36 protein-coding genes (1 of these 36 running past the window's edge) are annotated in these 57,671 nt (G+C 37.0%); 16 read left to right on the top strand and 20 right to left on the bottom strand.

The window, feature by feature from the left end; translation table 11 throughout:
- The 4 genes from Q4534_RS18910 to Q4534_RS18895 form a co-directional block, all read left to right on the top strand.
- On the top strand, positions 1 to 212 hold the end of the coding sequence (locus Q4534_RS18910; protein WP_303614718.1) for a WecB/TagA/CpsF family glycosyltransferase. 550 nt of this gene lie to the left of the window's left edge; the window shows 212 of its 762 coding nt (coding positions 551–762); its start codon lies beyond the left edge, outside the window; it ends in the stop codon at positions 210 to 212.
- A 69-nt stretch (positions 213 to 281) separates the two neighbouring features.
- Positions 282 to 1,337 (top strand): glycosyltransferase, encoded by a 1,056-nt coding sequence (locus Q4534_RS18905; RefSeq protein ID WP_303614717.1) that lies wholly within the window; start codon positions 282 to 284, stop codon positions 1,335 to 1,337.
- 71 nt (positions 1,338 to 1,408) lie between these two features.
- Complete coding sequence (locus tag Q4534_RS18900) at positions 1,409 to 2,371, top strand: hypothetical protein (protein WP_303614716.1); 963 nt, start codon at positions 1,409 to 1,411, stop codon at positions 2,369 to 2,371.
- Positions 2,372 to 2,385: 14 nt separating this feature from the next.
- Positions 2,386 to 3,501: a glycosyltransferase gene (locus Q4534_RS18895; RefSeq protein WP_303614715.1), complete on the top strand. Its 1,116-nt coding sequence runs from the start codon at positions 2,386 to 2,388 to the stop codon at positions 3,499 to 3,501.
- A 129-nt stretch (positions 3,502 to 3,630) separates the two neighbouring features.
- Here the strand turns inward: Q4534_RS18895 and Q4534_RS18890 are convergent, their stop codons facing one another.
- From Q4534_RS18890 to Q4534_RS18875, 4 genes are all read right to left on the bottom strand, one after another.
- A complete protein-coding gene (locus Q4534_RS18890) occupies positions 3,631 to 8,760 on the bottom strand; it encodes a malectin domain-containing carbohydrate-binding protein (RefSeq protein ID WP_303614714.1) in 5,130 nt (1,709 codons plus the stop codon).
- A 967-nt stretch (positions 8,761 to 9,727) separates the two neighbouring features.
- The gene (locus Q4534_RS18885; protein WP_303614713.1) at positions 9,728 to 14,296 is read right to left on the bottom strand and encodes a malectin domain-containing carbohydrate-binding protein; all 4,569 of its coding nucleotides are present in this window, start codon (positions 14,294 to 14,296) and stop codon (positions 9,728 to 9,730) included.
- 876 nt (positions 14,297 to 15,172) lie between these two features.
- Positions 15,173 to 16,297: a mechanosensitive ion channel family protein gene (locus tag Q4534_RS18880; protein ID WP_303614712.1), complete on the bottom strand. Its 1,125-nt coding sequence runs from the start codon at positions 16,295 to 16,297 to the stop codon at positions 15,173 to 15,175.
- A 333-nt stretch (positions 16,298 to 16,630) separates the two neighbouring features.
- Positions 16,631 to 17,860 (bottom strand): sugar MFS transporter, encoded by a 1,230-nt coding sequence (locus Q4534_RS18875; protein ID WP_303614711.1) that lies wholly within the window; start codon positions 17,858 to 17,860, stop codon positions 16,631 to 16,633.
- A 363-nt stretch (positions 17,861 to 18,223) separates the two neighbouring features.
- On the opposite strand from Q4534_RS18875, the gene Q4534_RS18870 reads away from it, so the two are divergent.
- The 5 genes from Q4534_RS18870 (at position 18,224) to Q4534_RS18850 (ending at position 22,564) form a co-directional block, all read left to right on the top strand.
- Positions 18,224 to 19,072: an SPFH domain-containing protein gene (locus tag Q4534_RS18870; protein ID WP_303614710.1), complete on the top strand. Its 849-nt coding sequence runs from the start codon at positions 18,224 to 18,226 to the stop codon at positions 19,070 to 19,072.
- Positions 19,073 to 19,074: 2 nt separating this feature from the next.
- Complete coding sequence (locus Q4534_RS18865; RefSeq protein ID WP_303614709.1) at positions 19,075 to 19,557, top strand: hypothetical protein; 483 nt, start codon at positions 19,075 to 19,077, stop codon at positions 19,555 to 19,557.
- Between the two features lie 5 nt (positions 19,558 to 19,562).
- Positions 19,563 to 19,736 (top strand): Arc family DNA binding domain-containing protein, encoded by a 174-nt coding sequence (locus Q4534_RS18860; protein ID WP_303614708.1) that lies wholly within the window; start codon positions 19,563 to 19,565, stop codon positions 19,734 to 19,736.
- Between the two features lie 145 nt (positions 19,737 to 19,881).
- Positions 19,882 to 20,424 carry a HEAT repeat domain-containing protein gene (locus tag Q4534_RS18855; RefSeq protein WP_303614707.1) on the top strand — a complete coding sequence of 181 codons (543 nt, stop codon included), beginning with the start codon at positions 19,882 to 19,884 and terminating at the stop codon, positions 20,422 to 20,424.
- An 82-nt stretch (positions 20,425 to 20,506) separates the two neighbouring features.
- Complete coding sequence (locus Q4534_RS18850; RefSeq protein WP_303614706.1) at positions 20,507 to 22,564, top strand: alginate lyase family protein; 2,058 nt, start codon at positions 20,507 to 20,509, stop codon at positions 22,562 to 22,564.
- Positions 22,565 to 22,731: 167 nt separating this feature from the next.
- Here Q4534_RS18850 and purB read toward each other — a convergent pair whose 3' ends face one another.
- Together purB and Q4534_RS18840 are read right to left on the bottom strand one after the other, a co-directional pair.
- Entirely contained in the window at positions 22,732 to 24,075 is a 1,344-nt protein-coding gene (gene purB, locus Q4534_RS18845; RefSeq protein ID WP_303614818.1) for an adenylosuccinate lyase, read from the bottom strand.
- Positions 24,076 to 24,208: 133 nt separating this feature from the next.
- Positions 24,209 to 24,946, bottom strand: a complete 738-nt coding sequence (locus Q4534_RS18840; RefSeq protein WP_303614705.1) for a DUF4397 domain-containing protein — start codon at positions 24,944 to 24,946, stop codon at positions 24,209 to 24,211.
- A 203-nt stretch (positions 24,947 to 25,149) separates the two neighbouring features.
- Between Q4534_RS18840 and Q4534_RS18835 the strand changes: the two genes are divergently transcribed.
- The gene (locus Q4534_RS18835; protein ID WP_303614704.1) at positions 25,150 to 26,247 is read left to right on the top strand and encodes a ferredoxin--NADP reductase; all 1,098 of its coding nucleotides are present in this window, start codon (positions 25,150 to 25,152) and stop codon (positions 26,245 to 26,247) included.
- Between the two features lie 26 nt (positions 26,248 to 26,273).
- Complete coding sequence (locus tag Q4534_RS18830) at positions 26,274 to 26,759, top strand: hypothetical protein (protein ID WP_303614703.1); 486 nt, start codon at positions 26,274 to 26,276, stop codon at positions 26,757 to 26,759.
- 60 nt (positions 26,760 to 26,819) lie between these two features.
- On the opposite strand, the gene Q4534_RS18825 is transcribed toward Q4534_RS18830, so the two are convergent.
- The 8 genes from Q4534_RS18825 to Q4534_RS18790 form a co-directional block, all read right to left on the bottom strand.
- Positions 26,820 to 27,740: a DUF4097 family beta strand repeat-containing protein gene (locus Q4534_RS18825; protein ID WP_303614702.1), complete on the bottom strand. Its 921-nt coding sequence runs from the start codon at positions 27,738 to 27,740 to the stop codon at positions 26,820 to 26,822.
- Positions 27,741 to 27,761: 21 nt separating this feature from the next.
- The gene (locus Q4534_RS18820; protein ID WP_303614701.1) at positions 27,762 to 28,787 is read right to left on the bottom strand and encodes a hypothetical protein; all 1,026 of its coding nucleotides are present in this window, start codon (positions 28,785 to 28,787) and stop codon (positions 27,762 to 27,764) included.
- Positions 28,788 to 28,799: 12 nt separating this feature from the next.
- Positions 28,800 to 29,549, bottom strand: coding sequence for a hypothetical protein (locus Q4534_RS18815; protein ID WP_303614700.1), 750 nt, complete (start codon positions 29,547 to 29,549; stop codon positions 28,800 to 28,802).
- On the bottom strand, positions 29,539 to 30,111 hold the full coding sequence (locus Q4534_RS18810; protein ID WP_303614699.1) for an RNA polymerase sigma factor: 573 nt from the start codon (positions 30,109 to 30,111) through the stop codon (positions 29,539 to 29,541). Before Q4534_RS18810 ends, Q4534_RS18815 begins: the two co-directional genes overlap by 11 nt.
- A 119-nt stretch (positions 30,112 to 30,230) precedes the next feature.
- Positions 30,231 to 30,626, bottom strand: coding sequence for a carboxypeptidase regulatory-like domain-containing protein (locus Q4534_RS18805; protein WP_303614698.1), 396 nt, complete (start codon positions 30,624 to 30,626; stop codon positions 30,231 to 30,233).
- Positions 30,627 to 30,752: 126 nt separating this feature from the next.
- The gene (locus tag Q4534_RS18800; protein ID WP_303614697.1) at positions 30,753 to 32,153 is read right to left on the bottom strand and encodes an MBL fold metallo-hydrolase RNA specificity domain-containing protein; all 1,401 of its coding nucleotides are present in this window, start codon (positions 32,151 to 32,153) and stop codon (positions 30,753 to 30,755) included.
- 421 nt (positions 32,154 to 32,574) lie between these two features.
- On the bottom strand, positions 32,575 to 34,476 hold the full coding sequence (locus Q4534_RS18795) for a PspC domain-containing protein (RefSeq protein ID WP_303614696.1): 1,902 nt from the start codon (positions 34,474 to 34,476) through the stop codon (positions 32,575 to 32,577).
- Positions 34,477 to 34,525: 49 nt separating this feature from the next.
- Positions 34,526 to 34,864 (bottom strand): PadR family transcriptional regulator, encoded by a 339-nt coding sequence (locus Q4534_RS18790; RefSeq protein WP_303614695.1) that lies wholly within the window; start codon positions 34,862 to 34,864, stop codon positions 34,526 to 34,528.
- Between the two features lie 391 nt (positions 34,865 to 35,255).
- Between Q4534_RS18790 and Q4534_RS18785 the strand changes: the two genes are divergently transcribed.
- Both Q4534_RS18785 and Q4534_RS18780 read left to right on the top strand, forming a co-directional pair.
- Positions 35,256 to 36,362: a PorV/PorQ family protein gene (locus tag Q4534_RS18785; RefSeq protein ID WP_303614694.1), complete on the top strand. Its 1,107-nt coding sequence runs from the start codon at positions 35,256 to 35,258 to the stop codon at positions 36,360 to 36,362.
- Positions 36,349 to 41,403 (top strand): C25 family cysteine peptidase, encoded by a 5,055-nt coding sequence (locus Q4534_RS18780; protein WP_303614693.1) that lies wholly within the window; start codon positions 36,349 to 36,351, stop codon positions 41,401 to 41,403. The genes Q4534_RS18785 and Q4534_RS18780 overlap by 14 nt, the downstream gene beginning before the upstream one ends.
- Here Q4534_RS18780 and Q4534_RS18775 read toward each other — a convergent pair.
- The gene (locus Q4534_RS18775; protein ID WP_303614692.1) at positions 41,392 to 42,897 is read right to left on the bottom strand and encodes a hypothetical protein; all 1,506 of its coding nucleotides are present in this window, start codon (positions 42,895 to 42,897) and stop codon (positions 41,392 to 41,394) included. The genes Q4534_RS18780 and Q4534_RS18775 overlap by 12 nt on opposite strands.
- Positions 42,898 to 43,268: 371 nt before the next feature.
- On the opposite strand from Q4534_RS18775, the gene Q4534_RS18770 reads away from it, so the two are divergent.
- The gene (locus Q4534_RS18770; RefSeq protein ID WP_303614691.1) at positions 43,269 to 44,192 is read left to right on the top strand and encodes a sugar phosphate isomerase/epimerase; all 924 of its coding nucleotides are present in this window, start codon (positions 43,269 to 43,271) and stop codon (positions 44,190 to 44,192) included.
- A gap of 319 nt (positions 44,193 to 44,511) precedes the next feature.
- Here the strand turns inward: Q4534_RS18770 and Q4534_RS18765 are convergent, their stop codons facing one another.
- From Q4534_RS18765 to Q4534_RS18745, 5 genes are all read right to left on the bottom strand, one after another.
- Complete coding sequence (locus Q4534_RS18765) at positions 44,512 to 45,921, bottom strand: DUF6600 domain-containing protein (protein WP_303614690.1); 1,410 nt, start codon at positions 45,919 to 45,921, stop codon at positions 44,512 to 44,514.
- Between the two features lie 156 nt (positions 45,922 to 46,077).
- Entirely contained in the window at positions 46,078 to 46,251 is a 174-nt protein-coding gene (locus Q4534_RS18760) for a Lacal_2735 family protein (RefSeq protein WP_303614689.1), read from the bottom strand.
- A 44-nt stretch (positions 46,252 to 46,295) separates the two neighbouring features.
- Positions 46,296 to 47,879 (bottom strand): toxin-antitoxin system YwqK family antitoxin, encoded by a 1,584-nt coding sequence (locus Q4534_RS18755; RefSeq protein WP_303614688.1) that lies wholly within the window; start codon positions 47,877 to 47,879, stop codon positions 46,296 to 46,298.
- Positions 47,880 to 48,037: 158 nt separating this feature from the next.
- Positions 48,038 to 48,640: a hypothetical protein gene (locus tag Q4534_RS18750; RefSeq protein WP_303614687.1), complete on the bottom strand. Its 603-nt coding sequence runs from the start codon at positions 48,638 to 48,640 to the stop codon at positions 48,038 to 48,040.
- The gene (locus Q4534_RS18745; RefSeq protein ID WP_303614686.1) at positions 48,634 to 49,632 is read right to left on the bottom strand and encodes a 3-oxoacyl-ACP synthase III family protein; all 999 of its coding nucleotides are present in this window, start codon (positions 49,630 to 49,632) and stop codon (positions 48,634 to 48,636) included. The genes Q4534_RS18750 and Q4534_RS18745 overlap by 7 nt, the downstream gene beginning before the upstream one ends.
- 1,374 nt (positions 49,633 to 51,006) lie before the next feature.
- Between Q4534_RS18745 and Q4534_RS18740 the strand changes: the two genes are divergently transcribed.
- Both Q4534_RS18740 and Q4534_RS18735 read left to right on the top strand, forming a co-directional pair.
- Positions 51,007 to 56,727: an Ig-like domain-containing protein gene (locus Q4534_RS18740; RefSeq protein ID WP_303614685.1), complete on the top strand. Its 5,721-nt coding sequence runs from the start codon at positions 51,007 to 51,009 to the stop codon at positions 56,725 to 56,727.
- 210 nt (positions 56,728 to 56,937) lie between these two features.
- The coding region (locus Q4534_RS18735) for an ABC transporter transmembrane domain-containing protein (protein ID WP_303614684.1) at positions 56,938 to 57,671 on the top strand (734 nt) is incomplete at its 3' end.

Below are 57,671 nucleotides of genomic sequence, written 5' to 3'. Positions count from 1 at the left end.
CTTTTATCATGGGAGTTGGGGGTAGCTTTGATGTGGTCTCAGGTAAAGTGAAAAGGGCTCCTGTATGGATGCAGAATATTTGCTTAGAATGGTTTTATCGTACCATGCAAGAACCTGGGAGGATGTGGAAGCGCTATCTTACAACTAATATTGCCTTTGTGAAATTACTCGTTACGGAACGGTTTTTTCCTGCCAATAAAAGCAAAACCTAGTAAAACCTAACCACCGAAATATTGAAAGTCAAGGAGAAACCAAGATTGCTTTTAGTCAATAATTATAACATGGAAAAGGCTTATCATCTTTGGGAAAAGGGTGAAAGTGGAAGTCATCATGTTTGGGGCAAAGTAGAGTTAGAAAAAAGAGGAAAGGTAGAAGTTGAAATATTTCCGCATGAGAAATACCGTATTCTAAATAAAATTGGTAATGTTTTTAAAATAAAACATCTTGACCAACAATTGAGAATATTGTTTTATGGAAAGCATTATGATATTTTGTATGCCCCCTATTCTTTGTCTAATACAAGGTTGTTGATTGTGCTGAAAATGTTAGGTATGTACAGAAAGCCTATTTTAGTAACCATCCATCAGCCTTTTATGAAGACAAATTCTACCAATAAATTTTACAGGTGGTTGAGTAAAAAGTTTTTGTTTCAATACGATGGAATCATTTTTCTAAGTGAAAAATTGAAGGAGATTGCAGTAAAAGCATTGAATATAGTAGACAAAGATCAATTGGCCAGAATTGATACAGCACAGTGGGGACCTGATACTGAATTTTATAATAAAATCACAAGTAAAGATGGAGATGCATTAAATTATTTTATTAGTGCAGGACATACATCGAGAGACTATATTACTTTAATTGAGGCTTTTAAAAAGATGGACCATCAGCTTAAAATATTTTGTACACCAAGATCCAAACCTAAAGTGGATAAGCTGCCGCCAAATGTGACCATTAATGCTTCTTTTATTCCTTATGAGCAATTGCTCAAATTTTACAAGGAGTCTATCGCTATATTGATTCCATTAAAATACCCCCTGGTTCAGGAAGGTTGTCAAGGGATGACGAGCTTACAGGATGTGGTTGCTTTAGGTAAGCCAACTGTTATTACTGAAAATCCATGTATCAATATAGATGCTGCAAAAGAAGGGTTTGGGATTACAGTAGGCAAAGGTAATGTTCAAGGCTGGGTTGATGCTGTTGAGCTTATTGCAAATGATAAGGCTACTTTCCAAAAGATGAGTAATCAAGCAAGATGCGTTTATAAAGAAAAATTCAACGCTGAATTATTTGGAGAAAAATTAGAGAAGGCTGTTCTCAAAATTCCTTTAAGATAGTTATATTGGGAAATTGTTTAAAGCCTAGAAATCTATTTGACATTTTTAATTAGTAAACAGAAATTTAAGGTATGAAATTGTTTGGTCTAACCAATGTTTCAATTGAGGACAAGTCAGATTATCGATTTGAGGAGCTGAATGAATCTAGGTTTATAAAAAATGTGATAGAGGAATTAAAAGACCTTCTTCAGGAGAGGTTTGATGATTTCGAATTTTTTATTTACTCTAATCATCGGGTGAATAAAAGAGCTCCGGATTCAGGTACTGATATTATGCCACCAAGTGGAAATTATAAGTCCAATAAAAAGAAAATTCTTCTTTATTTTTCAGATGAAAGGGGCTTGGATCCCAGTTGTTTTTCTGATAAATATTTTGCGGTTTTCAAATCCTATATCGGAATGAAAGCTGTCGCAAAGAACGTTTTTCCATTGGCCTTGGGCTATGTAAATGCAGTTCCTGAGTTACCCAATAAACCAATTAAGGATAGAAAATACAATGTCTTTTTTAGGGGTAATCTAAACATGAATCGCATTAATTTTTATCGTGTGTTTTCAAAATTGGGTTTTTTCTTGCCTCCAGAAAGAATATTGACCCACGATTATTACAGAAAGTTTTTGTTGAAGTTAAAAAGTGATTTTAGTTCTTTCTTCCCAAAATCAATAGTGATTTTTAATAATGGGTTTAAAGCGGGTTTTACCCCTGAGAAATATGGAGAAGTACTTGCTGATTCAAAAATTGTTTTGTGTCCCAAAGGCTTTTTTATGACAGAGTGTTTCAGGCATTTTGAGGCAATGCGAGCGGGCTGTGTTGTTATTTCTGAACCATTGCCTGATACACCATTTTATAAAAACTCACCCCTGATCCAAATAAAAGATTGGAATGAGGGATGTAAAGTGGTTGATGAGCTATTGAATGACGAAAATAAACTAGAGGAAATTCATAGAAAGACGCTCTCTTGGTGGAAAGAAAAGTGTTCAGAAAAAGCTACTGCCAAATACATTATAGAAAACATTAAAAAATTGGAGCAAAATTAAATTGGCAGCTGTCTATGAAGGGAAAAATTAAAGTTCTTTTGATAAACTCTTACTCCTTTGAAAAAATACATGACAACTGGAAAAAGGGGATAAATCCCAGTCATTACTTGATGGGTAAAATTGAGTTGGAAAAATCCGGAGAGTTTCAGGTAGATATCCACCCACATCAAAAACACAAATGGCTGGATACGTTCGGGAAGGTTATTAAAATCCCTTTTCTTGATCAGCAGGTTAGAGCATTGTCAAAAATAAAAGACTATGACCTTGTTTACATGCCTTACCCCATTTCAATTAGTAAGTTGTTTACGCTATTGAGAATTTTTGGAATACTTAAGATCCCGGTCGTTGGCTTAGCTCATCAAAATTTCATTTATTACAAAAATAAAAATTCAATTCTGAATAGGTTGGGAGTAAAGCACCTGCGGCAAATTGATGCTTTTGCATTTTTTTCAAAAAACCTGATGCTAAAAACCCAAGAGGATTTAAAGTACAATCAATTTGAGAAAGGGAATAAATGTTTTTCTGTGAGTTGGGGAGCTGACGTGGATTTTTACAAAAATATTAAAACAGAAAAGAAAAAGGATGAAGTCCCTTATGCCGTTTGTGCAGGAACAGCTGACAGAGATTATGACATCCTCATCAAAGCATTTGAAAATATCCCTATTAACTTAAAGATTTATTGTACACCCAAGACAATTCCTGCATCTACTCATTTACCCCCCAATGTATCTGTTGATACTTCTTGGGTGCCATATGATCAGTTATTAGAAGAATATGTTAATTCTTCCTTTATTATCATCCCCTTAAAGGAAGAAATCAGGAAAAAGGGAAATACTTACGGGTTGACTGTATTATTGGACGCCATGGCCGTTGGTAAACCGGTGTTGATGACCCAGCATTCTTTTTTAGACATTGATATAGAAAGTGAAAATATGGGACTTTGGGTTTATGATAACACTCCGGAAGGATGGAATAAAAAACTTCTCCAGATGGTAGGAGGAGAAACAGATCTTGAGGCTATGGGGAAAAAGGCAAAACAGCTTCATTTGGAAAAGTATAACATTCAAAATTTTGCAAACCAAATGGCAGATGTATTCAAGACCGTGCTCAAGCGGAAACATAAAGGATAAATAGTTAAGCTATAAATTATCAGTGATAATATCAGCTTTCTTACACCTTCATTCGGAGGTGTTTTTTTATAAAAATAGGGCATCTGAATAGTCAGAGACCCTATTTTTTTGGCAAGTTGAATATTAAAACTACGGATTAACGATTAGTCGTTGTTTATTGATGATTGTTTGTTCATTGCTAACACTCACAAGATATATACCTTGAGATAGGTTGTCAAGAGGTACATTGAATTGATTGTTAGCGGTTTTGATACTCTCCAAATCAAAATGACTTACCAATTGACCATTCATATTGTGAATGATGACCCTTCCTTGACCAATCTCAGCATTCAGCTCCAAAGTGGCTCTCCCTTTGGCAGGGTTAGGGAAGATTCTTATTTCATCCTTATCGATTGTCTCGGTTTCCAGTTCCATTTCTTTGTAACCTCTGTTGTACATTTCTTTATATCCCCTGTTAAAGGAATTTTGAGCAGTTCTTAAATTGGTTGCTATTTCCGTACTCTTAGCGGCATCTCCTATAATTGCAAATCCGGAAATGTTAGCATTATTTACTGAAGCAGTTAATTCTAGGGTTAAGACCCCGTTGGTTACCTCAATATCCTCAAAGGACAAAATGGTCGGTTCGTTACTATTTTCAAGAAAAAGGTCAAAGTCCTCTTTAAGTACATCTCCTTGAATAGAAATATCATAAACCCTTTTTCCTGCCTTGGCAGTACCGCCTTCGTATCCAAACCATACTTCATTGTGCATGGTGAAAACTGTGTATGTTCCATTGGGTACTGGGACGGTATAAACAAGGTTTTTACCGCTTCTCTCTGTTTGGAAAAGTGTTTCTACATCCGCTCCTGTATTGTTGTATCGACCAGTGTTATCACTATAAAACTGCTCTGTTTTTGCTTCAGCCAGATAGGTGATACCATTCAATGTGGCATCTGCATCACTACCGGTATTTAAGAAGAAAAGATGTTCGGAGCCTGAGGTCTGTTGTTGGGAATCTTTTCCTTCTTGAATAATTGATATTCCAGATATGGAGGCGTTATTTACAATGGCTTCCAGATCCAAATTTAAAACACCATCATTAACTTGAACATCTTCAAATGTAAGGATTGTCTGTTGGTTGTTGTTATGAACGTAGATGTCAAAATTGTCTGCCACTACTTTATTTTCTAGAAGGATATTATATACCCTTCTGCCTTGTTTTGCAGAAGAACCACCTTTTCCAAAATACAACTCATTGTGATAAGTCTTTACAGTATAAGTTCCATTTTCTACAGGTATATCAAAACTCAACTGCTTGGCATATCTTTCTGATTGAAAAATTTTATCATTGCTAGCATTGCTGTTTGAATAAGTGTTAGAAGCAGAAGTATTGAAATAATCACTTCCAGGTTCATAGCTGGTTTCTTTAAACACTACAGCCTCAGTATAGCTGGTATTGATGTGCATTTCAATACCATCTGATTCATCTGTATAAATAGGAGACTCTGCTGACAGCGGAATAATACCTATTCCGGAGATGATACTATTGTTAGTAGCTGCAATAAGGTCTAGATTAAGCAACCCATCAGTTACTTCTATAGTATTAAAAGTAAGGATAGTTTCTTGATTGTTATTCTCAAGGTATAGGTCTAAATTATCTTTAACTAAATCACCTTCAATAGAGATATCGAATACTCTTTGGCCCGCTTTCTCATACCTTCCACTTTTCCCAAAATAAACTTCATTGTGGTAGGTTTGGATTGTGTAAATGCCATTTTCTAGAGGGATTTCAAACGAAAGTTTATCTTCAAATCTTCCGGATTGAAACAATTCTTCATTGCTGGCTTCTTGGTTATTTGAAATATTAGACCCATTAGAAACAATAAACCCACGGTCCATTCCTTGGAATTCCTGACCATTATAATTAATAGTTCCAGTATATCCTACATGGTAAAAAATACCTTCGAATGTTTGATCTGATCCATTTTCAACAGGTTTACTTTCAATCTCTTCCACTATTTTCTCATTAACAGTGAATTCAATCTCAGAGGAATAATTCACATTACCATTTTTGTCAGTAACTGCAGCCCACACGTAATTTTCACCAGAAGGGATTTCATCCACAACGGCTAGAAAAGGTTTTTCCGAACAGGTACCAACTAATTTTAAGCCACAATAAAACTCAACTTTCTCAATATTATTGTCCAAGTTGGTGATTTCACTGACCAAAGTAAGCTGGTCTCCTTCTTCGATTTTACTAATATCCTCCTTGATGGACAATGCAATGCCAGGTTGTTGAACAATTTCATTTGACTCCAATAATATTGCGACAGCAGAAATTAAGGCATTATTTGAAGAGGCCTTTAGGTCCAGGTTGAGAAAGCCATCCTTTACTTCTATTTCTTTAAAAGTAAGAATGACTTCTTGGTTTTTATTTTCTATGTATAAGTCGAGGTCTTCTTTTACAACTTTGCCTTCTAAGGCAATATCAAACACGCGTTGTCCTGCTTCTTGAGATTTTCCATTTTGACCAAAGTACAATTCATTATGGTAGGTTTTGATGGTGTAAGTGCCATTTTCTACAGGGATTTTAAATAGAAGCTCATTGTTAAATCTTGCCTCCTGAAATAATTGTTCATCACTTCCATTTTCGTTTGAGGAGACATTTGTTCCTGTAGAAAGTAAATATTCGTTGTTAAGTTTCTCAAAGACATTTCCATGGTAATTTATCGGGCCATTGTTTCCAAAATGAAAATATTTACCTTCAGTTGTCTCGGGGATTTTCTCGATCACTTCATCTTTTTCAGTTTGTATATCATTTGAAACGCGTAACAGGACCAATGAACCATATGCTGGAATAGTTACTTTGCCTGAAAATCTCTCTAATTTGGCATTTACGTATTCTCCAGGTAGTACAATTGTTTTACTGTTTTTAGTTGGATTATACTCAAATAAAATTTCATCATCAGGATTGATAAAAGATGCTTCAACTTCCACAAGCTCTAAATCATCCATCCAGTAGGTAAAATTTTCTTCATTTACCGCAATCATAAGTGAAACTTCATCAGCATCCACATAAGGAGAAATAAGCACTTCATTATTACTTACCTGAGTATTTAAAGAGAAAGTGCTCATGGCTGAAAGCTGCTCCCAGGGGCTTCCTGTATATCTTAAATACGCTTGAATGTTCCCCTCCTTATTTGCAATTGCTTTAAACCTGAGTAAGTAAGTTTTGCTTTTTTGCAAGCGTCCTAGATTTATTTTTAGTGAACTTTTTACAGTAGAACTAATTTTTATGGACCCTCCATCCAATTTATTGTTGCTGTCCCAGGACTGACTACAGTTATTGCAAGAAACACCTTTGGTGTTATCGTTAAAGGCAGCATTCTCGTATAAAAGATCACCAATTTTTTTGGTTATCGAGTAAGTGGCAATATCTATGGTATTGCTCTTAGAGTTAATATCTTTTCCAAACTTGTTCTTCCATTGCTCCAAGTCATCCATAGCACTATAGGTTTCTCCATTTTTATAGTACTGATTTTCAATGCTAAACTCATCACCAAAGGGCCTGAAAAAATAGTTTTTATCAAAGTCTGCCATTTCAATGATGTCATTTTTGTAAGTCTTTACAGCATATGAACGCTGATCAGTATTTCTGGAAAAAAACTGATTGTCTTCGATTGTGATGTTCCTAGTATTTTCTCCAATATCACTGTTTCCAAGGGTGATTGACGCACTTGCGTTAAAAAATGTATTGCCGTAAACCTTTACGGTGTTTGCATTGGACATTTTCAAACCACTGTTTCGTATATTACCTACTGTGTTTCCGGTTATTTCAATATTGTTAGAGTGATCATCTAAGAAGATTCCTTCTGCGAGAGGTTTGTAATTGATCCCTTTGTCAGGAATTCCTCCTTCGCTTCCCATACTGTTAATCACAATATTCCCTTGAATTTTTCTTCCTTTATAACCTTGATATTGTACCCCACCAAAGGTGTAAATTCCTCCACCATCACCTTTTATCTGGCAGAATTTGTCGACAAAATTATTTTTAACAATGGAGTAGTTCCCATTAAATTGAATGCCGTTAAAGCCGGAATTAATAACGTTGTTGTTTTGAATCAAAACATTTTCCCCAGATGCAAATATACCTATGCCAGCGGCATCTTCATTTTGTGTTCTGCCGGGGATCAACGCCGTTTTATTAATCTCATTGTCTCTGATGATTGCGTTGTCATTACCATACCTAAGGTACATGCCGTTATTGTAAGTGCTGTTGATGTTGTTTCTTTCTACCAACAAATCCAATACTTCTAAGGCAAGGATTCCATTTTCTCCGGAATAGTTAATTTCAGAATCACTGATTTTTATGTTGTTTCCTCCTTCTAAAGTGACGGCGCTTTTGTTGGCGCCTTTAAAGTTGATGTTTTCAATAGAAATATTAGCATCTCTATAGTCTTTAATTATTAAATTGTCAAGAGTACTTACTTCTACCTTCAAAGATGATGGGTTGCTGTTGCCGAAGTAAACATTAATTTTTTTTGTTGAAGGATTGAAATACCATTCTCCGAAAGTATCAAGGGTTTGGATGTGGTTTTGAATAAAAAAACCGTAATCTTCTTGAGCCGTATAAGCACTGATTTTTCCATTAAAACGAATCTGACTTCCACTATGAGAAGATATTTGGTGGGTATCAATTATCCATTGGTTCTTTTTGATGACTATCTCTCCATCGTTCCAGTTAGGGGATCCGCCCAACTCATTGCTGGAAAGCAAAGAGTTACCACCTACATCGTCAATATTCAAATAACCTTCATTAGCTTGATCAATATTGGGATACCTTCCCAACTCGTGGGCTTCTCCATTGATTAAAAGAACTTGTACAGTATTGGTATTTATAGTTGTATTGCTTTCATAAATCCCATTACCTATAGATCTCCAATTACTTACAGTTATTAGGGAGGTGATGACAGGTTTAGCTCCAGAACCATACGCACCTATTTTAATGGGAGCACTTGAAGACCCTGAGGAACTTATATGTAAGGTGCCATAGAAAGTTTCGCCTCTATTGAACAAAATTGCATCTCCGGGTTTAAGGTAATTGAAAAGAGAATTCACCTTAGCAATTGATTTCCATGGGGTATCGGGATTCTGAGCCTCAGATAAAGAGCGATTATCATTTCCTTTTTCTTGGGAAACATAATAATTGGCTGCAAAAATATTTGAAAGTGGGATTGCCAAAATTATTAGAAAGGAAATGGAGAAAAGTAACGCTTTCATGGTATTGTAGTTTTAAGTTAATATTCTTGTCGTTTTCACAATCACCTTTTTTCAGGTTCTTGTTATTTTTGTCCTACTTTTTTTGATTTATGAAGTCTCAAAATGGTATTTTGATTAAAAGAATCTTGTTTTTTGATTTTCATATATATCAAAATGAAATTCTAAAAATGAATATCATTTCAATAATAAGAAGTATAATATTCTATTTTGCAAACCTTAGGTCATGGTGGGATCCTTGTGCAATAGGGAGTAGAATTGAATAATTTCAATAGGTCAAAAGTATATTGCGTTTGGCAAGCTGAATTTTGTTGATGATCTAAAATTTTGGGAGTAAAAATTTTTTTTAATTTTTTTTACTTCTTCAATTAATTTTTAATGTGTTCAAATAATTTGATGATTTATTTGAAATTATTTTAATTCAGTTGATATGAATTATAAGAAGTTAGGTAAGGAGTAGATGGTAGGATAAAATTTTAAAAAAGAGATTCAAGCAATTGTAGGTGTGTAACTTATTAGTTTTGAGTAAGTAAAGTGTGGGGTTGGTTATGCCTTTCACGGATTAAATAGCCTGAGCACTGCATTTTAGCGCCTATGATTTGCCTAAGTTATAATAAGGTAAATCAAGTGGCTTGGTGATTGAGTGCTTGGGGTCAAACAGCTCTATTAATGTTGTTTTGTATCGATTGCGCTTATAAATATTTAACCGATAAGGATCATATCCATTTTTAACTACCGTGGTGGATAGGTATCGAAATGGATTCTAAATCTATAGTGAAATAGGCTGATTGGTGCTTGGCGAGCATTATTATGGTAGGTCTTCTTCCTTTCATGAGGGGGGAGAAGCGAAGAGGAAATCATTGAGGCTTATTGGTATTGTTGACAGTTGTTAAGATTAAAATAAATTATGCTGATAAAAAAAAAGGCCTTGTACGTTACAAGGCCTTTTCAATTATAATGAAAGGAATGTTTAGGGGGTTACTGCTAGCCTCATGCGTTCTAATACACCAGTATCAGATGTAAGGGTAACAATATACACGCCTTGTCTAAGGTTTTGAACTGGGATTTCATAATTACCATCTGAATTTTGTATGTCTTCAGCTTTAACAAATGAGATAAGCTGTCCATTGAAATTATGAATGCTGATATAGAAATCACCTAAATCTTCTCCGGTTTGAAGAATAGCATAGGAAATAGCCGGGTTAGGGTAGATTTTATTTTTTAAGGCAGAATTAAAATTATCTTCTCGTGTTTCATTCATTGAAGACATTTCTTCAGTTTCAGTATCCAATTGCCTTAAGTTAGTATTACCTAAATTGATTTTTTCACTTGGGAAAACTGCAATTCCTGAAACTAGGGCGTTGTTTTCAATTCCCTCAAAGTCAAGGTTCAGTATCCCATCTGACACTGTGATATTATCGAAACGTAAAGTGACAGGCCTGTTTGAGTTTTCAATATATAGATCAACTTTGCTCTTAACCGTTGTATTTTCAATATTGATATCAAACACTCGGTTGTTTTCGCCTGTTTTAGAAGTGATTTCGCCGAAGTAGTTTTCATTATGGTAGGTAATTACTGTGTACTCTCCGTTTGATACAGGGAATTGATAATTCAAAGACTTACCATACCGATTAGATTGGAACAATTTGTCAGAACTTGAAGTCGGTACATTGTAAGGGTAAGAGTTAGAAGGTATTTGAATTTTACTATCCTCAGATACAAAGTTAATGCCTTGATAATCAGTATCTGTATCACTACCGACGTTGATGAAAAATGAGTCGGTTTCTAAATCGTCATAAAAACCACTCATTGGAATAATGGCTATTCCTGCAATTAGCGCATTATTTACAGATGCTTTAAGCTCTATTTTTAGTTCTCCATCTTTTACGAGAATGTCATTGAAAATCAAATTGGTCTCTTGATTGCCGCTTCTGGCATACAGGTCAAGATCATTTTTAACCAATTCGTTCTGAAGGAAGATGTCAAATACCCGCATTCCGGTTTTTCCATCTGGATTTTTTACTCCAAAATAATTCTCTATGTGGTAAGTTTTTACTCTGTAAACTCCATTTTCTACCGGGATCTTATAAATAAGGTTTTCTGCAAATCTAATTGTTTGAAATATAGGAGAACTTGAGGCAGTTTTGTTTTCGGAAGTTCCTGAACTGGAATAGTATTTAGTAGTATAATCAGATACAAAAACATTCCCTTCGTGAATTCCATCCTCACTTCCGCCGGCATTGATGTACTTTGCTCCCTTTAAATCAGGAATTGGTACTTCTATTGCCAAACCTTTTTCTTCAATAGAGAAGGCAGAGATTATAGCATTGTTGCTAGAAGCCGATAGTGTTAAATCTAGGTATCCATCTTTTACCTCAATATTTTCATGTGTGAGGACCACGGATTCATTTCCGCTTAAATTATACAGATCAAGTTCTGAGTACTTTGTTTCATTTTCAACTTTTATATCAAAAACGCGTTTTCCTTTACTTCCACTTACTCCATTAAGTCCAAAGTGGATCTCTTTATGATAGGTTTTGACCGTGTATATACCATTGGGAACCGGTATTTTGTAATATAGATCTTCATTAAATTCCACTGACCCAAATAAGGTTCCGTCTTGGTCTCTACTATTGGAACTACCTGATTTAATCTCGGTTGTATTTACAGGAACGAATTGTTTGCCGTCATAATTGTCGCCCTCATTGGCTCCTAAATTAACATATAAAGCATAACCGTCTCCAGTAACGGGTGGAGTATACTTATTTTCTTCTGAGGTGATTTCGATAGTTATGGCAGAGGAACTTGCTACAGTTTTGTCACTATCGTCAATTAAAATCGCCTTTACTGAATGGTTTCCGGTTGATGGATTTTTCCAAGTCAGGCTGAAAGGATGACTAGTACTACTTCCAATTAATTGATCCCCACTATAAAATTCAACTTTTTTGAGATTTTCAATAGATGGAGTTACTTCGGTAGTGATCTTGATTTCATCCCCCGATTGAAAACTGCTATTAGAGCCAGGTGATGCTATGCTGATATTGTGTTCAATCTTGGGAGGTACTGGTTCTGTGGTTTTATCTGATGTTTTGATTAATAATATAGATGAATAGGGTTGGATTTGTATTTCCCCTGAGTAGGTCTTATTCTGAAAATCTTTAAAAGTCCCATTTAATCCAATGGATTTAGTTGAGTTGGATGCGTTGTATTCAAACAAAAACACATCATCCGGGTTAGTGATTTCCACATCAGCTTCTTTTATCTCCAAATCATCAATCCAATATTCCCAGCCTCCAACATCAGAAATAAACATTACCACAGGACTAGAAACATTGGCATACGGTTTAATCAAGACAGAGTATTCTTTAACCTCTGTGTCTAACTCTACAGCAGTACTAGGTGAGATAATTTCCCAAGGAGATCCTGCATATCTTAGAACCACTCTTAGGTTACCTTTTTTGTTACTTTTTGCTTTAAATTTAACCACATAATTTTTGTCCTCAGAGACACTTCCAATTCTAACCAAAGCCGATGAGTAGCCAGGGCTTTTCACTTTGATGGAGCCTCCGGTTATTCCTTTGGAATCCCAAGATTGAGTACATTCATTACAGTTAAAATCACTGATATTATTATTAAAGAAAATATTGTCATATAACCAGCTGCCTAAAAATTTAATGAAATCGAATTGTTTGATTTCGTTGAAGGCTAGAATTGAAGAAGAGATGTCTTTTTTGAAAGATTCTTTCCACTCTTCTATGTTTTGAATCTTCGTTTGCTTTTCATCGTTTTTGTAATAGGTAAGATAAATACTATGATTATCACCTAGAGGCCGAGCAAAATAATTGTTGTTAAATGTCCCAAAACTGTTGATGTCATCTTTGTAAGAATTGATACGGTAGGAGTACTGGTCCGGATGTTTTGAGAAAAGGATATTATTGGAAATATTGACATTTCTGGTATCCGCTCCTCTTGTACTGTTCCCTAACAATGCCTGGATGGTGGAGTTGTAAAAAGTATTTTCTTTAATGTCTATATTGAATGTATTGGAAGCTTTGATTCCAGAATAGTTCGTATTGGCTATAGTGTTTTTAGTTACTGTTACTCCATTTACATTGTCATCTAGAAAAATACCACTTCCTTGCGGTGAATATGTAGGGGAATCATGGTTTGGGGTTCCATCGTTAGTTGCTTTACCATCAACGATTATATTGCTTTCTATTACTCTATTAGAGAAGGTAGTGACAGTGCTTCCACCAAAAGTATAAATTCCACCACAATCATTTTTTAACTGGCAAAATTCCTGAATCAAATTATTTTTAATTGTGATATTGTTCCCAACAAAATGGATTCCGTTAAATCCTGTTTGTTTTATAATATTGTTTTCCACCAAAACATTATTTCCTGAAACTAAAATCCCATTACCATTATTGTCTTGATTTTGCCCTCCGCCTTGGAAAGGGAAACTGTTTTCAATATAATTGTTTTGAATGATGGCATTTTCATTCCCATACCTTAGGTTCAAACCTGTATTTAATGAATAATTAACCTTTGTATTTGTTATTTTTAAATCTTTGATATTTAAAGAGGTTATTCCATTTTCTCCTGAGAATTCAACTTCTGAATTATTGATAACCACATCACTTCCTTCCCCCACGTAAATGGCATCATTGTTGGCCCCTTTAAAATGGAGGCTTTGGATCAGAATATGGTCTACATTATATGATTTCACAAGTAGATTTTCTAGGGTGCTGACATATACCTCATAATTATTTGGATTGTAATTCCCGAAATATACATTTAGTTTACGACTGCTATTGTAAAACCATTCTCCAAATTGATCCAATGTGGATAAGTGATTTTGAATGAAAAACCCATAACCATTGGTTGGTTCGTATGCTCCAGATCCAGAGTAATTTATCGTGTTTCCTGAGTTTGATTTGATTGTGTGCCTGTCTAAAATCCACTGATTTTTTCTGATTACTATTTCACCATTTGTGAAATTGGGAGCGCCTGATAATTCATTGCTGTTTAAAGTGGAATTGCCTGAGGAGGAAGAGACCGATAAATAACCTCCATTGGCATCATCTCTATTGGGGTACCTGCCTCTTTCTTGAATAATACCATCTATGGTGATTATATTGGTTTCAAAACTGGAGAAGGAGTTTGTGCTTTCATACCTTCCATTGCCAATAGATTTCCATCCTGATACTTTTTCGAAGGATGTAATTATTGGTTTTTCTCCTGATCCATAAGCATCTAATTTAATCGGGTTTCCTGATGAACCTCCTTTACTTATTTTTATTGTGCCGTAAAAAACATCGCCTCTTTTGAAATAAATGGCATCACCTGGCTTTAGACTGCTAAAAATGGCATTTAATTTGTTAATAGTTTTCCAAGGCGTGTCGGGATTTTGCGCTTCAGTTGTACTTCTAGAATCATTACCAATTTCAGTTGAAAAATAATAATCTGTGGCACTGGCCTTAATGCTTAGCAAGAGTAAGCTGAAACAAAAGGCAAATCTTAGTAAAGGTTTGTTCATTGGAACTTGTATTTAGTCGGTGGTTGGTTAATATTTTAATCAACTAAGGTTTGATATATCTTTTCTAGTGCCCATTATCATTTGATTAGGGCAAATTATTGTACCAGTGAAGTTTTAAAACAGGCCACTTCATCTCAAATCGACTCCCTACTAGCTAAATTTTTTAACTCGCACTTAATATATGCCTTCGCTTGGGTAATTAATGAACTGCGATGGCATAGATGTGCTATGAAATTTCGTACCAAAATTTCAAATCGAATTTGTTTCTAGTTATTCAGTAATATTAATAGGTGGAATAGTTGGCGGAAAATTACTGAATTTTATTTTCGTATATAGATTTAAGCATGTAATACTAACAAAAATGCATTTAATATGCAATGAGTTGGGTTATAATTTTTTATATGTTTTTTTAGTATATATGCTTTGGCTTACTAAATACTAAGCATTTTGTGGGTAGAACCCACAATCTGGTTATTTCTGCAACAAGTTTATAAATTTATTCTCGAAAGAATAAATTATTTGTTAAAAATTACTGTTAAGTTTTGTAATTTATTGAGATAGGTCGATGATTTATTTTAAATTCCGTAAAATAAACGAATTTATTTATTCAATAATGCAGTTTTGAAAAAATTATTGATATAAGAAGGCGAGAGTAAAATTTAGTTGTTGTTTAGGTATGTGTTTTCTTTTCAAAAATTCTCTTTCCTAAAAAAAGACCCCATATTGTAGTGCACAATATGGGGTGGGGCAATTCGAATAGATTTTTTAAATCTATATAAAACCATTGGATGGTTTTAGACCTGTACCACAATGTTTTTTTTCAAGAGCTAATTTTTAAAGGTGTTTTGGTCTTTGTAGCCGGAAGCTTTTGTTTGCTTAATCTTTTAGGCTTACAGTTTCCTGATCTTTTGCATCATCGGAGGTGTTTTCGATCTTTAATTTTTGACCATTCTCGTTTCTTACGTACAAGGTACGTGTTGGGAAAGCAATAGAAATACCCATGTCTTGGAATTTGTCAAATATTTCGAAATTGATTTGTTGTTGGATGTCCATATAGGTGTTATAAGCAGCGTCTTCTATATAGTAAACAACTTCAAAATTAAGGCTTGAATCTCCAAATTCTTTAAAATGCGCCCTGTCAAAAGTAATGGGTTGTTGATGGTTTACGATCTCCTTTAAAATTCCGGGTATTCTTTTTAATTCCTCATTGTTTGTTTCGTAACTTACCCCAACTCCAAAGAGAATCCTCCTCCGTTGCATTTTTTTGTAATTGTGAATCCTTGAACTTGTCAAGTCACTATTTGCGATGACAAGTTGTTCACCGGAGAGTGTCTTTACACGTGTTGTTTTAATGCCTATTTTTTCTACAACCCCGTTCTTATCGTCTATAACAATAAAATCTCCTATTTCTATAGGTCTATCAAAAAATATCACAAAATAATTGAACAAGTCACCCAGGATATTTTGAGCAGCTAGGGCTACTGCTATACCACCTATGCCCATACCGGTAACAATGGCTGTCACATCGTACCCTAAATTATCAAAGAGGAATAATATACCTAATCCCCATATCAATACATTAATAATGAGTATGATACCTCCAATTTGTTTGACTTTTTCTTCTCCGTTTTCTTGTTCTCTTACCCAGGTTTTTAATAATAAGATCAAGACACTGGAAACTAGTCTAACAATATAATAAGCAAGAATTACCTTATGAGCATTGGCAAGGATTGTTCTAAACCCATCAGAAATAGTCAGTGTTCTTATGCCAAAAAATACTATCGAAATATATAAAGCCGGAATTACAAACTTCTCAATAGCCTCAACCAAGTAATCATCAAAATTTGTTGATGTTTTTTCGGTTAGGGATTTAATTTTTTGAAGTAAAGTTTTCTTAAAAATCCGGACGATTAAAATGCCAATGACAATGATCCCCATTGCTATTAAATAATCTTTCGTCGTGTTGTTCCAGAATTCGAATTCGAGGTATTCTTCTAACATATTAGGATTAGTTTTAAAGTTTAAATCAAAAGAATTTTGGGTTCTTGCAATGATTTTATTAGCTGCCGGATTTGGGTTGATATTGTTTGTTTTAGGAAAAAGCCTAAAGTTAAATTGGCTTCAATTTGAAATTCCTTTTGTTAAAGCCTTATCCTGTCAAATAGTTGCTTTCCAAATTAGAAGTTACAGTTAGCACCTGACCTTAATTTTTTTTACAAAATCGATTTTCTGGATAAACCCTAACAAGTAATTAAAACTATACTCAGAAAACCATTAAAACAAAAGGAGGCACAATAAATGTGCCTCCTTTATTGATTTAAGAAGAAATCTTAATTAAGCAGGGCTTACCGCCTCAGTTTTTTTAGAATTTTTTTGCCAGAAGAAGAAGATGGTAAACAATACTATCAATAATATTGGGAAAAATGCCATATTTTGAAGTGTTGCTTGTCCAGCTGCCAACTCCAATGCATCTCCTGATAAGCCTTCAGCACTTTTTTCTGCCCTTGAAGAATCAATCCAGCCACCAATAATAGGTTGGAAAATTGCGGTTGAAAACATACCTATTCCTCCGATAATTGACATACCTAAAGCCCCACTTAAAGGGACTCTTTGTGCTACTGCACCAACCATTACAGGCCAGAAATAAGCAACACCCAGGGCGAAAATTATAGCTACAACATATGCTACAGGGCCTGTAACTACACTGAAGAGTAAAATGCCTATTGTCGCTAAGCAAGCACCGCTTAATAGCACACCAGTTTGGCCTAGTTTTTCAACGACAGGTCCTGCAAAGAATCTTGCTACCGCCATTACACCTGTGGTCAATGCCAATATAATCATTGCATCAGCACCACTGCTTGCTAAGACGATATTTACCCACTGCTGTGGACCGAACTCGGATATAGCAGTAAATGCCATACAAACAAAAAGAAATATAAAGACCGGGCTAAACAATGCTTTAAAATTGTTAAGCAATGAAGTGGCTCCTTCCACTTTTGCTTTTGGAAATGTTTTTCCAAAAAACAATACGGCATAAATTACTGTAGGAATCATTGTTACCCACATCTGAGCTTCCCAGCCCAGATTCAATCCAGTCATAAAACTTGAAATCAGTGCTCCAACCATAATTCCCCCCGGGAACCACATGTGAAACCTGTTCAACATTTTATTCATTTTCACTCCGGAGTACATGTCTGCAATCATTGGATTACATGCAGCTTCGGTACAACCGTTACCAAAACCAATAAATAAAGTTGAAATGAGTAGTGTTGTATACCCTCCGGCATAGATTGTTAATAAAATACCAAGCGTATGGGCTACAAATGCTACCCTCATGATATTTTTTGGGCCAAATGAGTGGTAAACGATGCCTCCAATTATCATTGAAATTGGAAAACCTAAGAACCACATTGAGTTAATAAAACCTAATTGAGCTGCAGAAAGACCGAAATCTTCTCCTAACTGGGGCAGAATGCCGGCTCGTATACTAAAGGTGAAAGCGGTGGTAATTAGTGCGAAACAGCTCCCGTTAAAGAGTGCACTTTTGTTAATGTTTTCGTTCATTGAATTTGGGTTTAGAAGTTTATATACTTTTTTATTCAGATGGTTGATCAATTTAATTGGACAATATATAAAAAAATTAAATTTACCTTTTGCCCTTTTATGTAAATTATCCTTAAAAATTTGGCAAATCCTCCTTCAATTGCCTGAATGTATGTGCTTTATAGGGATTTATGAATTTTTACTCCTGACCACTGTTGGTCTGCCTGCTTTAAATAATAGCCAAATAGGTATTGTTTCTACAGGTTTGATTTAATCCATTACGCTAATTATTAAATGTGCTTAAATAATAATTGAACGAAATTAATGTCTATTCAGTAATTTTTTATTAGATTTGAAATGATATCAAAATAATATTAAAATAATATGGAAAAGACAATCAAACCCCAATCCGGATACTTTATGGTATTCATAGCCTTCTGCCTCTTGGCATTTGTCGTTTTTACCATACTTGGTAAAGTTGTGTTCCTACTTGTCCCTAGTGTATTGATTTTCGCACTTACTTTACCGGGTTTTTTTATAGTAGAACCCAACAAGGCCGTGGTGCTGCTTTTGTTCGGATCTTATAAAGGAACAGTAAAAGACGATGGATTCTTTTGGGTGATTCCCTTTATGAGCAAGAAAAAAATATCTCTAAGGGTTCGGAACTTTGAAAATAAGCCCTTAAAAGTTAATGATAAAATAGGTAACCCGGTAATGGTAGGCACCATTGTCGTTTGGCAGGTGGCAGACACCTTTAAAGCCTCATTTGATGTGGATGACTATGAGAATTTTGTGCACTTACAAGCCGATGCGGCCGTTCGAAAGATGGCAGGGACTTATCCTTACGATAATTTTGAAGATGCGCATGCAGAAATAACTCTTCGCTCCGGGGTGGAAGATGTAAATAAATCGCTTGAAGATGAGATCAGTGACCGCTTGCAGCATGCAGGAATAAAAGTCATTGAAGCTAGAATTTCACATTTGGCCTATTCATCTGAAATAGCTTCTGCCATGTTGCAAAGACAGCAAGCCACCGCAATTGTTGCTGCCAGGAGAATGATCGTGGACGGCGCAGTGGGGATGGTGGAGATGGCTTTGGAAGATTTGAAGATAAAAGGAATTATTGATTTTGAGGATGAGAAAAAAGCGGCAATGGTAAGTAACCTGATGGTAGTCCTTTGCTCGGATAAAAATGCCAGCCCTGTAGTGAATGTAGGTACTTTAAATCAATAAGTATGGTATATAATGAATCACAGGCCTTAAAAGATGCTTGGTTTATACCTGTATTTTTTGGCCTTCAGTTCTTAGGAACTGCTATTGCATTGGTTTATGGTGTTATTGAATCAGATGAATCGACAAGCAATATGGTACTAGCGATTATCTTGTTTGTTTCTTTTCTTGTAGTTTGGATGATTGTTAGTATGAAGCTTCAGATCAGGTTGGATCCTACTGCGCTTTCTTTCAAAAGCCCTCCATTCATTAATACTTGGAGAAAATACAAATGGGAAGAGGTGACGAATATCCAACAAATTAAGAGGGGATCGAATTGGAGAGGGAGAGGGTTAGGTATACAATATGATCTAAAAGGGGAGTGGAAATACCTTTTCAGTACATCTCATGTAGTGAGAGTATCACTGAAAGATAGTAGTTTTGTATGGAGTACCCGTAATCCGAAGAAAATTCTGGAGGCTTGGGAAGAATGGAGAAGTGAAAGGTAATATATATGGCACAAAAGAAACCTTTTGCCTTGCGAATAGATGAGCGGCTGATGAAAGCCATGGAAAAATGGGCTGCAGATGAGTTCAGAAGTACCAATGGTCAATTGGAATGGCTGATACATGATGCATTAAAGAAAGCAGGCAGGTTACCAAAATCAAAAGATGAAAAAAATAAATAAGATCGACAAACTTATCCTCCCTATTTTGGCTATAGCTTAAAAGAGCTTACTTTTTGATCGCAATAAGGAGATTGTACAAGGGGGAAACTAAGAAAATTTGCTTAATTTGTTTGGTTAAATTTAAAACAAGTGATTACCTTAAAATATGGACAGTACCGAAAATAATCATATAGATCGATTAATTGAAAAATTGCTCGATAAATCAATTGAGGATCCAATGAAATATGGGGATCAGTTGGTACGGATAGGAGGAGAGGAAGTACAAGGAAAGCTAATCAATGTACTTAAATCAGGCGAAATGGATGATGCTTTTTTGGCTACCAAGGTACTCTCAAAGATGGATGATAAACAAATTGCTTTAGATGCTTTATTTGAAGTGATTCATCGGCCTGCAAACCAACACCAAAATGGTGGATTGGTCTCTCTGGTAGAAGAATTTGATATCATAGATAAATTTGTTGATTTGTTTAGGGTTTATCTTTTTGGGAATTTTAAATCTTCCACTTTAGCAAAGGTTCATTTGGATTATGCTGAATTTGACATAACGCCAAGAACCCTTAAAAAAGCCCAAAAACATTGGAATCATTTTCTCAACAATTCGTCTAATGGGGACGATTTTGAATTAAAAAAAGCTGAAGCAGGGACGATTTTGGCAGAGCTCAAAGACTTGCTTGATGAAGCGGAATAAAATCAAAAGCTAAAAATATATTTTAAACCTAAATTCAGTCCTAATAAAACATTCTCCTGAATTTCTAATCGAAAGAATTAAAATGAACCCAATCAAGATCAGATTATACATTTTTTCATTTTTATTATTATTTGTATGCCAATCTTCTTTTGCCCAACAAAGCTGGAAAGAAATCACCACGATTAAAGAATTATACAAGTCCTACCCGGACTTAGTAAAAGGTGCTTTTGATCATATTGATTTGGAGCACAAAGGGCTGGGAAAAGTAAAGGCAGCGGTTTCAAAACAGAACTGGGTGATTGCAGCCAATGAATTGTTGGCTTACTATAAAGTATCCGAAAATGGAATGGGACTTCGGAAAACCCTACCTAATGCTTCGTCAAAAACAGTAGCAGCAGCGGATACCATTCTAAAAGACGTATTTACTATTCAGAGTGTAAAAGGTAAAGTTCCTTTACTGGAAAATGGACACCGGGATTGGTACTATAAGGGCCCAAATAATGACAGGGAATGGGCTTGGCTCTCAAATCGACACAGCCAACTTTCCAATGTGATGGGAGCTTATTTTCAAACAGGGAACCCGAAATATGCACAATACATGGACCTGTTTTTGAGAGATTTTATTCTTGCAAGCTTGCCTTACCCTGCAGAGAAGAAATCTGAATCAATTTGGAGAGGACTTGAAGTGGCTGCAAGAGTAAAAACTTGGACCAGGGTTTTCTATGGCATGATGGAAAGTGAATATATCTCACCGGCTACCCGATTTTTGATTTTGAGTAGTTTACCGGATCATGCCCATTACAATAGAAATTTTCATAGTGGCAACAATTGGTTGACGATGGAAATATCCTCTTTGGCCACCGTTGTGGCCTATTTTCCGGAATACAAAGCTACCGATGAATGGATGGATTATGCGATTGCTACCATGACAGAGAGCATGCGGGGCCAGGTTTATCCTGATGGGGTTCAAACCGAATTGTCTTCTCATTACCATAATGTTTCCTTGATTAATTTTGAACTGTTCAAGGCCTTGTGTGATGAGGCGGGTCGAGAACTTCCGGAATATTTTACTCAGACCATAGAAAATATGTATGGCTATATTGCAAAAGCAATAAGGCCTGATGGGCATAGAATATTGAACAATGATGGGGATAGAGGCAGTGACCGAGCGTATATTTTAAAAGCTGCAAAAAAATACAATAAACCCGAATGGGCTTATTTAGCTAGTAATGGGAGTGAGGGAACAAAGCCTGCTGACGGACCATCTTACTTTATCCCCTGGGCAGGACAATTAATTTCCAGAAGTGGTTATGATGCCATGGCCCACTGGTCATTTTTTGATATAGGCCCTTGGGGTAGTGGTCACCAACACAATGATAAACTGCACCTGTCTCTTTCAGCATTCGGAAAGGACTTTCTTGTAGATGCAGGAAGGTATGCTTACACCGGAGAGATTGCAAAGAAATTTAGGCCTTATGCGTTAAGTAGCAAAGGCCATAATTTGGTTTTGATCGATGGGAAAGTTCAGGAGGACGGACCACGATTGGCAGACAAACCGGTGGATAGCAAGAGGGTTAAACTTACAGAGGACTTTGATTTTGCCTCTTCCTCCTTCGATGATTTCATTGAATTAGAAGGGAAAGCAAGTCACAATAGAAGCCTCTTTTATGTTAGAGGAGCGTTTTGGGTAGTAGTAGATAGGATCCGGACTGATCAGCCCAGGGAAATAAGTACCTTATGGCATTGGCATCCGGATGCAGATGTCCAGCAAAACGGCAATAATACCGTAGGGAGTTATTCTGAAGGTAGTCTGGAAGTTGTTCCTGTTGGTGATGTCTCATTTGATATTCAAATGATCAAGGGGCAAGAAGAACCTGAAATTCAAGGTTGGTACAGCCCTGAATACAATTTATACGAACCAAATGTAGCCAGCATCTACAATAGTGACATAAAGGATGACGCCACATTGGTGTGGTTGTTGATTCCCTCTCCGGGAAACGCCAGCAAGTATGAAAGCAGTGCTAAAATTATAGGAGAAAGTCAAAACGCAATTGAACTTGAAGTAAGTCACAATGGCCATACTTATGAACTTTCCATCCCTTTTGAGGACAATAGGTATGCCAAGTTTAGTAAAAGATAAACCATTATTGGTTGCGTTTTCTACAAGGCTAATTCCGAAAGTCTAAAGAATTAATTATACGAAAAGAGGCAGGTTTCTGTGAAGGAACCTGCCTCTTTGATTATGCTCTGGAGAATATTTATATTACTATTTATTTTTCATTAGGTCAGTGTCTTACTGATCTTGGATCAAAGTCCTGTATAATTAAATGGTGTTATTTCCTTTAACTCCTTTTTAATATCTTCAGACACATTGAGGTTATTGATAAATGTAGCTATTGAGTCTTCGGTAATTTTTTCATTTGTTCTGGTAAGCGCTTTCAGTGCCTCATATGGTTTAGGAAATGCTTCTCTTCTAAGCACTGTTTGGATGGCCTCTGCCACTACAGCCCAGTTTTCATCCAGATCTTTTTCTATGGCAGCTTGGTTCAATTCCAATTTATCTATGCCTTTATCCAGAGAAAGAAAAGCAATTTGCATATGAGCCAATGGAACACCTATTACCCGAAGAACAGTGCTGTCAGTCAAGTCTCTTTGGAGACGGCTGATGGGAAGTTTAGCTGCCAAATGCTCCAATAAAGCATTGGCTATACCAAGGTTTCCTTCAGCATTTTCAAAATCTATAGGGTTAACTTTGTGTGGCATAGCTGATGAACCCACCTCACCCGCTTTGATTTTCTGCTTGAAATAATTCATGGCGACATACTGCCAAATGTCCTTACTGAAATCTAGTAAGATGGTGTTCACTCTTTTGAGGCCATCAAAATGGGCAGCAAAATGATCATAGTGTTCAATTTGGGTCGTTGGGTAACTTCGGCTTAGACCTAGGTTTTTAGATACTAGGTTGTTGGCGAAGCTGTTCCAGTCAATTTCCGGAAAAGCCACGTGATGGGCATTCATGTTTCCGGTAGCACCACCGAATTTGGCAGCAAAAGGAATGTTGTTTAATAATTCCAATTGGGAAGAAAGACGGCTTACAAAAACATCAAATTCTTTCCCCAGACGAGTTGGAGAGGCGGGTTGCCCATGTGTTTTGGCCAACATAGGAACAGTGGCCCACTCTTCTGCGCGGGATTTGATTTTATCCAATACTTGGGTTAAAGCAGGAAGAATTACTTCTTTGATGCCATCCCTGTACATCATGGGTACGGCAGTATTGTTGATGTCCTGAGAGGTCAATCCAAAATGGATAAATTCCACTACCTCTTCAAGCCCTATAGCAGTGAATTTATCTTTCAAAAAATATTCGACCGCCTTGACATCATGGTTGGTGGTTTTTTCAATGTCTTTAATTGTCTGAGCGTCAGCCTCAGTGAAATCCTTCTCTATGGCCCTGATAACCTCAAATTTTTCCGGTTTCACACGCTTTAATTGAGGTAGAGGCAATTCACACAGGGCAATGAAATATTCAATTTCCACTTTTACCCTATACCGAATCAATGCATATTCAGAAAAATAGGCCATTAAAGGGCTTGTTTTGGAGGCATATCTGCCATCTATGGAAGAGATTGCGGTAAGCGGATTAAGTTTCATCATTTGTCTGTAAATCAATTGAGGCACAAAAATAAATGTTATTATTCAAAAGACGAGGCCAAGATTAAAATAATATAAAATAAAAGGGGATCCTGTTGCCAGAATCCCCTTAAAATAAACATTGTTAAGTTAACTAATAGTTGGGATAGTTTCTTATCAATTGGAGGCGAAGTGCTTCTGCAGAGTTACTATCAGCGCCCAATTTTCCTCTGATGACTACAGTATATATCCTGCCTTCTCTGAGGTGGATGTCATTTAAACGGACCAGTTCATTTTGGTTATCAGAAGAAGCCTTAAGGATAAAGTCTGTTTCTCCAATGTCTACATTGACAAAGTCGGTGAATTCCAAAAAGGAAAGACTTTCCAAAACTGCATCTTCATTGTTCCTTTGGTATAAATCGACTTCAGGTCCATCTGCTGCCAAGTGTACCAATCTTATCAGGGCTTTACCATTCACCGGCGTTTCCAAGCTGTCCTCTATAAATAAGGTGGTGTATTCATCATTTGATTCTGTCAGAAAAAAAGAGTAGGCCTTTTCAACGTCTAGGTTTACAGCAGTGTCTAGGAGCGATTGGTCTGAATCATTGTCTACAAATGAAAAATTTCTTTCACCTGTATAGAAATACCAATAATCTATGAATTCACCGAAATCAAATGATTTCCTATCATATACCGTGCTGTCGACCTCTATTTGGATATCCGATGATTCATTGGTTCCATTATAAAAAGAAACATAGGCAGTTGGTTCGTAGGCTGAACTTGGTCCCTCGTCGTCTAGACAAGAAAAAGTAATGGGAAGGATCATTAGCATTAACAAGTATTTCCCTTTTGCCGAAGCTTTTTTCTTTAAATAATTGATTTTAGCATTCATAATCTTATAGTTGTTTTGTTTTCTATTGCCAGTACGAATAGATGCCTCTAAGTGCTACAGTAGGATGAAAAAATATTTACGGTTCAAAGGAAAATGAAGGTTTTGAGATAAAGTTTGCTAACTATTTTTTCTCGCAATAGGTAATTGGGAAAGAGTGTGTTAATTTTGTATGAATTGCTCATCAAACTATTCCTTTTATTGTAATGCTGTTTAAACTATTTAAGAAGAAAAAAGATGATCTCGAAAAGGATGATCATTATCTTACCCTTAGAATTAGGGAAACTGTCCAAGAAACTTCTGATACTGTAACCATATATTTTGACCAGCCGGATCCCATCATGGATTACCTGCCCGGTCAATTCCTTACTATAATTGTTGAAATTAACGGAAAACAAGAGAGAAGAGCTTATAGCTTGTCGACTTCACCTTTTGTTGATCCTTTTCCAGGGATCACTGTGAAGCGTTTGGAAGGAGGCTTGGTTTCAAATTTCATTAATGATACTTTCGTGCCGGGTAAGCGGGTAACTGTTATGAAGCCTTTAGGTAATTTTACTGCTGAATACCATTCTCAAAACAAGAGAAAGTATGGTATGTTTGCCGGAGGAAGTGGTATTACTCCAATCATGGGGATTATCAAGTCTATATTAATTAATGAGCCGAAGTCTGAAGTGAATTTGTTTTATTGCAGTCGCTCTCAAGACATGATAATCTTTAATAAGGCGCTGAAAGAACTGGCAGAAAAACACCCGGGTAAATTAAATGTTATCCATAACCTTACCCAGCCCAAAGCAGGATGGGAGGGTGCTTCGGGGAGGTTGAACCAAGAAAAAGTCAGTGATTTTTTCGCCGAACATTTCAATCATTTTGCTGAAAACCAACGCTTTTTTATATGCGGACCTGAGGGCATGATGGAAACGGCTCAGCAAAGTTTGGGTAAGCTGGATGTAAAGAAGGAATTCATCCATAGTGAAAGCTTTTATCTTGAAAAAGAGGAAAATCAAGATGATGCTCCAGTTGAAGGCGTTATCAACAGACCAGTGAAAATTTTATTGGAAGGTGAAGAGTATAACTTTGACGTCGGTCCGAGTAAAACCATATTAGAGGCCGGATTAGACGAAGGATTAAATATGCCTTATTCCTGTCAGAGTGGGCTTTGTACTGCATGTCGAGGGAAACTACTTTCCGGAACAGTGGAAATGGAAGAGGATGCAGGCTTAAGTGAAAACGAAATAAAGGCTGGTTATATCCTTTGTTGTTCTGCAAAGCCTACCAGTGCAGAGGTTAAGATTCAAATTGACTAATGGCAGCAGAAAATCAAATTAAGGCAATGAAGAAAGATTTTCGTTTGTTGGAGCGAAATGTCTTGCTATTGATTGCCATCCCTTTACCCATTTTTTCTTTTGCCTATTTGTATGTGACAAGTGGCAACTTGGACTTCAATTTACCTGCTCTCCCTGAGGTGTTTAATTATATTCTCCTAGGCTTGGTAAGTGCAATGCTTGTGCTCCAACAAATTGCTTTTACCAAGCGAATAAAGGCCATCAGAAAAACCGGAGCGCTAGTAAGTCTAAAAGTCAAAGGATATGCCAAGGCCACTTTTTTGAGGTATTGGCAATTGTTTTGGATAGGGGTGTTGTGCGCTTTTGGTTTGTTTTTCTATGAGAATCAAGGCTTTACAATTGTGTACGCAGTCACTTTATTGTTTGTTTCTTTGGCGAAGCCAATGCCGGGCAGGATTGTAAGTGCCTTACGTCTAAAAGGAGATGAAAAAGAGCAAGTAATGGAAATTCAAAAAAGAGACCCTTTGGACTAAAAAAATAACCGCCAACCCTTTTGAGGGAATTCCCCACAAGGGTTGGCAGCTTTTATCTTTTTATAATGGTTGAATAGAGATATTCCCTGAACCGACTTTTCCGACGATCGTTCCGTTTTTACCATTGTTAATATAAATGGTACTTTTACCTGATTGGTTTCCTACCCTAATGTTTCCACTTCCTGCTTTTAAATCAAAATTATAATCCGATAAATTACTACCGGTATAGATTTGAATATTACCTGAAGAGGCGTTCAAGCTGGTGTTCAGTCCAAGACCAGCATTATCTGCCTTGATATTTCCTGAGCTTACCTCCAGATTACCTAATTCCCCTACTTGGTTTAATTTTATATTCCCGGAGGTGAGTTTGGCATTTAATAAACCTGATAAGGAATTGACTTTTAGCTGTCCACTGGTGGCTTTAAAGTCCATGTTTCCAATTACATCTTCAATTGTGGCATTACCGGAAGTGAGTTTGCAGTCTAGATTGCCTGTTAAGCCTGCCAATTGGACATTCCCCGAGGAGGCTTTTAAGCTTAAGTCTCCATTGATGTCTGAAGCCTTTATTTGCCCGGAACTTGCCTCAATCTGGTGTGATGTTGCGCTTACTCCGGAGATGTAAGTAGCTCCGGAACTTGATTTTATGTTTATTTGAATATTTGATGGACCGGTTAATCTAAGGTATCGTTTACTTTTTGGTCGTGAATTAGTTCTACCATCAAAGGCAATTTTTAAGGTGTTACCCACCGTTATCATAACCAGATCCTTGTCCGCATTTTCTTCATGGCCTAAAAATGCTTCTAATTCTATCTGGGCTAAATTATCTTGTCCTTCATATTGGATCTCTATAGCTCCGGATTTTATTTCAAGGATTTCTATACCGGAAAACGATTTATTGATGACTTGTTGGCCTTGGGAAGATCCTAGACCGGTAAATAGCAGACCTATTAGCAATAGCAGGTGTTTTAAATTGTGTTTCATAGTTAAGTGGGTTGTTTATTATTAGAAAACCAATCCAAAGGAAAATGGACTAAGGCTAGGGCTAAGGGGCTTTTGGAAAAATGGGTTGAAGTCATAAGTGCTGTAGAAAGTAACACTTCTAAAACCAATTTCGCCTCTAAGCCCATACCTGAAATTGCTGAGGTAGCCACCGGCAGATGTTTTGTCTTTTTTTCTGCCTGACCCGCCGATCTCTCTGTATACAAATTTGCTTCGGCCTCCCAACCTATATCCTGCATAGGGTCCGATGGCAACTCTCAAGCCATTTTTACCACTGTCATTCAACTTTCCAAAATCTAATTTATACATGGTCAACACATTTAAATAGGATGCAGATACTTTGCTTTTAAAGCCATTTACATCAGTTCTGTCTACAAAAGAAACCCCGTTTTCAGTGCCTAGTATTTGGTAGTTGGCATTGTCCAATTTGAAATTATACCAACTCAGCCCAAGACCGAAATCCCAGTACCTTCCCTTGGATAGCTTTTGACTGGCCATCCAGTTCCAACCAATGTTCCAGCTTCCCCAGCCTTTTGGGCTATGGGGTTTTATCCCTCCCGGTATATTTCCGTTTTCAAAAAATGTATTGATCCCCAAGTCCATATTTATATAGGTCCTAAATTCCGGGTCTTTTTCTTTCTTTGGTTCAGTGATAAGCCGAACCTTGGTTTTAGAGCCTTTCTCGTCAACAATTACCTTATACCTTCCTACAGTAACTTCCGTTTCCTCTTTGTCCTCATAGATGGTGACAATTTCCTTGTTTCCTTCTTTATGTTTGATTTCAACTACTGTGAGTTCACCGTCTTTGGTTGTTTCCGGTAGGTCAAGTTCTTTGATGATTTGGTTGATGTCCATATTTTTCAATCTTTCAAAATCATCAGGGTTGTCGATTACAAAAACCATCTTTCCTGAATGGCCAAACTCCACAATGATGCTATCATTTAGGGGTCTCTCATCCGGGATTTCAGGGTTTCCAAATACCATTTGTGCTAGTGCCATCAGAAGAATGACAATTATGTACCTTTTCATGTCTGTAAATATCTAGTTAGTTTTTCTTTTTTCGCGTTTTGTAGTCAGTGAGGCAAAGAGGTTGTTTTTGGCATCCCGAAGGTCACCAAATCCTTCATCCACTTTGGTAAAAAAGCCACCGATTTTATTTTCAAGCTCTGCTACCAATTGTTCTTTTTCAGGTTGTATGGCATATCCATTGGAGATTATTTTCACTTTATAATCTTTGTTTGATTTTTCAGTTGTTTCGTTTCTATTTAAAGAGGGATTGAAAGCCAACTGTTCTCTTATTGTTGTAGTTAATTCATCTTTATTAAGGGGCTCAATTTGGGCCAATACTTGAGGCAATTGCTCTCTAACTCTTTTTTTACTTGTCCATGTTTGTCGTATTAGAGGCTTGTCCAGTTTTTCTTTAGAAGTCAACCCTCTGCTTTTTGAAATTGGTTCCTGAGTTATATTTTTTGTTTGACTTTTTACTTTTTCCTTCCCGGCAATCTCGGTAGTTGGTGAAATGCTGTAAGGATCTTTTTCTGATATTTTGGTGTCTTGGACAGCCAAAGAAGTTTTTTGAACTTCTACATCAAAAGAGTGATGAAATAGCCAAAATGAAACCAAAACTACTGCTACCCCAGCGGCCCATCTCCAAGGAGTAAATAAGAATCCTTTGTTCTTTTTGTCCAAAGAAGCGGATAATTTATCCCATACCTCAGGGGCCGGACTTGTGGAATGATTGCTTAAGGCATTTTTGAACAATTTGTCCAAATCATCTATATTATCTGCCATTGCTTTTTTGTTTAATTGAATGAGGGGCGATTTGCTTTTGCAAAAGTGACCTGGCCCTGCTCAGTTGAGACTTTGAGGTGTTTTCTGCAATCCCTAATAAATTACTTATTTCACTGTGGCTATAACCTTCTATGGCATATAAGTTAAAAACTGTTCTATATCCCACAGGCAGGGAGGCCACTAATTTTAATAATTCATCTGCTCCTATTTTGCCAAATACCAAATTTGAAGAAGTGATATGGTCCTGATCATCCCAATCTACTTCCATTAATAATTTCTTATTCTTTCTGAGCGTTTGCAAAGCTTGGCTTACCATGATTTTTTTCATCCAGCCTTCAAAACTGCCCTCTTGTCTATAAGTGTTTAACTTTTCAAATATTTTCATAAAACCCTCTACCAATACATCCTGAGCCAAGTCCTGGTCTTTGATGTACCGCAAACAAATGCTCAGAAATTTACTTGAATAAAGCTCATACAAACCTCTCTGGCTTTTTCTGTCTCCTTCAAGGCAACCTTTGATCAGGCCGAGCTCTATTCCTGTATGGTTTTCTTTGAGTGGCATTTATTTTTGTCTTCAATAAGGTAGATACCCAAAATGTTAAAATGGTTGCATGCCAAAGTTAAAAAAATTAACAAAAATTAATATTCGATTTTAAATAATTGTAATTCAGGTAGTTGTATTTAGAATGTGGCCTTGTAATTGATAGTTATTGCGACCTTACTCCATTCGCCTTTCTCTACATGCACAGGATGAATATAGCTGTCAAGATCAAAAATGCTTGCAAAATAGCCATTCTCTTCTACCGTGAAGATGGAATATTTGCCGGGGGGGAGTTCTACAGAAAATTCTCCCTCGTCATTGGTCTCTATGGATGCAACAAGAGGTGTCTCGATACTTCCGAAAAGATAATCACCTAAGCTTGCTTGGTTGATATGGGTCAATTGATGGATATGTATGGTTCGCTTTACCGGATTTTGAGCAGCAGGAGAAAGACTTGAAGCTTCATCTTGGGAAGCTTGGGGCATTTGATTTCCTTCAATCCAATAAACATTCCCATGGATTCCCTGATTTTTCATTTTCTGAGGTTTGCAAGAGGCAAAAACCACTAATCCGAGAAAACACAAATAGGTCAATTTAAGGAAGGTATTCATTGATGCTTCATTTAAGTTTAGTTTTCCATAAGATCCAATGAAATACACCCTCTAAATTCCGGAAAATAATAGGAAAGATTCCATATAAAGCGGGCTGATCGTATTCCAGTTTAATTTGTCTTTCAAAATTCCGGCCAATTCTTCTCTGGCCTCAGGTTCTCCATGTATTAAAAAGGTGAATTTGGGTTTTGAAATAAAATTATCACACCAGTCTACAAGCTCAGTTTGGTCTGCATGGGCAGATAAGCCATCTATATAGACCGGCTTAGCTTTTACAGGGACATCTATCCCATAAATTCTACAAGTTTCCTCGCCTTCGAGTATCCTTCGCCCTCTTGTTCCTTCTGCTTGATATCCCACAAAGAGGATGCTGTCTTCTTTATTGGGTAATCTATTGTAAAGGTGGTGTAATATTCTCCCTCCTGTAGCCATCCCACTTGCCGAAATAATAATGGCATTGTTTTTTATATTATTTAGGCTGATGGAAGATTCTTGGTCTCTGTAATAATGTAGGTTTTTATGTAAGAAAGGATTGGCATTTGAGTTCTCAAGCGAAGGGCCTAAATGGTGGTATTCAGGAAAGTGTTTGTATAAACTTGTCACGTCAATGGCCATGGGGCTGTCTACATAGATAGGGATTTGAGGGATAAATCCCTTTTGTTGAAGCCGGTGTAGGTAAAACAATATCATTTGAGTCCTGCCAACAGCAAAAGAAGGGATTAGAGAAACCCCTCCATTGTAATAGGTGTCACGAATTACCTTTCCTAACTTTCTATCAATCCCGGAGGATTCGTTTACTCGGTTTCCATACGTGGTTTCTAAAAACAATACATCAGCAAAAGGTATTTCTGCCGGAGGGTTTAAAATGGGGTCTTTTGTCCTACCTAAATCTCCGGAAAACACAATGCTTTTTTCCTGATTGTTCCCTTTGATCTGTAATTTTAGTATCGCAGCACCCAGAATGTGGCCCGCATTGTATGCAGTGATACTTAACTGATCATTAATTTTGACAGCTTGGTCAAAGGATATGGGTTTGAGTTTTGGGAATACTTTTTCTGCATCCTCCCGGGTAAACAAAGGTTGTGGGTTTTTATGCTTTGAGTAGCCCTTCTTGCGGGCGAACTTTGCCTCTTCTTCTTGTAGTTTGCCTGCATCCAGTAATAAAATCTTAACCAATTCTAAAGATGCTTCAGTTAAATAGATGGGCCCCTGGTAACCTTCTTTTACTAATTTGGGCAAGTATCCCGAATGGTCGATATGGGCATGTGTAAGTAAAACAATATCAATTGTTTCAGGTGGAATAGGGAAGGTCTCCCAGTTTCTTAGTCGGTTTTCCTTTAATCCTTGGAATAATCCGCAATCAACGAGAACCCTCAGCGATCCGATTTCTAAAAAAAAGCGAGATCCTGTGACTGTTCCTGCGGCGCCTAAAAATTTAACTTTTACATCCATAGTGGTATTTTTTTGGGCAATTGACATTGTATAACCTTTGAGATTTAGGTCCGATTTATGTTTAGTTAAAGTATCGCTTTATAACCTATAAACCTAAAATTCAAATGAGATTTTTTTCTTTTTCAAAAGGTTTGAAAAAGAAGGTCAATTGGGGAAATCGAAATAATCGATCTAAGTCTTAAGGTAGGTGTATTGGATTAATGAAGGAGTTGCCAAGGGACATTACCCGTGAGGAGGCATGCCTTGCTTCGAGGTTCAGGTTTTTTAGTTAAGCCTAATTAATTAGCTTGAAGGTGTCTTTTATGCCTTTAAGGAAGTTTACAAATGCTGGGGTTGAGAAAAATATTACCCTTGCTTATCATATGAAATAAGCAAGGGTAATAACATAGACAGATTGATAAGTATACACTAGCCTAGCAAACTACTTTTTCATTATAAAACTCTCACTGAACAAGGATCTGGAAAGGCTATCGGTTGATGATTGTTTGTGGTCATTAATACAGTTCAAGCAAAGCAAGCCATTTTCATTGTACACCCAAAAGTTTTGGCTATTGATATCCCTGTTTTTATATCCGTCTTTTCCTAAGGTATTTCTTAAAATGGAAAGTAATTTACGATCGATTACAAAGGCTTTATTATAGGGTATAAATAAAGTCTGCTCTAAGTGTTGCATCCTAAACTTTGCTGTATCTGGGAAGGTCAAGGATTTGTCAAATACTAGGAGGCTGTCTGTAAGTTGTAATTCATAGGCTACCTGCGAAGCATTTTCAATGGCATCACTTCTATTTGATCCCTTAGAAACAAATTTTTGCTTAACAATTAAGTCATCTTTCTCATGTCCTTTAAGTTGTAACTTAACAAAGCCAAGTTCCCCTTCATCTATCCCATTGTTTTCAGCGCTAATTAAAAGTGTGCTTTCAGGAACTTCAAGTTTCTGGTCAACAGTAAAACTGCCTTCACTTTTAAACTGACCTATTATTTTTGGAGCTTGGAAAGCGCCCATAAGGATACACATGATCCAGATGCCAAAAATAACAAGACCAAACCGTCCATCAATCAGGTTTCTTTTGATTAATACACTTATACCCAAAAGGACCAATACTATACTTGGTATAAAGACGATCACAGATAGGGCAATTGCCAACCATAAGGGTAAAAGCTCAGCAATGGTATTGATAGGGAAGCCATCCCACATATAAGCCCAATCATTGTTAATGATCAATTCACTGTAAAGTCCTAAGAATGCAAGAGGAATTATAAGGATTACCATCCCTAAGGTGAAAATTAGGAGACCGAAGAACACCCTTATGACTGCCAATAAAAATGCCCCAAAAGGGCCAAGTGCTTTCCCTATGGCATTAATTGCTTTTCCTAGGAACCTAAACGGAGCGAGCACTATTCTTTTTGAAGTAGACTCCTCCTTGGTGCTTTCCGTAGATAGATTTTGCTGAATGGTTGTCTCAATATTACTTAAAGTTATTGCTCCCCCTTTCATCTCAATCCTCTCCGTTATGGATTTGGCCATAGGGGTAATTATCCAAAGAATAAAGTACAATACAAATCCTGAACCTCCGGCAAAAGTAAGGCCGAAAAAAGCCAGGCGTACCCAAATGACATCTATATCAAAATAGGCAGCTAAGCCACTACCTACACCTCCCAAAACCCTATCATCAGGGTTTCTGTATAGCTTCTTGATATTTTTATCTTCCGGTTTATCATAGGAGACCGGAAGAATAATCCATAATAATGCATAAGCGATTACCGTCCACCAGCCTATGGCTGTGTTCAAATGAAAGCCTTCAGAAAGGAATGGTAAGCTTAATGCATTTAAATTTAAGCCACCGCTAAATAGCATTAATATGGTGATGAGTCGGGTCCAAAGTGGGTCTATGGAAAAATAGTTTGCAAAACCGGCGCACACACCGCCGAGTATTTTACCATGGACAAGGCGGGTTAGTTTTTTATACCCTTTACCTGAATTTTGATCCGGGGGAGTTACGTACTTATAAAAATCACTGTTAGAATCCTCAGTCTGTTTTTCTTCTTCCAAGTCCTGTTCAATAGCTTTAAAATCCGCTATTGTTCCCATTTTTTGGATTAGGTTTGAAACATTGTCTGCTGTAATAACCTGCTTGTTATTTTTTAGATTACTAAGGAAAATTTCGGCAATCCTATTTTCAATGTCGGTAATAATTTCTTGATTATCCTCGTAATGGGAGAAATGCTGATTGATGGCATCCAAATAATTTTTTAATGCGGTATAACCATCCTCCTCAATATGGAAGAGAATGCCACTGATATTTATGCTAATTGTCTTTTTCATGATTTAAATGACTAAGGTCAAGAAAATATATTAATAAACTTGATCGTTCCTATTCGTTTTTTGCTTTCGCGATAATTTGGTTGACAGATGTATCCAGGTTTTCCCATGTCTGCTGTAGGTCATTTAAGAATTCCAGACCCTGAGGCGTGATAGAATAATATTTTCTTGGTGGACCTGCTTCTGATTCCACCCATTTATAGGAAGCCAATTTGGCGTTTTTCAGCCTGTTTAAAAGTGGATATAAGGTACCTTCTACAATTATCATCTCAGCACTTTGCAACTCTTCTATCAGATCGGTCGCGTAGACCTCTCCTCTGGAAATGATATGTAATATGCAGAATTCCAAAATCCCTTTCCGCATTTGGGTTTGGGTGTTTGAAGCTTTCATGTTTAGTTGTTCAAAGAAATATACTTGTTCACAATTATTTTTATCGATTGATAACACCTATTGGAAAAACAATACCAACTTTTGGCCTGCTAGTAGGTATTGCCTAATTCCATGGTATACAAAGATCGAAGTAATACCCAATTTTGGGCTAAAATGCGTTATTATTTGTTTTAAAAGCAGATTATGGTAGGGCTAATAAAACATTAAAATTTTGCGTTTTTTTTATTCTAACAAGTATTACCAATAACCAAAGTATTTTTTTGGATGTCACCGTACAGTTTATTGTTCACATGTGAACAATTCCGAACAAAGCATTCAATAATTTTTTAATTTCAGAATATTTACAATGGTTTTTTCTTTTTACTTTGCGAAAGGATTATTATTTAAACTCATGTTTGGTAGGGTAAATTTTTGTGTGTTGGTGGGGATTTTGCTATCAGGAGCCGTCAGAGCCCAAGGGATAGCCCCTAAATATTCCAACGAATTCATGAACATTGGAATTGGAGCTAGGGCTTTAGGTATGGCCGGAGCCCAAGTGTCAGCAGTCAATGATGTTACCGCCGCCTATTGGAATCCTGCAGGTTTGCTTGGGATCAAGCACGAGCACGAATTCTCTTTGATGCATGCCGAGTATTTTGCAGGAATTGCAAAATTTGATTTCGCAGGTTATTCTACAAATATTCAAGAAGACAATCAAATAGCGGTATCACTCATCAGATTTGGGGTAGATGATATCCCTGATACTCGATTTTTATATGATGCCAATGGAGCCTTAAATTATGACAATATACAGTTTTTTAATGCTGCGGATTATGCATTGCTATTGTCCTTTGCAAGGGACGTTAGTGATTATTTAAAAGTGGGAGTTAATGCAAAAGTAATTCATAGAAATGTAGGTAAATTTGCCAAGGCATGGGGCTTTGGGTTAGATTTTGGAGCTATTTATGTGGAAAATGGTTGGCGTGTGGGCTTAATGGCCAGAGACATTACTACCACTTTCAATGCTTGGTCGCACAATGCTGAATTGGTTAGAGATATATATGCCCAAACCCAAAATCAAATTCCTATTAATAGTATAGAACTTACCCTCCCAAGAGCTACCCTAAGTTTTTCCAGAAACTTTGAACTGACTGAGGAGATTGATTTTTTGACGGTATTGGATTTAGATTTAACCTTTGACGGAGAAAGAAACGCCTTGTATGGAAGTGACTTGTTTAATTTGTCTCCTAAAATTGGAATGGAGCTGGGGTATAGGCAGACTGCATTTTTTAGGTTAGGGGCGGGAAATGTGCAAACATTGAAAGATTTTGATGGTTCCAAATATACTTCTTTTCAACCCGGATTTGGCTTGGGGTTTAGGGTAAGTGAGGCCGTTCTAGTGGATTATGCCCTTACAGATATAGGTAGTATTTCAGAAACACCTTATTCCCATGTTTTCAGTGTTAAAGTTTCACTTAACCCATTAAAGTCTGGTTTTAGATTATATGATGGATTATAGAATAAATATTTTTATGGCCTTGCGTATGGCCTTCCTTTTGGTGGGGATACTACTACACTTTTTTGTGAGTGGGCAGTCAAATGATTGGTTGAATTATGATAGAGACTATTATAAAATACCTACAAGCTCCGATGGGATATATCGATTAAGCTATACCACACTTTCTGCATCAGGGCTGTCGGTAGATGATTTAGATCCACGAGAAATCAAAGTTTATCACAGAGGTGAAGAGGTGTCGGTGTATATAAGTGGTCAAGAAGATGGCTCATTTGATCAGAATGATTACTTGGAATTTATAGGAAAAAGGAATGATGGAACATTAGACAAATTATTGTATGAAGATGAATCTTGGATGACCAACCCTCATTACAATACACACAATGATACTACAGCATTCTTTCTTACAATAGACCCGGGGAATATGGGTAAAAGGATTTCAGCCCCTGCTGCTGGAGAAGGCTTGGAACAAGTAGATACTTATGAGCTGGAGTCCTTGCAGCATTTTGCTGAGCAATATGCTTTGGGAAGAGAATATTTCCCCGGAGTACATTTATCCGTATATGACCAAGGTCAAGGCTGGACTTCTGCCACAATTTCAAGGGGAAGAAGTAGAACATTAACCTTTGAAAGCTTGGGACAGGTAGTGGAAGGCAATGCTAACCCGGTGCTAGAGCTTAGCCTAGGCGGGAGATCCGAAACCTCCCATAAAATGTCTGTTGAGATAGGCCCTACTGTCAATAACTTAAGAGAACTGGGGCAGTATACCTTTGAAGAATTTGAGAACTATGTGCTGGTAGAACAACTTGAGCAGGCTGATTTTTCAGCCGGAGGAGAATGTTATATTCGGGTGACTTCCATGGGGGTTGACAATAACCTTGACAATATTTCCATAAATTATGCGCAGTTAAATTACAGCAGTACTGGTGTTTCAGGTGATTTTGAGGTGGAGAATATTACTTTTAGTGAAGGGAATAAAGCCTTGGTCATCAATAATGTCAATGAGGAATACACTGCATATAACATCACAGATATTTCTAATCCGATAAGACTGGAGGTGAAAAAAACAGGTGCAGACCTTTACCTTCCCACAGGGGCAACAGCAGGCCAAGTCCTGATTCAAAATCAAGAAAATATTGTTGAATTAAACGTATTAGAAAAGGTTAGGTTTAGGGATTTACTCAATCAACCGGCGAACTTTATTATTATCTCTCACAAATTGCTTAGAGAGCCGGCAGACAATTATGGGGACCCGGTAGGGGCATATGCTGCTTACAGGGCCACGCCTGTGGGAGGTGGCTTTGATACACTAACAGTGAATGTACAGGATTTGTACAATCAATTTTCTTACGGGGAAAAATCACCTTTGGGAATCAGAAGGTTTTTAGCACTTTATCAAGAGCAGTATGTTCCTGAAAATATCCTCTTAGTAGGTAGAGCTTATGGTATTTTCAATACGAAGAGGTCCTCAGGGATTACTTATTTTTATAGAGACAACCCTGCGGTTTTTAGTTTTCAAGAGTTGGTTCCTACTTTTGGGTATCCCTATTCTGATAACCGATTTGTGATTGGACTAGACCCATCAAAGCCATTGGAACGAAACATTAGTGTCGGCCGAATTCCGGCTAGAACCCCCAACGATGTGGCGGCTTATTTGGATAAAATAAAGGAAAAGGATGCCTTAGGCGTTTCAGAGACTTGGCAGAAAGATTTGATACATCTGAGTGGAGGAAGGTCAGCCTTTGAGTTGGAAAGGTTTTATAATTTCCTCAATGGTTTTAAGGTAATCGCTGAGGATGTTTATCTGGGAGGGAATGTGGAGACGGTAAGAAAAAGGTCAAATGAAACTACCGAATTAATTAATATTTCAGACCAAATAAATGCAGGTTTGAGTTTGGTAACCTTTTTTGGTCATGCAGCTCCTTCCACTACTGATATTGACATTGGTTTTGTAAGTGTCAATGAGATGGGGTATAGAAATAAAGGAAAATATCCTATCTTACTTTTAAATGGCTGTGATGCGGGAAATGCTTTTGGGGATGCTTATACTTTTGGAGAAGATTGGATCATTACTCCGGAACGTGGGGCTTCAAATTTTTTGGCACATGCAGATGTGGGGATCGATGTGTATTTAAGAAGGTTTAGTGAGTCATTTTATACCACGGCCTTTGCTGATTCAAGCATGATTTACCAAAATCTAGGAAAAGTTAAACTTCAGGCGGAAAAATTGTTCTATTCCAGGTATGGGGATTCTGAAGTTAATCAATCTCATGCCAACCAAATTATTATGTTAGGGGATCCGGCAGCTAGGATTTTCCCTGCCAATAAAGCAGATTATGCGGTTTATGCAGATGATATTGAGCTTGGAGGAGTTAATGATCAAGTTTTGAACTCACTTTCCGATACCTTGGAACTTAGCCTCCCAATAAGGAATTTAGGGATTGTAGATCTAGATGAGGTGGATGTGGATGTCAGTCGACAACTGCCGGACGGAACCCTTATTACCCTACCCACAAATACAATACCACCTGTATTTAGATTAGATACTTTGGTGCTTTCCATACCCAATTCAGGCATTAATTCTTTTGGAGATAACTTGTTTACCATCACTATAAATAAAGGCAAAGAGATTGAGGAAATGACTTATGCCAACAATACAGTGTCGGTTTCATTCTTTGTTCCTTTAAGTGGAACACTGAATTTATTTCCTTTAGATTTTGGCATTGTTAATGAAAGAGAAGTAGAATTAATTGCACAAATTCCGGGATTGGCTACAGAGCAAAGAAACCTAACTATTCAGCTGGATACCGCCTCAGATTTCTCAAGTCCAAGAAGGAAAGAGGTGAGGATCACCACTAGTAATTTGGCCAGATGGAAAGTGAATTTATTTGAAGATATTCCTCAAGCTGATTCATTGACATTTTATTGGAGGACTAAGTTTTCCACCCCTAGAGAAGGAGAAGATGTAAGCTGGAAAGGGAGTAGCTTTTCTTATATAGAAAATGGGCCGGAAGGCTGGACCCAAAGAAAATTACCTCAATTTTTAGACAACCAATTATCCAATCTCAGTATTTCAGTTTCCGATCAACAGTGGCAGTTTCAAGAGACAGCCTTAAATATTGATGTTTTTACCTTTGGTTCAGAAAATGAAGATTATAGTGTAGAGAACACCCAAATAATGTTGAATGGGGTAGCATATATTTTAGATACTTTCAATCGCTTTTGTAAGAATGGAACACTTGGTTTGATGGCCTTTGACCATCAAACTCTGGAGCCCTACTTGCCGGTGCCATTGGTAACCATTGATGTTTTGGATTCGAGGTCGTGTGGTAGGGTTCCTCAGGTTATACAGAGCATATCCAATGCCAACATAACCGGAGAAGGGAATACCATGTTATTGGACTTTGTAGATGGAATGAAAGAAGACGATTATGTTATTATTTTCTCAGTTGGGGAGGTGACATTTTCTGATTGGCCTGACGAAGCATATATCAAATTAAAGGAATTAGGAGCGAATGAGGCTACGTTACGAAACTTAGTAACCGGTGATCCTTATATACTTTTTGGAAAAAAAGGAATGCGTCCGGGGGAAGCCATTGAGGTGGTGCCAACCACAGATGATGAAATTGAAAGAGATTCTCAGGTTATTTCTTTCGAAACAGATATTCAGGGTTATTTTCCTACGGGTAATATACTGTCCCCAAAGGTGGGGCCTGCATCCGATTGGATTAGCTTTTTTAATGAGGTGAGAGGGAAAGATTTGTTTCAACCGGAAAATAGTTCAATGGATGTGCTAGGAGTAACTCCTGATGGAGGCGAGGTGTCTTTGTTGCAAGATGTTACCTTGGAAACGATGGATCTTACGGGGTTTGATGCCAGTAGCTATCCTTACCTTAGATTGCGTTATTCTTTGGAAGATTTGCCTGATCAAGAGTTACCACAATTGGCCAAGTGGCAGGTGGATTATACCGGAGTCCCGGAGGGTGTGCTGATCTTGAATGATCAACGAAGCGAAGTGATTTTAGACGAAGGAGAAGCAGATCAATTGACTTTTGAATTTATCAATATTTCTAAACATGATTTCCTTGATTCCATTCAAGTAGACTATTCTTTCCTGAATGTTGATCAACGGAAAGTTACAGAGCATACATTTAAAATACCGGCTGTAAAAGGAGGGGAGTCCACAATTTTTACCATTGACTTTGACTCCAAAGGGAATGGAGGCAATAATTCCTTGAACGTATTTGTAAACCCAAGAATTTTAACGGAACAAGTTTATAGAAATAATGTAATGGATTTGCCTGAATTCTATAAAGTAAATGGCGACGATTTAAATCCGGTTTTAGATGTCAATTTTGATGGAAAATACATAATGAATGGAGACATTGTTTCTCCAACGGTCATTATTTCTGCAAAAGTGAAAGATGAAAATAAGATTGCCCTCAAACAAGATACCACAGGGATGGAGTTGATGCTAAGGGCACCATGTGAAACTTGTGAATTTGAGAAAATTAGCTTCAGCAATGAAAGGGTAAAGTGGTTCCCTGCCACCGATAATGCAGATTTCACCATAGAATTTCAGCCCGGACCATTAGATGATGGAATTTATACCTTAAAAATTAATGCAAGTGATGCCGCAGGAAATATGGCCGGATCTGTTCCCTATGAGGTTAGCTTTGAGGTGATCAATGAGAGCCAAATTACTAATTTTTATCCTTATCCCAACCCTTTTAGTAGTAGTGTAAGGTTTGTGTTTACCGTTACAGGGGCGGAGATTCCTGATGAAATAAAAATCCAAATCATGACCATTACTGGGAAAGTGGTCAAGGAAATTTTTCAGGATGAATTGGGTCCTGTATCTATTGGGAATAATATTACTGAATATGCCTGGGATGGAAAAGATGAATTTGGCGATCAATTGGCCAATGGCGTTTATATTTACAGGGTTATGGTAAGAAAAAATGGACAGTTTATGGAGCATAGAAATACTTCCGGGGACAAGGCCTTCAAGAAGGGGTATGGGAAAATGTATTTATTGCGATGATGAAGCCAAGTAATAAATTACCAGCCCGTTTTCTTTAAGAATCCTAACAGCCGGGTTGTTACTTATACCGTTAATTTCCATTGAGTGAAAAAGAACAATAATTGCTGCCCCATTTATAAGTGCTTCTACACTTTTCTTGCGTTCCAAAATCGATTCCTTCTCGCTAAGTTGGTAGTTTTTCCCTTCTAAAAACCGGGTTTTTGGAGCAATTTGAAGAACATCATTGTTTAAAAAGGAAAGCATAATTTTTTCAGGAGCATCAGTATAAATTTGTTGGCGATTTCCAATCAGTAGCTTGTCAATGGTTTGCTTTTTCTTGCTGTAATGAAAGTTTTTTGCTGCAAATAAAGATGAAACATCATCTCTTTGCCAAATCAAATAATGGCCCAATAAAGTATGGCCTGTAATAAGAATGGCAATTGTTATCAAGGCCACTACTTTTCGCGTTTGTATCAGAAATAGCCATAGTGCCATTGATAACACTAGCAGGTGCGGGAATAAAGTTCTGAAGTTAATTTCTTTGTAACCGATCCACTGTTGAAAGCCAAGGAAAAATGCGCTATATATTAGGCTGATCAAGATTAGTTTATAAATTGGCTCCCTGAAATTATGCCGGAATCTGACAATGTAATAGCTTAACAAAATGAAACCCAAGCAGCCTAAGGTAAAGGCTATCGTCATTGGTATGTATTGGGTAATGAAGTCGGAAAAGATCAATCCAAGGCTTACTTGTGCCCAAGTAGCCAAATTTTCATAGAAAAGCTTAAAGGGATTTGTTGGTGTCATTTCTAAAACTATCTGATTGGACAGATGGATTTGGAGTATATTTTCCGGAAGGACCAGTTGATATACAGCCCATGAGCTCAAGATGGCACCTATTACAATTGCCCATTGTTTTTCTTTACTTAGGATTATCCATCCAGCTAAAAGTGGTACCAAAAATAAGGTGTTAAGCTTGGACCACACCATTATTGCTGAAAGTAGGCTTATTAGAATGATATTCCTTTTGTCAGAAGCCTTCTTCCAAATAAATAAATATAACCAAAACAGTAACAAGATATAAAAATGGCTGTCTGCATGGGCTCTTCCCAATATGCGGAAGGACCACCATGAAAGTAGGCTGCAGCCTAAAGCATAAAATAAACCTTTGTTTTGAAATTTGATTTGTTTGTAAAATTTAAAATTGAAAAGTATAGCGAGTAAAAACATCGCTATTGCCGAAACAGTTGCGCTATCAAAAACGGAAAGAAAAGTAAATGGGGGTAAAGAAAGCATATAAGAATAAAAGGGAGACAATACGCCCAGTGCTTCATAATTCCCTTCAATCATTTTAAAATACCCAATGGTGTCAGGAGTGATATATGGGCCATATTTCCAAAAATCCAATAAGGTGCCAATCAGGATAGTAAAAAAAAGTATTTTTAAAGCAATAACAGATTTGCTTTCGCTAATGAGCGAATTTTGACCGGATACCTTTCTATATGAATTCAACATAAACGTCAGTTGTTTTGAAAGAATAAATTAGCTTGAGGAGCAAAATCACCGTTTTTGATTTGTTTGGCTTGTTTAATAAAAATGTAAATTCTTAGAAAGGTTAAAGTTAAAAATAATATTAAGCGATTGAAAAAGAAGGTATGTTAGTTAATACCAGGGAGGGCCTGTACTTTCTGTTTAGAGAGCACTTGCTGAAGTAATGAAAAGTTAACTTGTACTTTTTAGCCAGACACCTAAAACACCAATAAAAACTATTGATCGCTTCTTAAGCTTCCTTTTGCCATTAATTTTTGTAGTTTTATGGGGTTTATACAGGTTTTAACCACTTTTCGGATTGTATTAATAATTGCCAACAAATAAGAAGTAAATAAATGGAGATTAATAGAAGAAATGTACTCAAAACGATGGGGCTAGGTTCATTGGCTGCAATTCAGCCAATGACAACCTTTGCTACACCTAAAAAGAAAGGCAAGTTTACTTATTGTTTAAATACAAGTACCATAAGAGGTCAAAACCCGGGATTAGCCAAGTATATAGAAATCGCAGCTGAAGCAGGCTATGATGGGATTGAAATCTGGATTCAGGATTTACAAAAGTACCTTTCTGAAGGAAATAGTACTTCAGCATTGGCTTCCAAAATTAAGGATAGTGGATTAAAAGTTGAGAATGCCATAGGTTTCGCTCCTTGGATGGCTAATGATGAAGAAAAAAGCAAGCAAGGATTTAAGCAGATGGAAGAGGAAATGAATTTACTTGCAGCCATAGGTTGTCATAGGGTAGCAGCTCCGGGGATTGGTGCTGAAGCGCCGGTAGATCTTTTTTCAGCTGGTAATAAATTCAAAGAATTAATAAACTTAGGAAGGAAAACCGGCGTGATGCCCCAATTGGAATTTTGGGGTGCTTTCAAGCCTTTTCACCATTTAGGTCAAATCCTAATGGTGGCGGCAATAGCTAATGATCCGGATGCACGTTTGTTGCCTGATATTTACCATTTGTTCAGGGGTGGTTCGGGCTTTGATGGATTAAAACTGGTTTCAGGAGATGCCGTAGAGATCTTTCACATGAATGATTTTACAGCAAATATACCTAGGGAAGAACAAGCTGATAAAGATAGGGTTTACCCGGGCGATGGTGTTGGCCCCTTGGTTCAGGTGGTCAAAGACCTGCAAAATATGGGAGGTGATAAAGTGTTGTCACTTGAATTGTTTAATCCTGAATATTGGAAACAGGACCCCTTGCAAGTGGCCAAAACAGGACTCTCTAAAATGAAGGCAATAGTGAAAGAGGCTTCATAAACCCGAAATATGCGATAGACCTGTTATGATGTGCTGAAATCATTTCTTAGTCAGCTATTTCGTGGCTGTTTTAATTTCATCATAGTGATGCCATAATAAAATCTTCAAACAGCCTGTTTTTCTTGCCATTTTCTAACCCTTCCCGTAGATAGGGGGCGGGCTTCACAAATTCTATAGCATAATCCTGCGTAAAAAGTGATTTATGGGTAAAAATAAAAAAATGCAGCTTAAATTTTAAGCTGCATTTTCATTAGTGTTTGATGAAGGTTATTGTGTTTACTGCCTTATGAGGCTTTACCTTCTTTTAATTATTAACGGTTTAATTTCCTCTTGTAGACCTACTGGACCTTGTAGCTGAAGAAGAACTTCGAGAGCTTCTGGAAGTGCTACCTACTGTGCTTCTGGTCTGGGTTCGGCTACTACTGTTGGAAGATCTAACCCTTGAATTTGTTGATCGCTGCGGAGCTTTTTGAACACGGCTGTTATTTCTTGTAGAAGGAGTAACAGTACGTGAATTTGAGCTATTTCTAGAAGTGCTCCTTATTTCCCTTCTCTGCGTTGGAGTGCTCTGCCTTTTAACGTTAGGTTGGCTGCTAACACCACTAGATCTACGATTAGTGGATGCAGGTGAAGTACTTCTTTGGATCGCATTATTTCTATTGGTAGCTGAGTTGCCACTACTTCTACTTGAATTGGGGGTTACAATAGATCTATTGGATCTCGTGCTGTTCGACGGAGAAACAGCTCTTTGATTTGTATTGCTTCTACCAGGAGTAACTGTACTTCTCGCTGATCTAGAAGCCGGACTATTGCTGTTTCTCAAAGTCTCAGATCGTACATTATTGCCTCTTGAGTTTGTGGCAGAAGATGATCTTCTATTTGAAGGACTTCCCACGCTAGGTCTTGCATTGCTGAATTCCCTAGCACTCACATACTTTTTCGGTCTAACGGTATTAGAACTTCTGGTTGAAGACCTTGGTGAAACTTGAGGTCTGTATAGATTGATACTTTTGTTTCCAATCGAAGCCCTACCCGGTCTTCTACCTTGTTTTACTGTAAATACCGGGACATTACTTCTGGTAGCTCTTTGCAACTCTGCCCTGCTTGGACCTGCATTGAACCTTACATTATTGTGAACATAAGTATTGTTAATGATAGTAGTTTGATTATAAATAACATTGACGTTGCGTCCACGCATAAAATACCTGTGGATTTTTCTACTTAATAATCTCCGTCTAGGTACAAAAACCCAGTGAGAATAGCCATAGTTTCTAGCGGTTCGGTAGAAGTGCCTTTGTGGTCCTAATGGAACCCATCCGTAATAACCTCTACCTGATCTCCAGCTTACCCAGGCAGGACTCCATTCGTATCCGGGGATCCATGCCCAACCATAAAAATCACTAAAAAACCACCTGCCATAATGAAAGGGTGCCCATCCCCAATTATATTGAGATACCCATGTGTTTCCATAGGTGGACATAACCCAATGACCATTTGTACTGTAAGGTTGAAATGATTGATCTACATATGGAACCCAGATAAATCCGTAATTCGGATCCTCTATCCAATCTCCGTAAGGACTTAACTCATCATAAAATACCTGAAATGAAATAGATATAGGGGCTGCATTGGCGTTTTGCTTATTCCCCACAAAGAATAATAGTAAACCTAAAGTAAGAATTTTTAAGGATGCTATATACCTTGACCAGTTGCTTCTTGAATTTTTCATGGCACATAAATATTGGTGACAATAATCTATATTACAAGAAGTGTTCCAAGTTTTATTTCAGGTATTTGGCACAACCATTTTGATGCATAAGCTGATAAGTTAATTTTGTGAATTTCCGTTATGAGTTAATAAACAATTCAATGTTTTGTAAAACTATTATTGCTGAATTTTAATTTTGTCGATCTTTTTGGCAATTTCTTCTGCTTCAGCCATTAATTGATCCGAAAGTTTCCGGTCATGATGGGAAGCTTTGTGCGCTTTTTCAAGGAAAGATTGATATTGTTCCTGAAGTTTTTCTAAGGGTGATTTCTTTTTAAATAGACCAAACATTGCTTTTATTTAATAAACATGTAAAAGGCCAATATGTTTAGTCGTTACTCAAAATTTTGGAATAAGTCACTTTCTTCAGGGATTTCATTGGGTAAAACTTCATCATCATCAAATTGAATAATGTCTTCAAGATTTCCTGAGCGGGTATAATATTTCCAAGGCCCCTCTTTTTTACCATCCACCATTTTTCCTTCAGAGGCTAACCTTCCGTTGTCATGGTAATATTTCCAAATCCCTTCAGGTTTGCCGGATTGGTAGTTTCCTTCTGATTCTTTTGCCCCATTGATATAATATGTTATTCTAGTGCCATTTCCGTCCTTTAAGGTGCCCGGATTTAAGGTTTTACTGCCATTGTAATTGTTGTATGGACTAATATTCAGCAACCTGCCAAAATCCCAGGTTTCTTCTTGTGTCAATTGTTTGTTGTCATAAAATAAACCCCAGGTACCATCCTCCTGACCAAGTAAATAACTTCCTACAGACTTAAGCTGGCCACCATCGTAATAATAGAACCATTGCCCATGTTCATTGCCCAATTGGTATTTACCTTCGGCAACAAGGATTCCTATTTTATTAAAGTATTTCCACAGTCCTGATTTCAGGTCATTTTTATATTCCCCTATAGAATATAAATTGCCTTCCGGATAATAACTTTTCCATACTCCTGAACGGAAACCATTTTCATATTGGCCTCTAACAGATGGTTTTCCATTGCTGTGATTTTCAATGTATTTACCGGTAGGTACACCTAAGTCATAAATAACTTGTTTGGACAATGATTTATCTGTGAAGAATTCTTCCCATTTACCAACTGGAATATCATTTTCGTATCTTTCTATCCTAGCAGTTCTTTTATTTTCATAGAAATAGGTCCAAGTTCCGGTTTTATGGCCTGATTTGTCATAGAATTTTTCGGACTCCACAATATTGGTATTAGGGAAATAACTCGTCCATTTTCCAACCCTTCTTCCGGAATTGTACTCTCCGAATTCCTGGGTCCTTCCGTTAGGAGAAAATCTTTTGAATTCACCATCCGGTTGATTGTTACTATAGTTGGCCTCAACAACCAACTGGCCAAAGGGGTCATATTCTTTGTAAGGGCCAACTTTTAATCCTTCTTCGTAATTAATTTCAACAGCTTTTTTTCCATTGTCAAAGTAAAAAACCCATTCACCGGTCTTTTTACCATTGATATAATTGCCCTCAGTTTTAACCTGTTTGGGGTTGGCATACCCTGACCTACTTTGGTTTCCATAATATTCTTTGTAGGGACCTACTAAAACACTGTCTTGATAGACTGCGTTTTTAATCAATGCTCCACCTAAATCGTACTCTAGAAAGGAACCATTTCTTTTGTTGTCCTTATACTCTGCTACTATATGTTTTTGTTTGTTTGAAAAATAAATGGTCCACACCCCATCTTTAAGGCCATTCCTAAAATTACCTTGTTGGATAAGACGGTTGGTTTTGGGATTGATAAATTTCCATAGCCCATCCATTTTGTTGTTTAGCATCACGCCATTACCCATGAGGGTGGAGTCTTGGTTATATAGGTTCACTACTTGGCCTTGTCCAAAAGAAGAAGACACAAAAAAAATCATCAAAAGCCAGGCAAATGTATATTTCATGAGTTTTTTAATCGATTTAGTAAAGTCATACGAAATGCATACAATCTTGGTTCCAATTTACATTATATAGTTAAAAAATTACATTTCATGCGGCGAAAGTTTAACATTATTTCTATTTGTGGACATTGTTAACATTATTGAAATCAAGGGCCTAAAATTTATTTTTCAAGATGAAATGCATGCAAATCTATAAATTCTGCAACCAACTTTTGGCGCAGAGAACTGATATTTTCAAATGTGATTGGTTTAATTATTTGAAATGGAAATTCACCATCAAGGTGATTCGTTATCAGCTCTAGTGTTAAACTACTGCTCGGAATAATTTTTTTTTGATCGATTATTCCCTTATAGTCCCAAAGTCCGGTAGTGCACAAATCAAAAGATTTGGCCTTTAACCATCTGAATAGGTTATTTTGTTTTGCAAGCAATGGATGATTTGTACCGTAAAAGACAAGGAAATATGCGCCTCGTCCCCACCAATGAAGAATCCTAATATTTAATCCGGTTTTGAGGTCAAAATCCCGCACAATGTCTAGAACTTGGTATGGGCAGCTTTGCAATTCATTGCCCTGGCTGATTTTAATGCCTTTATGGTCATCATGGATCTCCTCAATTTTATCATAGGCAATATTATTTCCTACCAGAGATAAGGCATGAATAAATTCTTTTTTAGCCCGGCTTATGTTTTCAAATAATTCCTTTTCTTTCGTGATTTTAATTAAGGCGGAAACTGAATCAATATCGTCATAATTTTTTACCATCTGATTAGAGCTGATGCCCAAGAAAACCCACTGCCAAATGCTGCCAGACAGACCAAATCTCCTGATTTGACTTTACCTTGCTGCATTACTTCACTTATAGCGATTGGGATGGTAGCTGCAGTGGTATTTCCATAATGCATGATATTGTTGAAGACTTGCGAATCGCTTAATCCCATTTTATTTTGGATGTATTGACTGATTCTCAGGTTTGCCTGATGGGGTATCAATAAATCAATGTCAGTGCTCTGGTAATTGTTGGCCTTTAATGCCTCCTCAATTACTTCTTTAAACCTTAATACCGCATGTTTGAAAACTGTATTTCCATTCATTGATAAGTTAAAAGAGCCACTTTCGATTAAGGGGGTGGAAAGTCTAACTTCTCTGCTGCTTCCCGGATCTTTTACATATAATTCCTCTGCAAAATCACCATCTGCATGCAAGTGGGAGGAAAGGATTCCTCTATTTTCGTCCTCAGTAGCACTACAAACTACTGCTCCTGCCCCATCTGCAAAGATGACGGCACTGGATCTTCCTTCGTCATTTTTACTTAATGCTGAAGACTGAATTTCTGCTCCTACTACAAGAATGTTTTTGTACATGCCGGTCTTGATAAACTGATCCGCAATGGAAAGGGCATAAATAAATCCCGAACAGGCATTTCTCACATCCAATGCTCCAATACCCTGTAGACCAAGTTCTCTTTGAAGCAATACCCCATTTCCGGGGATGAAATAATCCGGCGTGACAGTGGCAAAAATGATAAAATCAATAGCGCTAGTCTCAATTCCGGCGTTTTGGATAGCCATTATAGATGCATTTTTCGCCAAGCTGGTGACAGTGTCCACTCCCGGTGTAAACCACCTTCTTTCCCGAATACCTGTTCTTTCTACGATCCACTCATTATTGGTATTCATCATTTTGGAAAGGTCATCGTTTGTTACGACTCTTTCCGGCAAGCAATGCCCGGCACCTGCGATAATTGATTTCAGCATTTTACTATTGATATTAGTTGGACAACAAATATGTTGAATTTAATTGAAAAATCAATTTTAGGTGAAAAGGTGAAAATGAATCAATCATAGCCGGACTATACCTGTGTTAATGAAATTGGCAAGTGAAATTTTAAATGCTATCCTGCCTAGATAGATTGAAGAACAGGGTAGTTTTAGCATCTAAGATAGACATGAAAAAAGCATGCTAGCTCATTAATCATTTGAAATTAGCCCTTTAATATTTGGATTCTAAGGTCAAATGTCAAATGGTTTTAACTTGAGTAAAAGCTATCCAAAAACGCGCTCATTTTAATGCATTTTAAAAACAAGAAAACCAATTATAATATCCAGTCTATTGCGCATTTTTAGATATACGTAAATCAAAAGAGTTGGTATGAAAACACCAAATGCGATATGTCATATGTGAATAAGATAAATTTATATATAAATTTATTTATCTATTTAATATATATATTATATAAATAAGTTTAGGAGAATAAATTGTATTTGAAAATTTGATGTTATATACTTCTAAAATATTATGTGGAAACGCATTTTAGTGGTGCGTAATTCTTGTCTTTGTAGTGTTTTTTTTCAATCCATACTCGGTGCTTGATCGCGATATTTTGGTATGGTCAAACCTTGTTTAGCAGTGGATTTTTGTAATTGATTCATTTGGTTTTTTTTCGGCATTTCTATTTTGAGTGGATTGAAAAAACCAAAAAACCCTTTTTAAAGGTTTAATAGCGATGTGTGGTAGTGACGAAAGGGATTGGGGGATTTAATCGGTACTTCTATTTTTGACAAATACAACCTTGATTTTATATCAACTTCCTGATGCTGGTAGTATTTAAAATAAGTGTTCATGACACACTTGATCCCTTGTTTCTTTTAGGGTAGATTTGCTCCTTTTTTTAATAAGTATTCTTAGTTATATATATGATAAATATAATGTAATTATATATTTAATTACAACGATTTTATAACTAAACGAATTTGTTAAAAATTAAGAATTTTGAAATTAGTATAAAATTTACTTTGTTAAAATTGTATTTTAAATTAATCAAAATGCCTTGTACATTAAAAATTTTTTATTCTAATTTTTAAAGATAATATTTGTCTCAAATCAATGATAAAATTACTGTTCGAAACAAAAAGTAAAGGGTTGTTGATTTCTGAATACATAATAATTAGTTACCCAAATTCCTCTAAATATTAACAAGGAAGATTAAGATTATCTGACTTGTAATTAAATATTTAGGTCAACATCTGTGGTGTTGGTCCATGGAATTTCTATGCCTATAGTTTTTAGAAATCAGCCACTCTTAATCTTCTGTTTCGGAATACTTTTCAATTATTTAAAGTGTTGTGGATATGGAAAATGTTATAATTAAAACTGCTAAAGCGTATAGCTTATTTTTATTGTTAGTAGGACTTACTTACTTTTTAGACGTCAATGTAGCAATTGCATTTCAGGAAGGGTTCAGTTCAAAAAACCTTTCCGTGGAAGAAACTTTTGAAAATGGGGATGCCTGGACAGGTGATTCTTATGCTTACCAGCAATTTGCTGAGGATCATTCATTCAAGATTGTTAATGACCCTGTGTTTGATGGTGATTTTATAGGTAAATTTGAATTACAGTATGGCGATCCAATGGTCACAAAAAATGGTGGACCCAGATCCGAAGTTCTATTTGGAGAGGCAGAAAGCAGCGAAATGTGGTATTCATTTGCTGTCTATTTTCCTTCATATGGCTGGAAAACAGATAATGATGATGAAATTATTTCACAATGGCATGCAAGTAATGGTACCCCTCCTTTATCATTGAGGGTTAAAAATGGTAAATTGAGATTAAGGGTAGGGAGAACAGAAGGGACTTCTGTAAAATTCACTTATTTGGAATTCGGAGATGTTCCTAAAGATGAATGGAATGAATTTGTTTTCCATGTGGTTCATTCCAAGAATTCAGATGGATTAATAGAAGTTTGGAAAAACGGTGAAAAATTCGCTACACATAATGGTCCAAATCTATACAGTGATGGCAAACATACACGATGGAAAATTGGTATTTATAAATCCACTTGGGGAAAAAAATCTACAGACATCAATTTAAGGGTTACCTATTTTGATAATGTACGAATAGGGGGAGAAGATGCCTCTCTTAATGACATGATTACTTCCACGAAAAGCACTTATACACCAATTCCGGTTACCGGCATTTCCTCTACCTCCAATGAGATTACCCTACAGAAAGATGATAAAATAAAAATTAGCGCAAATATATCACCTGCTGATGCTGATAATAAAAATATAAGCTGGTCATCATCAAATACCAGTGTAGCAACAGTTAATAATGAAGGTGAAGTTACGGCAATAAAGGCCGGGGATGCAGTTATCACAGTAAAAACAGAGGATGGTAATTTTTCCTCAAAATCCTCTGTAACAGTTTCTGACAATGCTCAACAACTAAGTATTGGAAGTTTTGCACTTGTAGATGCAAGTTCAAACAATAATATTCAAACCTTGTCAGACGGGGCTCAATTGGATTATGATAAATTTAAAGATATGAGCTTGAACTTCCGGGCCATTTCGAGTCCTACTGAACTGGGTAGTGTGTCAATTTCATTGTCAGGACCTGTAAGTTCCTCTAGAACTGATAATGGTTCTTCTTATGATTTATTAAATAAAGAAGGACTTAAGCTTAGCCCAGGGAAATATTTACTCAAAGCCACTCCCTATTCAGAAAGGGATCAAGGTGGTATTGAAGGTAAGGGATTGGCTATAGAATTTGTGATTGTAGAGGAAGTGAAATTGGCTATTCCTGCCAGTCCGACACCTATAAGTCCGGACAATGGGTCCAATGGTGTTGTTTCTAAAGTTAGCCTTCAATGGAGTGCTCCTGAAAATACTGAAGAATTTGAGATTCAGGTTTCGGAGGATAAGGATTTTAGTGAAAAGCATGTTGTTGTAGAAGGAGTATCTTCCGACCATACTGAAGTTGATGAACTCAACGCCGGGAAAACATATTATTGGAGAGTAAAGGCAATGAACAATAGCGGGGCTAGTGATTTTTCTGAACCTTGGTCATTCTTAACCAATAAAGAAGTGGTTGCAGTTACTGCTTTGGATATTGATCATACTGCGCTCCAATTGGAACAAGGTAGTACATCTATTCTTAAGGCTTCAATTTCCCCTACCAATGCAGACAATAAAGAAATATTATGGACAACTTCCAATGCAAGCATTGCAAGTGTAGATGAGAGTGGAGTAGTTACAGCAGTAGGCGTAGGAACAGCCAGCATAACAGCTAAAACTGAAGATGGTGGTTTTACAGCCGAAACTAAAGTGACTGTCACTTCCAAAGTAGCGGAACTATCAGTTCAGAGCTTCATAATGTTGGATGCAGACAGTAATAAAGAAATAGGGAAAATCTCAGACGGAGATCAACTGGAATTTAGTGAGATTGAAGGTTTAAGTGTGAATTTCAGAGCGCTTACTTCACCTGAAACAATAGGAAGTGTGTCCTTTTCTTTGGAAGGTCCGGTAAATTCTTCGCGCACAGATAACGGATTTGCCTATGAGTTGCTTAGCAAAAAAGGACTTTCATTATTGGAAGGGAATTACAAGCTATCAGCTACACCTTATACTGTAAGAGAAAAGGGAGGAGATAAAGGAACATCCCACACGATTAGTTTCTCGGTTGTTGTTCCTAAACCAGTAATGCCTGAGGCACCTCAAATAATAAGTCCTACCAATGAAAGTGTTGAAATACCTACAGAGGTTGTGTTAGCATGGGAAAAAGTAGACCTGGCTAAAACCTATGAGTTACAGGTGGCCACTGATAGGGACTTTTCTGAACCAGTCATAAAAGAACAAGGAATAGAAGAAACTGAATGGACGATTTCAGGACTTGAAGAAGGTACAGAATATTTTTGGAGAGTAAGGTCTACAGTAGAAACAGGTCAAAGTAGTTGGTCTGACGCAATGTCATTTGAAACCTTACTTCCTGTACCAGAAGTTATTTCGGTTACTGCTTTGGATATTGATCATACTACGCTCCAATTGGAACAAGATAGTACATCAATTCTGAAGGCTTCAATTTCTCCTTCCAATGCAGACAATAAAGAAATATTATGGTCAACTTCCAATGCGAGCATTGCAAGTGTAGATGAGAGTGGAGTAGTTACGGCAGTAGGCCAAGGAACAGCCAGCATAACAGCTAAAACTGAAGATGGTGGTTTTACAGCCGAAACTAAAGTGACTGTCACTTCCAGAGTAGCGGAACTATCAGTTCAGAGCTTCATAATGTTGGATGCAGACAGTAATAAAGAAATAGGGAAAATCTCAGACGGAGATCAACTGGAATTTAGTGAGATTGAAGGTTTAAGTGTGAATTTCAGAGCGCTTACTTCACCTGAAACAATAGGAAGTGTGTCCTTTTCTTTGGAAGGTCCGGTAAATTCTTCGCGCACAGACAACGGATTTGCCTATGAGTTGCTTAGCAAAAAAGGACTTTCATTATTGGAAGGGAATTACAAGCTATCAGCTACACCTTATACTGTAAGAGAAAAGGGAGGAGATAAAGGAACATCCCACACGATTAGTTTCTCAGTTGTCGTCCCTAAACCAGTAATGCCTGAGGCACCTCAAACAGTAAGTCCTACCAATGAAAGTGTTGAAATACCTACAGAGGTTGTGTTAGTATGGGAAAAAGAAGACCTGGCTAAAACCTATGAGTTACAGGTGGCCACTGATAGGGACTTTTCTGAAGCAGTCATAAAAGAACAAGGAATAGAAGGAACAGAATGGACGATTTCAGGACTTGAAGAAGGTACAGAATATTTTTGGAGAGTAAGGTCTACAGTAGAAACAGGTCAAAGTAATTGGTCTGACGCAATGTCATTTGAAACCTTACTTCCTGTACCAGAAGTTATTTCGGTTACTGCTTTGGATATTGATCATACTACGCTCCAATTGGAACAAGATAGTACATCAATTCTGAAGGCTTCAATTTCTCCTTCCAATGCAGACAATAAAGAAATATTATGGTCAACTTCCAATGCAAGCATTGCAAGTGTAGATGAGAGTGGAGTAGTTACAGCAGTAGGCGAAGGAACAGCCAGCATAACAGCTAAAACTGAAGATGGTGGTTTTACAGCCGAAACTAAAGTGACTGTCACTTCCAAAGTAGCGGAACTATCAGTTCAGAGTTTTATGATGTTGGATGCAGACAGTAATAAAGAAATAGGGAAAATCTCAGACGGAGATCAACTGGAACTTAGTGAGATTGAAGGTTTAAGTGTGAATTTCAGAGCGCTTACTTCACCTGAAACAATAGGAAGTGTGTCCTTTTCTTTGGAAGGTCCGGTAAATTCTTCGCGCACAGATAACGGATTTGCCTATGAGTTGCTTAGCAAAAAAGGACTTTCATTATTGGAAGGGAATTACAAGCTATCAGCTACACCTTATACTGTAAGAGAAAAGGGAGGAGATAAAGGAACATCCCACACGATTAGTTTCTCAATTGTTGTTCCTAAACCAGTAATGCCTGAGGCACCTCAAATAATAAGTCCTACCAATGAAAGTGTTGAAATACCTACAGAGGTTGTGTTAGCATGGGAAAAAGTAGACCTGGCTAAAACCTATGAGTTACAGGTGGCCACTGATAGGGACTTTTCAGAAGCAGTCATAAAAGAACAAGGAATAGAAGGAACAGAATGGTCGATTTCGGGACTTGAAGAAGGTACAGAATATTTTTGGAGAGTAAGGTCTACAGTAGAAACAGGTCAAAGTAATTGGTCCGATGCATGGTCTTTCGATACTGAAACCATTCCAGTGGAAGAGCCTACTAAGGCTACGATGAAAATTGCTATCACCTTAGAAGTTGGGAATAAATTATCACTTTCTACTTTAGTTTCTGAAGATGCTTCCATAGAACAATCCATCAATTGGAGTTCATCAAATGAACAAATCGTTGCTGTAGATTCAGAGGGAATGATCGTTGCATTGAAGCCGGGAAAAGCGGTTATTACAGCAAAAAATTCGGAAAGTGGTGTTAGTTCTTCCATTGATATAAATGTAGCAGATGTAGCCACTTCCTTAGAAATCAAAAATATCCAGATGATTGATCTTGATACCGACGAGGCGATCCATACAATTACGGATGGAGAGGTAATTAATATCAACCAAGCCAGCAAATTGGATTTAAACTTTAGGGCTACAGTTTCATCGATGACAGTGAAAAGTGTATTTTTCGTTTTGTCAGGGCCTATTAATTCATCTCGTACAGATAATGGTTCTGAGTTTGAATTATTGTATAAAGAAGGGTTAAATCTACCTTCGGGTAATTATTCTTTAACCGCCATTCCGTATAGCGAGAAAAATAATGGTGGACAAAAGGGAGAAGTTTTTAATGTTCAGTTTACTATTTCCGGTGAGAATTTAAGACTAGCAAACACTAGCCCCAATTTAATAAGTCCAATCAATACGGATACTGTTTCACAAAATTCTGTTCAATTTTTGTGGATTGATGAAACCAGTGCAGATCTCTATGAATTAGAAGTTTCAAAAAATGCTGATTTCAGTGGTAGTGATTTGATTAAGTCCGAGGCTATCAAAACCAACCAATTCGAGTTGGGAGGATTGGAATATGGAATGGAATATTTTTGGAGAGTTAGAGCCCAGAATGAAGGAGTATGGGGGGAGTATTCTTCAGTATGGACATTTCAAACAACAGGGGGAATAAATACTGATTTTAAAAGTGCCTTAATGGAGGAAACTGAAGTAGCTGAACCTACTAAACTAAATGAAGTAAGCGAAGTTTTAGCAAATTTCAGTAATGGTGAAAAAGAGTTGACTGTTGCCATGTATCCTAATCCTTCTCAGGATATCGTAAACTTAAAATTAGGAAATGTTTCTGATGATTTGGTTCAGGTTTCTCTTTCAGACTTGAATGGAAATACTCTGTTTTCAAATGTATTGGAAAATTATGACGGGATGACTACCTTAAATCTATCAAGTATCAAACCCGGGATATATTTAATATCTGTTTTAGCCGATCGACAACGCAAAGTTATGAAATTAGTGAAAAACTGATTTTCAAATTAACATTCATATATTAGACCTGTTATCTGTGGTGTGGATCTCTCACTTTCAGATAGCAGGTTTGTTTTTTTTAGTTGGACTGGTTTTTTCGCAAGTGTATTCTTTTTGCCTTTAATCCTTAATTTGGGGGAGGTGATATAAATGGGTTTTCAATGAAAAATAAACTATGAAATTCTTAGATTAACGTTTTAACTACTATCAATGATGATTGCTAAGAAGGTGAAGAGTTACTTGAATAAATCGTTTTCTGATTTTCGTTTTTTTCATTTGTATTTAGGGAATAAGATTTTCCTTGCCTTGATCCTCAGCTTCACTGTTGGGCTAATGGATGGATTAGGTTTGGCGATGTTTATTCCCTTGCTACAGATGGTTGATGGTTCTACGGATTTCCAACCCAATGAACAGAACATAGGTAACCTTAAATATCTTTTGGAGACCTTGAATACGGTTGGCTTACCTCTAAATCTGACCAGTGTATTATTGATGATTCTTTTTTTCTTTGGGATGAAAGGTTTGTTTCGTTTTGCAGAATCTTACTTTGGCGTCATATTGATGACCTCTTTTATTAAAAAGATCCGGTTTGCAGGCGTAGAAAGTATCTCCAGCGTCAATTACAAGTACTTTGTTAAGGTTGATTCAGGTAAGATTCAGAACACGCTTAGCGGTGAAGTAGACCGTGTGACCTGGGCTTATAGAAACTATATGGCAGGTGTCCAGTCCTTAATGGCAATTGTTGTTTACATCAGCCTTGCTTTTCTTTCCAACCCACAATTCGCCCTATTGGTTGGGATTGGTGGAGGGATTTCCAATTTCTTTTATACCAAGCTGTATAGAAAAACAAAACAAACCTCCCGAAAGATAACTGCAGATGGCCATATTTTTCATGGTCTAGTAATGCAGCAGATCAATAACTTCAAATACCTTCGGGCAACCGG

The organism is Cyclobacterium sp. 1_MG-2023 (assembly GCF_030546805.1).
Taxonomy (GTDB): Bacteria; Bacteroidota; Bacteroidia; order Cytophagales; family Cyclobacteriaceae; genus Cyclobacterium.
This window is presented reverse-complemented; position numbering and strand designations above follow the sequence as displayed.

Excerpts from the sequence above, each read along its gene's own strand:
- Q4534_RS18905 (WP_303614717.1), top strand. The coding sequence starts at position 282 with ATGGAAAAGGCTTATCATCTTTGGGAAAAGGGTGAAAGTGGAAGTCAT.
- Q4534_RS18900 (WP_303614716.1), top strand. The coding sequence starts at position 1,409 with ATGAAATTGTTTGGTCTAACCAATGTTTCAATTGAGGACAAGTCAGAT.
- Q4534_RS18895 (WP_303614715.1), top strand. The coding sequence starts at position 2,386 with ATGAAGGGAAAAATTAAAGTTCTTTTGATAAACTCTTACTCCTTTGAA.
- Q4534_RS18890 (WP_303614714.1), bottom strand. The coding sequence starts at position 8,760 with ATGAAAGCGTTACTTTTCTCCATTTCCTTTCTAATAATTTTGGCAATC.
- Q4534_RS18885 (WP_303614713.1), bottom strand. The coding sequence starts at position 14,296 with ATGAACAAACCTTTACTAAGATTTGCCTTTTGTTTCAGCTTACTCTTG.
- Q4534_RS18880 (WP_303614712.1), bottom strand. The coding sequence starts at position 16,297 with ATGTTAGAAGAATACCTCGAATTCGAATTCTGGAACAACACGACGAAA.
- Q4534_RS18875 (WP_303614711.1), bottom strand. The coding sequence starts at position 17,860 with ATGAACGAAAACATTAACAAAAGTGCACTCTTTAACGGGAGCTGTTTC.
- Q4534_RS18870 (WP_303614710.1), top strand. The coding sequence starts at position 18,224 with ATGGAAAAGACAATCAAACCCCAATCCGGATACTTTATGGTATTCATA.
- Q4534_RS18865 (WP_303614709.1), top strand. The coding sequence starts at position 19,075 with ATGGTATATAATGAATCACAGGCCTTAAAAGATGCTTGGTTTATACCT.
- Q4534_RS18860 (WP_303614708.1), top strand. The coding sequence starts at position 19,563 with ATGGCACAAAAGAAACCTTTTGCCTTGCGAATAGATGAGCGGCTGATG.
- Q4534_RS18855 (WP_303614707.1), top strand. The coding sequence starts at position 19,882 with ATGGACAGTACCGAAAATAATCATATAGATCGATTAATTGAAAAATTG.
- Q4534_RS18850 (WP_303614706.1), top strand. The coding sequence starts at position 20,507 with ATGAACCCAATCAAGATCAGATTATACATTTTTTCATTTTTATTATTA.
- purB (WP_303614818.1), bottom strand. The coding sequence starts at position 24,075 with ATGAAACTTAATCCGCTTACCGCAATCTCTTCCATAGATGGCAGATAT.
- Q4534_RS18840 (WP_303614705.1), bottom strand. The coding sequence starts at position 24,946 with ATGAATGCTAAAATCAATTATTTAAAGAAAAAAGCTTCGGCAAAAGGG.
- Q4534_RS18835 (WP_303614704.1), top strand. The coding sequence starts at position 25,150 with ATGCTGTTTAAACTATTTAAGAAGAAAAAAGATGATCTCGAAAAGGAT.
- Q4534_RS18830 (WP_303614703.1), top strand. The coding sequence starts at position 26,274 with ATGAAGAAAGATTTTCGTTTGTTGGAGCGAAATGTCTTGCTATTGATT.
- Q4534_RS18825 (WP_303614702.1), bottom strand. The coding sequence starts at position 27,740 with ATGAAACACAATTTAAAACACCTGCTATTGCTAATAGGTCTGCTATTT.
- Q4534_RS18820 (WP_303614701.1), bottom strand. The coding sequence starts at position 28,787 with ATGAAAAGGTACATAATTGTCATTCTTCTGATGGCACTAGCACAAATG.
- Q4534_RS18815 (WP_303614700.1), bottom strand. The coding sequence starts at position 29,549 with ATGGCAGATAATATAGATGATTTGGACAAATTGTTCAAAAATGCCTTA.
- Q4534_RS18810 (WP_303614699.1), bottom strand. The coding sequence starts at position 30,111 with ATGCCACTCAAAGAAAACCATACAGGAATAGAGCTCGGCCTGATCAAA.
- Q4534_RS18805 (WP_303614698.1), bottom strand. The coding sequence starts at position 30,626 with ATGAAAAATCAGGGAATCCATGGGAATGTTTATTGGATTGAAGGAAAT.
- Q4534_RS18800 (WP_303614697.1), bottom strand. The coding sequence starts at position 32,153 with ATGGATGTAAAAGTTAAATTTTTAGGCGCCGCAGGAACAGTCACAGGA.
- Q4534_RS18795 (WP_303614696.1), bottom strand. The coding sequence starts at position 34,476 with ATGAAAAAGACAATTAGCATAAATATCAGTGGCATTCTCTTCCATATT.
- Q4534_RS18790 (WP_303614695.1), bottom strand. The coding sequence starts at position 34,864 with ATGAAAGCTTCAAACACCCAAACCCAAATGCGGAAAGGGATTTTGGAA.
- Q4534_RS18785 (WP_303614694.1), top strand. The coding sequence starts at position 35,256 with ATGTTTGGTAGGGTAAATTTTTGTGTGTTGGTGGGGATTTTGCTATCA.
- Q4534_RS18780 (WP_303614693.1), top strand. The coding sequence starts at position 36,349 with ATGATGGATTATAGAATAAATATTTTTATGGCCTTGCGTATGGCCTTC.
- Q4534_RS18775 (WP_303614692.1), bottom strand. The coding sequence starts at position 42,897 with ATGTTGAATTCATATAGAAAGGTATCCGGTCAAAATTCGCTCATTAGC.
- Q4534_RS18770 (WP_303614691.1), top strand. The coding sequence starts at position 43,269 with ATGGAGATTAATAGAAGAAATGTACTCAAAACGATGGGGCTAGGTTCA.
- Q4534_RS18765 (WP_303614690.1), bottom strand. The coding sequence starts at position 45,921 with ATGAAAAATTCAAGAAGCAACTGGTCAAGGTATATAGCATCCTTAAAA.
- Q4534_RS18760 (WP_303614689.1), bottom strand. The coding sequence starts at position 46,251 with ATGTTTGGTCTATTTAAAAAGAAATCACCCTTAGAAAAACTTCAGGAA.
- Q4534_RS18755 (WP_303614688.1), bottom strand. The coding sequence starts at position 47,879 with ATGAAATATACATTTGCCTGGCTTTTGATGATTTTTTTTGTGTCTTCT.
- Q4534_RS18750 (WP_303614687.1), bottom strand. The coding sequence starts at position 48,640 with ATGGTAAAAAATTATGACGATATTGATTCAGTTTCCGCCTTAATTAAA.
- Q4534_RS18745 (WP_303614686.1), bottom strand. The coding sequence starts at position 49,632 with ATGCTGAAATCAATTATCGCAGGTGCCGGGCATTGCTTGCCGGAAAGA.
- Q4534_RS18740 (WP_303614685.1), top strand. The coding sequence starts at position 51,007 with ATGGAAAATGTTATAATTAAAACTGCTAAAGCGTATAGCTTATTTTTA.